Source organism: Acidovorax sp. Leaf78 (assembly GCF_001422735.1).
In the GTDB taxonomy this organism is placed as follows: domain Bacteria; phylum Pseudomonadota; class Gammaproteobacteria; order Burkholderiales; family Burkholderiaceae_C; genus Acidovorax.
Map to the genome: position 1 here is coordinate 55,618 of NZ_LMLZ01000026.1, position 57,671 is coordinate 113,288.

The 57,671-nt window shown below is 67.3% G+C and carries 38 protein-coding genes (2 of these 38 only partly in view); 16 read left to right on the forward strand and 22 right to left on the reverse strand.

The features are described 5' to 3' along the window. The 4 genes from dapA to ASF16_RS24670 form a co-directional block, all read right to left on the reverse strand. Window positions 1-383: the beginning of a 4-hydroxy-tetrahydrodipicolinate synthase gene (gene dapA, locus ASF16_RS24655; protein ID WP_056173714.1), read on the reverse strand. Its footprint begins 514 nt before the window's first position; only the first 383 of its 897 coding nucleotides appear in the window; its start codon is at window positions 381-383; its stop codon lies beyond the left edge, outside the window. 30 nt (window positions 384-413) lie between these two features. Further along, window positions 414-968, reverse strand: coding sequence for a bifunctional 2-polyprenyl-6-hydroxyphenol methylase/3-demethylubiquinol 3-O-methyltransferase UbiG (locus tag ASF16_RS24660; protein WP_056173717.1), 555 nt, complete (start codon window positions 966-968; stop codon window positions 414-416). A gap of 92 nt (window positions 969-1,060) precedes the next feature. Beyond that, window positions 1,061-1,240, reverse strand: coding sequence for a hypothetical protein (locus tag ASF16_RS24665; protein WP_056173719.1), 180 nt, complete (start codon window positions 1,238-1,240; stop codon window positions 1,061-1,063). A 2-nt stretch (window positions 1,241-1,242) separates the two neighbouring features. Further along, window positions 1,243-2,460 (reverse strand): MFS transporter, encoded by a 1,218-nt coding sequence (locus ASF16_RS24670; RefSeq protein ID WP_056173722.1) that lies wholly within the window; start codon window positions 2,458-2,460, stop codon window positions 1,243-1,245. Window positions 2,461-2,721: 261 nt separating this feature from the next. Between ASF16_RS24670 and ASF16_RS24675 the strand changes: the two genes are divergently transcribed. From ASF16_RS24675 to ASF16_RS24690, 4 genes are all read left to right on the forward strand, one after another. Next, window positions 2,722-4,707 (forward strand): DNA topoisomerase IV subunit B, encoded by a 1,986-nt coding sequence (locus tag ASF16_RS24675; protein ID WP_056173725.1) that lies wholly within the window; start codon window positions 2,722-2,724, stop codon window positions 4,705-4,707. Further along, window positions 4,685-5,524 (forward strand): lytic transglycosylase domain-containing protein, encoded by an 840-nt coding sequence (locus tag ASF16_RS24680; protein WP_369817193.1) that lies wholly within the window; start codon window positions 4,685-4,687, stop codon window positions 5,522-5,524. Before ASF16_RS24675 ends, ASF16_RS24680 begins: the two co-directional genes overlap by 23 nt. Further along, window positions 5,521-7,881, forward strand: coding sequence for a DNA topoisomerase IV subunit A (gene parC, locus ASF16_RS24685; protein ID WP_056173731.1), 2,361 nt, complete (start codon window positions 5,521-5,523; stop codon window positions 7,879-7,881). Before ASF16_RS24680 ends, parC begins: the two co-directional genes overlap by 4 nt. Window positions 7,882-8,273: 392 nt before the next feature. Continuing rightward, on the forward strand, window positions 8,274-10,052 hold the full coding sequence (locus ASF16_RS24690; RefSeq protein ID WP_056173732.1) for a methyl-accepting chemotaxis protein: 1,779 nt from the start codon (window positions 8,274-8,276) through the stop codon (window positions 10,050-10,052). A 258-nt stretch (window positions 10,053-10,310) separates the two neighbouring features. On the opposite strand, the gene ASF16_RS24695 is transcribed toward ASF16_RS24690, so the two are convergent. Further along, on the reverse strand, window positions 10,311-10,769 hold the full coding sequence (locus ASF16_RS24695; protein WP_056173733.1) for a RidA family protein: 459 nt from the start codon (window positions 10,767-10,769) through the stop codon (window positions 10,311-10,313). Window positions 10,770-11,059: 290 nt separating this feature from the next. Here ASF16_RS24695 and ASF16_RS24700 point away from each other — a divergent pair, with 290 nt between their 5' ends. The 3 genes from ASF16_RS24700 (at window position 11,060) to ASF16_RS24710 (ending at window position 16,134) form a co-directional block, all read left to right on the forward strand. Next, the gene (locus ASF16_RS24700; protein ID WP_056173736.1) at window positions 11,060-13,546 is read left to right on the forward strand and encodes a DNA internalization-related competence protein ComEC/Rec2; all 2,487 of its coding nucleotides are present in this window, start codon (window positions 11,060-11,062) and stop codon (window positions 13,544-13,546) included. 91 nt (window positions 13,547-13,637) lie between these two features. After that, window positions 13,638-15,173 carry a circularly permuted type 2 ATP-grasp protein gene (locus ASF16_RS24705; RefSeq protein WP_056173739.1) on the forward strand — a complete coding sequence of 512 codons (1,536 nt, stop codon included), beginning with the start codon at window positions 13,638-13,640 and terminating at the stop codon, window positions 15,171-15,173. 1 nt (window position 15,174) lies between these two features. After that, entirely contained in the window at window positions 15,175-16,134 is a 960-nt protein-coding gene (locus tag ASF16_RS24710) for an alpha-E domain-containing protein (protein ID WP_056173742.1), read from the forward strand. A 151-nt stretch (window positions 16,135-16,285) separates the two neighbouring features. Here the strand turns inward: ASF16_RS24710 and ASF16_RS25790 are convergent, their stop codons facing one another. Both ASF16_RS25790 and ASF16_RS24720 read right to left on the reverse strand, forming a co-directional pair. Then, on the reverse strand, window positions 16,286-16,603 hold the full coding sequence (locus ASF16_RS25790) for a VF530 family DNA-binding protein (protein WP_235507508.1): 318 nt from the start codon (window positions 16,601-16,603) through the stop codon (window positions 16,286-16,288). Window positions 16,604-16,805: 202 nt separating this feature from the next. Continuing rightward, the gene (locus ASF16_RS24720) at window positions 16,806-17,723 is read right to left on the reverse strand and encodes a LysR family transcriptional regulator (protein ID WP_056173744.1); all 918 of its coding nucleotides are present in this window, start codon (window positions 17,721-17,723) and stop codon (window positions 16,806-16,808) included. A gap of 190 nt (window positions 17,724-17,913) precedes the next feature. On the opposite strand from ASF16_RS24720, the gene ASF16_RS24725 reads away from it, so the two are divergent. The 5 genes from ASF16_RS24725 (at window position 17,914) to ASF16_RS24745 (ending at window position 27,137) form a co-directional block, all read left to right on the forward strand. Continuing rightward, window positions 17,914-18,798 carry an alpha/beta hydrolase gene (locus ASF16_RS24725; RefSeq protein ID WP_056173747.1) on the forward strand — a complete coding sequence of 295 codons (885 nt, stop codon included), beginning with the start codon at window positions 17,914-17,916 and terminating at the stop codon, window positions 18,796-18,798. A gap of 478 nt (window positions 18,799-19,276) precedes the next feature. Next, window positions 19,277-20,530, forward strand: coding sequence for an efflux RND transporter periplasmic adaptor subunit (locus ASF16_RS24730; protein ID WP_156372222.1), 1,254 nt, complete (start codon window positions 19,277-19,279; stop codon window positions 20,528-20,530). A gap of 175 nt (window positions 20,531-20,705) precedes the next feature. Further along, the gene (locus ASF16_RS24735; RefSeq protein WP_056173750.1) at window positions 20,706-23,939 is read left to right on the forward strand and encodes an efflux RND transporter permease subunit; all 3,234 of its coding nucleotides are present in this window, start codon (window positions 20,706-20,708) and stop codon (window positions 23,937-23,939) included. A 76-nt stretch (window positions 23,940-24,015) separates the two neighbouring features. Continuing rightward, window positions 24,016-25,533 carry an efflux transporter outer membrane subunit gene (locus tag ASF16_RS24740; protein WP_156372223.1) on the forward strand — a complete coding sequence of 506 codons (1,518 nt, stop codon included), beginning with the start codon at window positions 24,016-24,018 and terminating at the stop codon, window positions 25,531-25,533. A gap of 167 nt (window positions 25,534-25,700) precedes the next feature. Beyond that, a complete protein-coding gene (locus ASF16_RS24745; protein WP_056173752.1) occupies window positions 25,701-27,137 on the forward strand; it encodes an NAD-dependent succinate-semialdehyde dehydrogenase in 1,437 nt (478 codons plus the stop codon). A gap of 85 nt (window positions 27,138-27,222) precedes the next feature. Here ASF16_RS24745 and ASF16_RS24750 read toward each other — a convergent pair whose 3' ends face one another. Further along, entirely contained in the window at window positions 27,223-27,456 is a 234-nt protein-coding gene (locus ASF16_RS24750; protein WP_056173755.1) for an IPTL-CTERM sorting domain-containing protein, read from the reverse strand. 1,029 nt (window positions 27,457-28,485) lie between these two features. Here ASF16_RS24750 and ASF16_RS24755 point away from each other — a divergent pair. Continuing rightward, on the forward strand, window positions 28,486-32,166 hold the full coding sequence (locus ASF16_RS24755) for an IPTL-CTERM sorting domain-containing protein (RefSeq protein WP_162241098.1): 3,681 nt from the start codon (window positions 28,486-28,488) through the stop codon (window positions 32,164-32,166). A 237-nt stretch (window positions 32,167-32,403) separates the two neighbouring features. On the opposite strand, the gene ASF16_RS24760 is transcribed toward ASF16_RS24755, so the two are convergent. From ASF16_RS24760 to ASF16_RS24785, 6 genes are all read right to left on the reverse strand, one after another. Further along, window positions 32,404-34,581, reverse strand: a complete 2,178-nt coding sequence (locus tag ASF16_RS24760; protein ID WP_056173761.1) for a TonB-dependent siderophore receptor — start codon at window positions 34,579-34,581, stop codon at window positions 32,404-32,406. 116 nt (window positions 34,582-34,697) lie between these two features. Then, window positions 34,698-36,827, reverse strand: a complete 2,130-nt coding sequence (locus ASF16_RS24765; RefSeq protein ID WP_056173764.1) for a TonB-dependent siderophore receptor — start codon at window positions 36,825-36,827, stop codon at window positions 34,698-34,700. Window positions 36,828-37,255: 428 nt separating this feature from the next. Further along, window positions 37,256-37,981 carry a TonB-dependent receptor gene (locus ASF16_RS24770; protein WP_056173767.1) on the reverse strand — a complete coding sequence of 242 codons (726 nt, stop codon included), beginning with the start codon at window positions 37,979-37,981 and terminating at the stop codon, window positions 37,256-37,258. Between the two features lie 216 nt (window positions 37,982-38,197). Then, window positions 38,198-40,438, reverse strand: a complete 2,241-nt coding sequence (locus ASF16_RS24775) for a TonB-dependent siderophore receptor (protein ID WP_056173770.1) — start codon at window positions 40,436-40,438, stop codon at window positions 38,198-38,200. 34 nt (window positions 40,439-40,472) lie between these two features. Beyond that, window positions 40,473-40,769 carry a hypothetical protein gene (locus ASF16_RS24780; protein ID WP_056173771.1) on the reverse strand — a complete coding sequence of 99 codons (297 nt, stop codon included), beginning with the start codon at window positions 40,767-40,769 and terminating at the stop codon, window positions 40,473-40,475. Next, the gene (locus ASF16_RS24785) at window positions 40,766-41,983 is read right to left on the reverse strand and encodes a PepSY domain-containing protein (RefSeq protein WP_056173773.1); all 1,218 of its coding nucleotides are present in this window, start codon (window positions 41,981-41,983) and stop codon (window positions 40,766-40,768) included. Before ASF16_RS24785 ends, ASF16_RS24780 begins: the two co-directional genes overlap by 4 nt. Before the next feature lie 584 nt (window positions 41,984-42,567). Here ASF16_RS24785 and ASF16_RS24790 point away from each other — a divergent pair. Next, on the forward strand, window positions 42,568-44,721 hold the full coding sequence (locus ASF16_RS24790; protein ID WP_156372224.1) for a M48 family metallopeptidase: 2,154 nt from the start codon (window positions 42,568-42,570) through the stop codon (window positions 44,719-44,721). A 78-nt stretch (window positions 44,722-44,799) separates the two neighbouring features. Here the strand turns inward: ASF16_RS24790 and ASF16_RS24795 are convergent, their stop codons facing one another. The 8 genes from ASF16_RS24795 to ASF16_RS24825 all read right to left on the reverse strand — a co-directional run bounded on the left by ASF16_RS24795 (window position 44,800) and on the right by ASF16_RS24825 (window position 55,666). After that, the gene (locus ASF16_RS24795; RefSeq protein ID WP_056173779.1) at window positions 44,800-46,923 is read right to left on the reverse strand and encodes a TonB-dependent siderophore receptor; all 2,124 of its coding nucleotides are present in this window, start codon (window positions 46,921-46,923) and stop codon (window positions 44,800-44,802) included. Between the two features lie 118 nt (window positions 46,924-47,041). Next, a complete protein-coding gene (locus ASF16_RS24800) occupies window positions 47,042-49,201 on the reverse strand; it encodes a TonB-dependent siderophore receptor (RefSeq protein ID WP_056173782.1) in 2,160 nt (719 codons plus the stop codon). Window positions 49,202-49,515: 314 nt separating this feature from the next. Further along, window positions 49,516-49,848, reverse strand: a complete 333-nt coding sequence (locus ASF16_RS24805; RefSeq protein WP_056173785.1) for a DUF3325 domain-containing protein — start codon at window positions 49,846-49,848, stop codon at window positions 49,516-49,518. 3 nt (window positions 49,849-49,851) lie between these two features. Next, window positions 49,852-51,543: a PepSY domain-containing protein gene (locus tag ASF16_RS24810; RefSeq protein ID WP_235507509.1), complete on the reverse strand. Its 1,692-nt coding sequence runs from the start codon at window positions 51,541-51,543 to the stop codon at window positions 49,852-49,854. A gap of 125 nt (window positions 51,544-51,668) precedes the next feature. After that, the gene (locus tag ASF16_RS24815; protein WP_056173788.1) at window positions 51,669-51,977 is read right to left on the reverse strand and encodes a hypothetical protein; all 309 of its coding nucleotides are present in this window, start codon (window positions 51,975-51,977) and stop codon (window positions 51,669-51,671) included. Window positions 51,978-52,428: 451 nt separating this feature from the next. Continuing rightward, window positions 52,429-52,785, reverse strand: coding sequence for a hypothetical protein (locus tag ASF16_RS26415; protein ID WP_156372225.1), 357 nt, complete (start codon window positions 52,783-52,785; stop codon window positions 52,429-52,431). Between the two features lie 129 nt (window positions 52,786-52,914). Next, on the reverse strand, window positions 52,915-53,391 hold the full coding sequence (gene bfr / locus ASF16_RS24820; protein ID WP_056173789.1) for a bacterioferritin: 477 nt from the start codon (window positions 53,389-53,391) through the stop codon (window positions 52,915-52,917). 217 nt (window positions 53,392-53,608) lie between these two features. Beyond that, complete coding sequence (locus tag ASF16_RS24825) at window positions 53,609-55,666, reverse strand: carbohydrate-binding domain-containing protein (RefSeq protein WP_162241099.1); 2,058 nt, start codon at window positions 55,664-55,666, stop codon at window positions 53,609-53,611. Window positions 55,667-55,976: 310 nt separating this feature from the next. Between ASF16_RS24825 and ahpC the strand changes: the two genes are divergently transcribed. Both ahpC and ahpF read left to right on the forward strand, forming a co-directional pair. Beyond that, window positions 55,977-56,552, forward strand: coding sequence for an alkyl hydroperoxide reductase subunit C (gene ahpC / locus ASF16_RS24830; RefSeq protein ID WP_056173794.1), 576 nt, complete (start codon window positions 55,977-55,979; stop codon window positions 56,550-56,552). Between the two features lie 211 nt (window positions 56,553-56,763). Beyond that, a protein-coding gene (gene ahpF / locus ASF16_RS24835) for an alkyl hydroperoxide reductase subunit F (protein WP_056173797.1) crosses the window boundary here: on the forward strand, window positions 56,764-57,671 show its 5' portion. It continues 709 nt past the right edge of the window; 908 of the gene's 1,617 nt are visible here — the first part of the coding sequence; its start codon is at window positions 56,764-56,766; its stop codon lies beyond the right edge, outside the window.

The following is a 57,671-nucleotide window of genomic DNA, read 5'->3' on the forward strand; positions in this document are numbered from 1 at the left end:
ATCGCCTTGAAGTGCTGGAACTGGCCCTCTTGCGTGGGCTTGTTGTAGTAGGGCACGACCTGCAGCTGGCTGTCGGCACCCACGCCGCGTGCGAACTTGGCCAGCTCGATCGCTTCGGCGGTGGAGTTGGCGCCGCATCCGGCCATGATGGGCACGCGCTTGGCAGACTGCTCCACGGCGACGCGGATGATCTCGCAATGCTCCTGCACGTTGACCGTGGGCGACTCGCCCGTGGTACCCACCACGCCGATGCAGTCGGTGCCTTCGGCAATGTGCCAGTCGATCAGTTTGCGCAGTGTGGGGTAGTCCACGCTGCCGTCCTCGTGCATGGGGGTGACGAGAGCGACGATGCTGCCGGTAAGGGGTGCGCTGGGGAGGGTCATGTCCGCGTTGTAAAACGGTAAAAGAGCATTCTAACTAGGCGGCGGGACCAAAGGGTGCCGGGGCGGACTCCCCGCGTGCGGGAGTTCTCGCACTGCCGTGATGCGCTGCACGAAACGGTCGGGATTTTGCAGGAAGCCATCCTCGTAAGCCACGGTGCGCAGCGGCGCGCAGGCCGCGAGCAATTCGCCCGGCTGCAGCAGGAATTCAGGCCGGGCAGGGCGCCCCACGGTTTCGTTGCCCTGCGCAAAGGTTTCGTAGATCAGCACGCCGCCCGGCGCCACGCTCTGCACGATGACGGGCAGCAGCGGCCGCCACAGATAGTGGGTGACCACCACGGCGCCGAACTGGCGCCCCGCCAAGGGCCACGGCCCTGCTTCGATGTCCGCCAGCAGCAACTCGCCGAGCCCCTCGCAGGCCGCCACGGCCTCAACCGAGCGGTCCACGCCCACCACCGCGTGACCCAGGCCGCGCAGCCAGCGCAGATGGCGGCCCGCACCGCAGGCCACGTCCAGGGCGGTGCTGCCAGGGGTGATCAGGTGGCTCCAGCGGCGAACCCATTCGGACGCCAGTTCATGACCGTGCATATGCTATAAAAATAATAGCTGCTAGCGCTTATCTGGAGCGCGGTAGCAGCCAAAAAGACTTGAATCCCTAGGGTGGGCCCGGTCTGCGCAGCTCAGAAGCAGGCCCACATCTGGTCGGCGAGCATCACCATGAAGTCCGGCGCCGTGTACAGGCCGAACACCGCCAGGCAAGCCAGCACCGCCACCACGCCGGCCAGCCAGCGCAGCGCACGCGCGGGCTTGGCCGGGGCGCCGGCAGACGCGGGGGTGGGGGCAGCGGCTTGTGGTGTCATGGTCAGGCGGGTTGGGGCGCGCTGCGCGCGATGGGGCTTTCCTTGACCGGCAGGTTCACCAGGCCGGCAAACACCCCGAGCCCGATGGCGATGTACCAGACGATATCGTAGCTGCCCGTCGCGTCATAGAGGTAGCCACCCAGCCACACGCCCAGAAAGCTGCCGATCTGGTGGCTGAAGAACACGAAGCCGCCCAGCATCGACAGATGCTGCACGCCGAAGATCTGGGCGATGGTGGCGTTGGTGGGTGGAATGGTCGACAGCCACAGCGTGCCCATCACGGCCGAGAACACATAGACCGACATTGGCGACAGCGGCACGATCAGGAACACGGTGATCACCACCGCGCGGGCAAAGTAGATGAAGGCCAGGATGTAGCGCTTGGGCATGCGCTGGCCCAGCGTGCCGGCCACGTAGGTACCGAGCACATTGAACAGGCCGATCAGCGCCAGCGCATAGCTGGCCACCTGGGGCGACAGGCCGTGGTCCTTCAGGTAACTGGGCATGTGCACCCCGATGAACACCACCTGGAAGCCGCAGACGAAATAACCCGCCATCAGCAAATTGAAGCTGGGGTAGCGGAACGCCTCGCCCAGCGCCTGCACGATGGTCTGCTCGCGCTTGACCGGGGCGCTTCCCTTGAAGCCCGGCTCGCGCAGGCCGAAGGCCAGCGGCACGATGAGCAGCACCGCCATCGACAGCACCAGCAGCGCCTGCTGCCAGCCCAGCCCTGCGATCAGCCAGCCCTCCACCGGCACCATGAGGAACTGTCCGAACGAGCCCGCCGCGGCTGCCACGCCCATGGCCCAGGACCGGCGCTCCGGCGCAATCTGCCGCCCCAGCACGCCGTAGATCACGGCGTAGGTGGTGCCGGCCTGCGCGGCTCCGATGAGCACGCCTGCGGTCAGCGCAAACAGCGTGGGCGTGGGCGACAGGGCCATGCCCGCCAGGCCCAGGCCGTAGAGCACCGCTCCGCCTATCAGCACCCGGAACGCCCCGAACCGGTCGGCCGCCATGCCCGCAAAGATGCCGATCACCCCCCAGGACAGGTTCTGGATCGCGATGGCCAGCGCGAACGACTGGCGCGTCCAGCCCATTTCCTGGGTGATGGGCAGCAGCCAGAGCCCGAACCCATGGCGGATGCCCATGGACAGCGTCACGATGGCCGCGCCGCAGGCCAGCACCTGGAACATGGACAGTTTGGGAGTATTCATATGCATGCGCAGGAATGTAGCCAGATTGCACGAAACGCGCTGATACACCGGTAACCAATACAGTTGGCAGCGGGGTTGCGGCCCGCCGTCAGCACGGCAGTACCCTTGTGTGTTGCAACGGGCCCCAACGGCCCCACTGTTCATTTCAACGCAGGCCCGTTCTCGCGGCCCGGCACCGCGTGGACCGCCACCACCGCCTTTGACAGTGCTGTCGTCACTGGTTTTCCATCCAGCTATTGGCCCGCTGCCGCACTACAATCCGCCGCTATGTCTGCCAAACCGTCTTCCGTGTCCACCAGTAGTGAATATTCCGAAGGGTCCATCCGTGTGCTCAAGGGCCTGGAGCCCGTCAAGCAGCGCCCGGGCATGTACACCCGCACCGACAACCCGCTGCACATCATCCAGGAAGTGCTGGACAACGCCGCCGACGAAGCCCTGGCCGGCCACGGCAAGAAGATCCGCGTCACGCTGCACGCCGACGGCTCGGTGAGCGTCGAGGACGACGGCCGCGGCATCCCGTTCGGCATGCACCCCGAAGAAAAGGCGCCGGTGATCGAGCTGGTGTTCACCCGCCTGCATGCGGGCGGCAAGTTCGACAAGGGCAAGGGCGGCGCGTACAGCTTTTCGGGCGGCCTGCACGGTGTGGGTGTGTCGGTCACCAACGCACTGGCCACCCGGTTGGAGGCCACCAGCTACCGCGAAGGCAAAATGGCGCGCCTGGTGTTTTCTGCCGGCGACGTGATCGAGCCCCTGGTGGCGCGTGCGCTGGAAGTGGGCGAGCGCAAGCAGGGCACCTCGGTGCGCGTGTGGCCCGATGCCAAGTATTTCGAGTCGAGCGCGCTGCCCATGGGCGAGCTCACCCACCTGCTGCGCAGCAAGGCCGTGCTGATGCCGGGCGTCACGGTGCAGCTCGTCAACGAAAAGACCCGCGACACGCAAACCTGGCAGTACAAAGGCGGCCTGCGCGACTACCTGATGCAGACGCTGCACGGCGAGCCGGTGATCCCGCTGTTCGAGGGCGAGGGCTTTGCCGACCGCCACAACGAGAGCTTTGCCGAGGGCGAGGGCGCGTCGTGGTGCGTGGCTTTCACCGAAGACGGCCAGCCCATGCGCGAAAGCTACGTCAACCTGATCCCCACCAGCGCCGGCGGCACGCACGAAAGCGGCCTGCGCGACGGTTTGTTCAACGCGGTCAAGAGTTTCATCGAACTGCACAGCCTGCTGCCCAAGGGCGTGAAGCTGCTGCCCGAAGACGTGTTCGCCCGCGCGAGCTACGTGCTCAGTGCCAAGGTGCTGGACCCGCAGTTCCAGGGCCAGATCAAGGAGCGGCTCAACTCGCGCGATGCGGTGCGTCTGGTGTCCGGCTTCGTGCGGCCGGCACTCGAGCTGTGGCTCAACCAGCACGTCGACTACGGCAAGAAGCTGGCCGAGCTGGCCATCAAGGCCGCGCAGACCCGCCAGAAGGCCGGCCAGAAGGTCGAAAAGCGCAAGGGCTCCGGCGTGGCCGTGCTGCCCGGCAAGCTCACCGACTGCGAAAGCCGCGACATCGCCCACAACGAAGTGTTCCTTGTCGAGGGTGACTCGGCCGGCGGCAGCGCCAAGATGGGCCGCGACAAGGAAAGCCAGGCCATCCTGCCGCTGCGCGGCAAGGTGCTCAACACCTGGGAGGTGGAGCGCGACCGCCTGTTCGCCAACAACGAAATCCACGACATCTCGGTGGCCATCGGCGTAGACCCGCATGGGCCGAACGACACGCCCGACCTCTCGGGCCTGCGCTACGGCAAGGTCTGCATCTTGAGTGACGCCGACGTGGACGGCTCGCACATCCAGGTGCTGCTGCTCACGCTGTTCTTTCGCCACTTTCCCAAGCTCATTGAGGCCGGCCACATCTATGTGGCGCGCCCGCCGCTGTTCCGTGTGGACGTGCCGGCGCGCGGCAAGAAGCCCGCAGCCAAGATGTATGCGCTGGACGAGGGCGAGCTCACCGCCATCCTCGACAAATGCGCCAAGGACGGCGTGGCGCGCGAGAAGTGCCAGGTCAGCCGCTTCAAGGGCCTGGGCGAGATGAACGCCGAGCACCTGTGGGAAACCACGCTCAACCCCGACACCCGCCGCCTGATGCCGGTGCAGCTGGGCGACATGGACTTCGCCGCGACCGAGGCGCTGATCACCAAGCTCATGGGCAAGGGTGAAGCCGCCTCGCGCCGCGAGCTGATGGAGCTGCATGGCGATGCGGTCGACATCGACATCTGACCGCCTGCGCCTGGCGTGCGCGGGCCTGCTGCTGTGCCTGGCGCACGGCGCGGCCCACGCCGACCTGTGGGCCTTTGTCGACGCGCGTGGCGTGACGCACTTTGCGCCGGAGCAGGTGGACGCCAACTACCACCTGTTCTTCAAGGGCAACGAGTTCGACTCCACGCGCGATGTGCCCGCAGGTGCGCCGCCCATGCCGAATGCGCTGCCGCCGGCAGGCGCGCGGCTGCTGGCTTTTTTCGACATCGCGCCGGACTACAAGCGGGTGAAGCACCATCTGCGCGCGGCAGCGGCCCGGCATGACATCGACTATGAACTGCTCCAGGCCCTGATCGCCACCGAGTCCGGGTTCGACGCGGGCGCCGTGTCGCCCAAGGGTGCCGTGGGGCTCATGCAGGTGATGCCGGCCACCGCCACGCGCTTCGGGGTCAGTGCCGACGCCAAGCGCTCGGTCGAGAAGAAACTGGCCGACCCGGCCGTGAACGTGCCCGCGGGCACGCGCTACCTGCGCCACCTGATCGACATGTTTCCCGAGCGGCTGGACCTGGCACTGGCGGCCTACAACGCGGGCGAAGGCGCGGTGCAGCGCGCCGGCAACCAGGTGCCGGCGTACAAGGAAACGCAAAACTATGTGCGCACCGTGATGGGCCTGTACCACCAGCTCAAGCCGCCGGCGCCGGTGCTGGCCCAGCGCGCCGCGCCGGGCCGCGTGCGCATGGAACTGTCGGGCGGCGCCGTGAACCGGGGCAACCTGCCGCCCACGCGGGTGGCGCAGACGCCCCCACCGATTGAATCTGACTCCAACAAGAACGAATGAGCGACCAACCCACTCTCGATTTTCCGGCCTCCGACGACGGCGGCGATTCCCAGGGCCTGGCCGGCTACGCCCAGCGTGCGTACCTGGAGTACGCACTCTCGGTCGTCAAGGGCCGCGCGCTGCCCGATGTGTGCGATGGCCTCAAGCCCGTGCAGCGGCGCATCTTGTTCTCGATGGACCGCATGGGCCTGGGCTACAGCGGCCCTACGCGCACCACGGCGGCCAAGCCGGTCAAGAGCGCCCGCGTGGTCGGCGATGTGCTGGGCAAGTACCACCCGCACGGTGACCAGTCGGCCTACGACGCGCTGGTGCGCATGGCGCAGGACTTTGCCCAGCGCTACCCGCTGATCGACGGCCAGGGCAACTTCGGCAGCCGCGACGGCGATGGCGCTGCGGCGATGCGCTACACCGAGGCGCGCCTGTCGCGCATCACCAGCCTGCTGCTCGACGAGATCGACGAAGGCACGGTCGACTTCATGCCCAACTACGACGGCAGCGTGCAGGAGCCGCGCCAGCTGCCTGCACGCCTGCCGTTCGCGCTGCTCAACGGCGCCAGCGGCATCGCCGTGGGCCTGGCCACCGAGATCCCCAGCCACAACCTGCGCGAGATCGCCGATGCGTGCATCGCGCTCATCAAGACCCCCGCACTGAGCCAGGAAGACCTGCTGGCCCTGGTGCCCGGCCCGGACTACCCGGGCGGCGGCCAGATCATCAGCGCGGCGTCCGACATTGCAGACGCTTACCGCACCGGCCGCGGCAGCCTCAAGGTGCGCGCACGCTGGAAGATCGAGGACCTGGCGCGCGGCCAATGGCAACTGGTGGTCAACGAGCTACCCCCGGGCGTGAGCACGCAGAAGGTGCTCGAAGAGATCGAAGAGATCACCAACCCCAAGGTCAAGACCGGCAAGAAGGCGCTGTCGCAGGACCAGACGCAGCTCAAGGCCAGCATGCTGGCCGTGCTGGACGTCGTGCGCGACGAGTCCAGCAAGGACGCGCCCGTGCGCCTCGTGTTCGAGCCCAAGACCGGCAAGACGCCGCAGCAGGAACTCATCACCGCGCTGCTGGCGCACACCAGCCTTGAGTCGTCGGCCCCCATCAACCTCACGATGGTGGGGCTCGATGGCAAGCCCACGCAGAAATCCCTGCGGCAGATGCTGGAAGAGTGGATTGCCTTCCGCCAAGCCACCATCACCCGCCGCACGCAGCAACGTTTGGGCAAGGTGCTGGAGCGCATCCACATCCTCGAAGGGCGGCAGATCGTTCTGCTCAACATCGACGAGGTGATCGCCATCATCCGCCAGGCGGAAGATCCGAAGGCCGCGCTGATCGCGCGCTTCAACCTCAGCGACCGGCAGGCCGAAGACATCCTTGAAATCCGCCTGCGCCAATTGGCGCGCTTGGAGGCGATCAAGATCGAGCAGGAGCTCAAGGAGCTGCGCGAAAGCCAGGGCAAGCTCGAAGACATCCTGAACAACCCCAGCTCGCTGCGCCGCCTGATGGTCAAGGAGATCGAGGCCGATGCCAAGACCTTTGCCGACGCGCGCCGCACGCTGATCCAGGCCGAGAAAAAGGCTGTGGCCGAGGTCAAGGTGGTGGACGAGCCGGTGACGGTGATCGTCTCGCAAAAGGGCTGGGCGCGCGCACGCACCGGCCATGGCCACGAGTCCGCCAGCTTTGCCTTCAAGGCCGGCGACGGCCTGTACAACACCTTCGAATGCCGCACGGTCGACACGCTGCTGGCCTTCGGCAGCAACGGGCGCGTGTATTCCGTGCCGGTGTCGGCGCTGCCGGGCGCGCGGGGCGACGGCCAGCCGGTGACCACGCTGATCGAGCTCGAGTCGGGCACGCAGCTGCTGTACTACTTTGCCGGACCGGCGCAGGCCTCGCTGCTGCTGGCCGGCTCGGGCGGCTACGGCTTTCTGGCGTCGGTGGAGAACATGGTCTCGCGCCAGAAGGGCGGCAAGTCGTTCATCACCCTGGGCGAGGGCGAGACGCTGTGCCAGCCCTCGCATGCGGCAGGTACGTCCAGCACCAGCGTTCCGGCCCTGGCGCCGGCGACGCACGTGGCCTGCGCCTCGGCGGGCGGGCGCATCCTCACCTTCGAGATCGCTGAACTGAAAACCATGGCCAACGGCGGCCGGGGCCTGATGCTGATCGACCTGGAAGACAAGGACACCCTGGCGGGCGCCGCGGCGTACACGCGCAGCATCCGCATCGACGGCATCGGCCGCGGCGGCAAGCAGCGCGACGAGACGCTGGAGATCCGGTCCCTGAACAACGCCCGCGCTGCGCGGGGGCGCAAGGGCAAGGCGGCGGACCTGGGCTTCAAGCCGTCGGCCGTCACGCGCGTGGAGTGACGGGGTAGGGCAGAGGCCGCTGATACGTCGGCGCCTTCCTCCTGCCCTCGTCTGTATTCCTCTTGCGGCGACCTGTTCGTTCTTGGGCCGCTGTTCGCAGTCTGTTGCGCCACATTACCCGTTTGCGGGTCAGACGATCCTGCTGCCATTGATAGCTGGGCTGCAGCAGGTTATTCGCCTCGGTGGCCCGGCACAACGTCCTGTCGCTGTGCGCCGATTGGTCCCAAGGTCGCCCTGCCGCAACGAAATGCCGTTCACATCTGGGCCTGCCGCCCGGTGCGCACGCTGTTGTTATCCCACGGAAATCCTCCTTATGCGGGGCATTCCGGGTTGTGCCGCTCCTGGAAAGGGCGCAACATCTGCACACAAAGACAACACTGCAGGAGAACATCATGCTGCCCAAGCAAGTCCGCATGGCCCACAAACTCTGGTTGGCAGTGATTCTGATCGTGGTGCTGCTGGCCGCCGTGGTGGGGTTCTCGGGCTACCGCTCGGCCAAGGTCCAGGCCCAGGCCGATGCCGTGGCCAAGGAGATGGAGGCGCGCGTGCAGGCCGCCATCCGCTGGTCGGGCCTGACGGAGACCAACGCAGCCCGCACGCAGGCGCTGATCGTGAGCAGCGACGCCTCGGTCGAAGCAGAGTTCAAGGACGTGATCGCCGCCACGTCGGCGCAGATCACCGAAGTGCAGAAGTCGCTGGAGTCCATGGCGCTGTCGGAGGCCGACAAGGCGCAGATGGTCAAGATCGCCGATGCCCGCAAGAAGATGATCGACCTGCGCGGCGAGGCGCGCAAGCTCAAGAGCGCGGGCCAGCAGGACCAGGCCGTCGTGCTGGTCAAGCAGTCGTACAACCCCGCAGTGGCCGCGTACCTGCAGACCCTGCGGGACTTCGTGAAGCAGCAACAGGACACCGCCATGGCCAGCCAGGCAGAGATGGGGGCATCGCGCATGCTCACCGTGAAAATCGCCGCCGTGGCCGTGGGCTTGTTGTTGCTGGCGATCATCGTGGGTGCGTACTATCTCATCGGCAGCATCCAGCGGCCGCTGGAGCAGGCAAGCGGCCTGGCCGAGCGCATTGCCAGTGGCGACCTGAGCATGCAGGAATCGGTGACCCGGGGTGACGAGTTCGGCGACCTGCTGCGCTCGCTCTACACCATGAGCGACGCGCTGGGCCGCATGGTGCAGCAGGTGCGCCAGAGCACGGACAGCATCGCCATCGCCAGCGCCGAGATCGCCACCGGCAACCACGACCTGTCCACCCGCACCGAAGAAACCTCCAGCAACCTGCAGGAGACCGCGGCGGCCATGGAGCAGTTCACCAGCACCATCCAGCAAAGCGCGGGCAGCGCGCAGCAGGCCAGCAGCCTGGCGGCGGGTGCCACCGGCGTGGCCCGCAAGGGCGGCGCCGTGGTAACGCAGGTCGTGGCCACGATGGAAGACATCAACCACAGCAGCAAGAAGATCGCCGACATCATCGGCGTGATCGACTCCATCGCCTTTCAGACCAATATCCTTGCGCTCAATGCCGCGGTGGAGGCGGCGCGCGCGGGCGAGCAGGGCCGCGGCTTTGCCGTGGTGGCCAGCGAGGTGCGCAACCTGGCGCAGCGCTCGGCCTCTGCCGCCAAGGAGATCAAGGAGCTGATCAGCGCATCGGTGGAGAAGGTGGAAACCGGCTCGCGCCTGGTGTCCGACGCGGGCACCACCATGACCGACATCGTGCAGTCCGTGCAGCGCGTGACCGACATGATCGGCGAGATAACGGCAGCGTCTTCGGAGCAGAGCGCCGGCGTGTCGCAGGTGAACCAGTCCATCGGCAACCTCGACCAGATGACGCAGCAGAACGCGGCCCTGGTGGAGCAGAGCGCCGCCGCCGCGCAAAGCCTGCGCGAGCAGGCGGACCAGCTGGCGCAGGTGGTCTCTCGCTTCAAGGTGAATGCTGCGAGCTATGTGCCCGCACAGGCCGCCATCGGTGCGGCGCGGGCGTCGGCAGCCACTGCTGTGCCGCCCACAAAACCAGCCGCAAAACCAGCCGCAAAACCAGCGGCCAAGCCCGCAGCCCGCCCCCTGGCCGCCAAAGCCCCTGCCGCGCCCAAGCTGTCTACCGCGCCCGCGCCAGCGCCGCGCAAACCCCAGGTGGCCCAGGGTGCCGACGAAGACTGGGAATCTTTCTGAATCTTGGATCGCGGCGCGGCGCTGCGGGTGTCGTGCCGCCCGCACCACGCCAGCGGCGCGTGAGGTGGCCTGCCGGTCGGTCGACCGGCTCCGTTTATTTGGCGATGCGCCGCAGGTGACTCCCAGGGAGCAGACATGCGGCTCGCCCTGTGAAGCAGCCGCAGCCTGCGGCTGCTTCAGCGCCACCGTGGAACCAGCTACGCCGGGCCACGGGTGGCGTCCCGCTTCAACGGGGACAGCGCGAAGCGCTTCAGGGGATCAGGCGAGTTCTGCGATGAGCTCGATCTCCACACACGCACCCATCGGGATCTGTGCCACGCCGAACGCACTGCGTGCGTGCACGCCCTTGTCGCCAAACACCTGGCCCAGCAGTTCGCTGGCGCCATTGGTCACCAAGTGCTGCTCGGTGAAGTCGCCGGTGGAGTTCACCAGGCTCATGAGCTTGACGATGCGCTTGACCCGGTTCAGGTCGCCGCCGCAGGCGGCCTGCAGTGTGCCCATCAGGTCGATGGCCACGGCGCGTGCTGCGGTCTTGCCTTCTTCGGTGCCGATGTCACGGCCGAACTGCGCAGCCCAGGGCTTGCCGTCCTTGCGGGCGATGTGGCCGGACAGGAACACCAGGTTGCCGGTCTGCACGAACGGCACGTAGGCGGCGGCGGGCACGGACACCGGTGGCAGGGTGATGTTGAGTTCTGTCAGCTTGTCGTAAACGCTCATGGTGGTTCCTTGGTGTGAAGGGGTGGACGTTGGGGAGGTCGTGCGTGCGCAGGTGCATGCGCTTGGCGTTGCGGCCTGCAGACGGTGCCCGGGGTGGCCGCGAGTGTTACACAGCCTGCTGCGCTTGCCACCGGCGCGGCACGCTGCCGGCACATTAGCATCAGCCTATGTCCCACATAAGCGCTTCTAATGCCGCACCGGCCCGCTCCTCCGCGCTGGCGGCTTGCAGCACGGGCAGCACGGGCAGCATCGCAGGCAGCGTTGGCATCGGCGCTCCACAGAGTACGGAGATGGAGAAACGGGTGGCGCAGCAACCCCGGCCCTGGCTGTTGCCTGCCCTGCTGCTGGGCGCTGTGGTGGGCTCTGCACTGCAGTTGCAGCAACCCGCGCTGTGGCGGGCCGGCACGTACGGCGGTGTGCTGGTGGCAGCCATCGCCATGGCCCTGGGGGCGTTGACGGCCACCCGCATGCGCGCCAGGGCCAACGCATGGATGAGTTTCGCGCCCCTGGCGATCGCCTTTGCGGCCGGTGGGCTGGCGCTGTTCGCCCTGGGCGGCCTGCGGTCCGCAAACTACCTGGGCGATGCCCTCGCGCCGCAACTGGAGGGGCGTGATATCCGCGTCACCGGCATGGTGGCCGCCATGCCGCAAAGCAACGAAGCCGGCACCCGCCTGCGCCTGGACGTGGAGTCTGCTCTGCTGCAGGGCGCGCCCGTGCAGTTGCCGCCGCGCATCGAGATCGCGTGGTACGGCGGCGCCTTTCGCGATGCGGCGGGCGTGGCCGACCTGCAGCGCCCGCCGCCCGCGCTGCGTGCCGGCGAGCGCTGGGACCTGACCGTGCGGTTGAAAGCGCCGCACGGCCTGCGCAACCCCCACGGGTTTGACTACGAACTCTGGATGTGGGAGCAGGGCGTGCAGGCCACCGGCTATGTGCGCGCCGGCCCCAAGGACGAGGCGCCGGTGCTGCTCGGCTCGACCTGGCAGCACCCCGTGGAGCGCGCGCGGCAGGCGGTGCGCGACGCCATCATCGAGCGGCTGGTGAGGGATGTGCAGGGTGACGACCCGACCCGTGCCCGCATTGCCGGGGTGGTGGCGGCACTGGTGACGGGCGATCAGCGCGCCATCGACCGTGCGGACTGGGACGTGTTCCGCGCCACGGGCGTCGCCCATCTGATGAGCATCTCGGGGCTTCACATCACGCTCTTCGCCTGGCTGGCGGCATTGGCGGTGCGCGCGCTGTGGCGCCGCTCCACCCGGCTGTGCCTGCGGGCCCCGGCGCAGTCGGTGGCGCTGGCAGCGGGCGTGTTGCTGGCCGCCGCGTACGCGCTGTTCAGCGGCTGGGGCGTGCCGGCCCAGCGCACCGTGATCATGCTGGCCGCCATCGCGCTGCTGCAGCTCAGCGGCCGCCGATGGCCGTGGCCGCAGGTGTGGCTCTTGGCCTGCGCGGCCGTGGTGGTGGCGGACCCGTGGGCGCTTGCGCAGGCGGGCTTCTGGCTGAGCTTTGTGGCCGTTGGCGTGCTGTTTGCTACTAATTCGATAGCTGGTGGCGCAGGCGGATCAAGCGGCGGAGGACATTTTCGTTCGTTGTTGCGCGAGCAATGGGTGGTGACGCTGGCCCTCACACCGCTGGGCGTGCTGCTGTTCGGCCAGGTGTCGGTGGTCGGTTTTGCTGCCAACCTGGTGGCGATACCGTGGGTGACGCTGGTGGTCACGCCGCTGGCGCTGGGCGGCGTGCTCTGGGCTCCGTTGTGGAGCCTGGCGGCGCTCTCCCTGCAGCCGCTGGCCGCCTTGCTGCAGTGGCTGGCCCATTGGCCCTGGGCGGTGGTCTTTCTGCCTGTGGCGCCCTTGTGGGCCGGCGTGGCGGCGGTGGCGGGCGGCGCGCTGCTGGCCACGCGGCTGCCGTGGCGGCTGCGGTTGCTGGCACTGCCCCTGCTGTGGCCGCTGCTGGCGTGGCAGCCGGCCCGGCCCGCGGCAGGGCAGTTCGAGTTGCTGGCGGCCGACATCGGCCAGGGTAATGCAGTGCTGGTGCGCACCGCCACGCACACGCTGCTGTACGACGCGGGCCCGCGCTTCAGCCGCGAGAGCGATGCCGGCCACCGCGTGCTGGTACCCCTGCTGCGCGCGCTGGGCGAGCGGGTGGACGTGCTCATGCTCAGCCACCGCGACATCGACCACACGGGTGGCGCACCGGCCGTGCTGGCGCAGCAGCCGCAGGCCGAACTCACCGGGTCCATCGAAGCCGACAACGCGCTGCAGGCGCTGCGCCCTGTCAAGCCCTGCCTGCAGGGCCAGCAGTGGACCTGGGATGGTGTGGCCTTCGAGGTGCTGCACCCGCTGGCGGGCGATGCCGCGCAGGCCCGCCGCCCCAATGCACTGAGCTGCGTGCTGCGCATCACGGCCGCCGGCGACAGCGCGCCGGTGGCCCTGCTGGTGGGCGACATCGAAGCGCCGCAGGAGCAGGCCCTGCTGGCGCGCGGCGCTCCGCTGCGGGCGGACGTGCTGCTGGTGCCCCACCACGGCAGCAAGACGTCGTCCACCGCTGCCTTTCTGGAGGCGGTCCAGCCCCGCACTGCTTTGGTGCAGGCCGGCTACCGCAACCGGTTCGGCCACCCGGCGCCCGACGTGTTCGACCGCTACCGTGAGCGAGGCATCCAGGTGGTGGAATCCGCACGCTGCGGCGCGGCCACCTGGTCGTCCGCGCAGCCGGGCGACGTGGGGTGCGAACGCGATGGTGCAAGGCACTACTGGCAGCACAATATTGCGCCGCGGCCCGATTGAGTTGACTTTTTGCGACGGCACCACGTGCCGAAGGGCGGCGACGCCGGAGATGGGCTCACAACTTGCTATCCTGCGTGCAGGAGGCCAGTCCATGCAGAAATTTGATGAGATGTACGCCATGCTGCCTTTTGATGGCAGCGACGTGCGGGAACACTACAAGCGCTATGCGCAGTGGTTGAGCAAACAGCCCCCTGACGTGATGCAGGCCCGCCGGGCCGAGGCAGAAATGATCTTCCGCCGGGTGGGCATCACCTTCGCCGTCTACGGCGCCAAGGACGAGGGCGGCGCCGGCAACGAGCGCTTGATTCCGTTCGACCTGATCCCCCGCATCATCCCGGCCCACGAATGGAGCCGCATGCAGCAGGGCCTGGTGCAGCGGGTCACCGCGCTCAACCGCTTCATCCACGACGTGTACCACGGCCAGGACATCATCCGCGCCGGCATCGTGCCCACCGACCTGATCCTCAACAACGCGCAGTACCGCCCCGAGATGGCCGGCCTGAGCGTTCCGCAGAACATCTACGCGCACATCGCCGGCATCGACATCGTGCGCGCTGCCAATGCGCAGGGCGAAGGCGAGTACTACGTGCTGGAAGACAACCTGCGCGTGCCCAGCGGCGTGAGCTACATGCTGGAAAACCGCAAGATGATGATGCGGCTCTTTCCCGAGCTGTTCAGCCTGCACAAGGTGGCGCCGGTGGCCCACTACCCCGACATGCTGCTCGAGACCCTGCGCGCCAGCGCGCCCGCGGCGGCCGACGAGCCGACGGTGGTGGTGCTCACGCCCGGCATGCACAACAGCGCGTACTTCGAACACGCCTTCCTCGCGCAGCAGATGGGCGTGGAGCTGGTCGAAGGGCAGGACCTGGTGGTCAAGGACAAGTTCGTCTACATGCGCACCACGCGTGGCCTGCAGCGGGTGGACGTGATCTACCGCCGCGTGGACGACGATTACCTCGACCCGCAGGTCTTCCGCCGCCATTCCACGCTGGGCTGCCATGGCCTCATGGAGGCGTACCGCGCCGGCAACGTGGGCATCTGCAACGCGGTGGGCACGGGCGTGGCGGACGACAAGTCCGTCTACCCCTACGTGCCCGAGATGATCCGCTTTTACCTGGGCGAGGAGCCCATCCTCAAGAACGTGCCCACCTGGATGTGCCGCAAGCAGGACGACCTGCAGTACGTGCTGGCCAACCTGAAAGACCTGGTGGTCAAGGAAGTGCATGGCGCGGGCGGCTACGGCATGCTCATCGGCCCTGCAGCCACCCATGCCGAGATCGAAGACTTCCGCCGCGCGCTGCTGGCCAACCCGGCCGGCTACATCGCGCAGCCCACGCTCAGCCTGTCGAGCTGCCCCACGTATGTGGACTCCGGCATCGCACCGCGCCACATCGACCTGCGCCCCTTCGTGCTCAGCGGCCGCGAGGTGCAGATGGCCGCAGGCGGCCTCACGCGCGTGGCGCTGCAGGAGGGGTCGCTGGTGGTCAATTCGTCGCAGGGCGGGGGCACCAAGGACACCTGGGTGCTGGGCGAGCACGCGGCGGGTGCGGCGACCCAGTCGCAATCCCAGTTGCAGACCCAATCACAGTCGATGGGTGGGATGACGCAAACAGAGGGAGGATTTTGAGATGCTGAGCCGCACTGCCGATCACCTGTTCTGGATGTCTCGCTACACCGAAAGGGCAGAAAACACCGCCCGCATGCTCAACGTGAGCTACGAGACCTCGTTGCTGCCCCAGTCTGCCGACGTGGTGCAGGAGGGCTGGGAAGGCCTGCTGTCCATCAGCGAGCTGATCCCCGCCTACACCGAAAAGCACGGCAAGGTCACGCCCCACAACGTGCTGGAGTTCATGGTGCGCGATGGCGAGAACCCGTCGTCCATCCTGTCATGCCTGCGCGCCGCGCGTGAAAACGCGCGGGCCGTGCGCGGTGCGCTCACCACCGAGGTGTGGGAGACGCAGAACCAGACCTGGCTGGAGCTGCACCGCGTGCTGGAGAGCGGCGCCTTCGAGCGCGAGCCCGGCCAGTTCTTCGAGTGGGTGAAATACCGCTCGCACCTGTCGCGCGGCGTGACGCTGGGCACCATGCTGCAGGACGAGGCCTTTCACTTCCTGCGGCTGGGCACCTTTCTGGAGCGCGCCGACAACACCGCGAGGCTGCTGGATGTGAAGTTCCACGCGGTGGAGAACGACTTCTTCGGCCGCGCGAGCGAGCGCAACCAGGAGGCCGACTTCTACCACTGGAGCTCCATTCTGCGCAGCGTCTCGGCGTTCGAGGTGTACCGCAAGGTCTACCGCGACGTCATCACCCCGGGCCGTGTGGCAGACCTTTTGGTGCTGCGCCGCGACATGCCGCGGTCATTGCACGCCTGCATGCGCGAGGTGGTGGACAACCTGAGCGTGGTGGCCAACCAGCAGTCGGCCGAAACCCAGCGCCGCGCGGGCCGCCTGCTGGCGGATCTGCAGTACGGGCGCATCGACGAAATCCTGTCGACGGGCTTGCACGCGTTTCTCACGCAGTTCCTCGACCGGGTGAACGACCTGGGCGGCGGCATCAGCCGCGACTTTCTGGTCGCGGCGGGCGACTGACAAGCGCATTGAAGATCAAGCAGCGAGCACCGTAATGGGCACCGTGACGGGGCCCAGCCATCGGCGCTGTGCTGCTGGCTCGCCGCGGCTTCTTTCAATGCGTCTGCGTGCAGGGAAGTGGGACGTGGGAGGGGCGTGAGCCCCAGCCGGCTCAGCCCTCGTTGTTGCGCTTTTGGTCCCGCAGCATGAAGAGGTAGAGGCTCTCGACCTTTTCACGCGCCCAAGGGGTCTTGCGCAGGAACTTGAGGCTGGACCCTACGCTGGGGTCGCTTTGGAAGCAACGGATCTGGATGCGCTGGCCCAGCTCATCCCAGCCGAAATAATCCGCCAGGGCCACCACCATGGTCTCCAGCTTCACGCCGTGCAGCGGGTTGCGGGGCTGGGCGGCTTTGGCTGGAGCGCTCTCGGGCGTGTTTTCGGCGGGGCTGTCAGGTGTGCTGTTGGGTGCACTGTCAGGCGCGGCGGCTATTGCGCCTTGTGCGGCTGGCGTGGATGGCGTGGATGGCGTGGTCTCTGGGGTGCTCATGCCCCGAAGCATACCGACTGCAGGCACCCGCGTCGCGCAAACCGGCAGGCTGGCAATTGCCACCGCTGCAGGCCTGCCTTTCGCCATGCTCGCGGTGTCGCGTCCTCAGGGGGCGGCGCGGTGCGCCGCGGCTTGGCACGGGAGCCTAGTTCTTGCGCTGCATCTGCGCCTCGCGCTGGAACAGCTCGGCGGCCCAGTCCACAAAGGCGCGCACCTTGGCGCTCAGGTGGCGGTTGGGCGGGTACACCACATACACCGGCAGCAGGGGCTGCGTCCATTCGGGCAGCAGCTGCACCAGGGTGCCGGTTTGCAAATGCCGCTCGGCCTGAAAGCTCGTGATCTGCCCGATACCGAGGCCCGCCACTAGCGACGTCACGTATGCGTTGGCCTCGTTCACGCTCAGCTGGTACGGGCCGGAGACGTCGATGGACTCGGCATCCTTGCGGAACTCCAGCGGGTAATGCCGGCCCGAATGCGGCGAGAAATACAGCAGGCTGGTGTGCTTTTCCTCGATCTCCAGCGGGTGCGCGGGCGTGCCCTTGCGCGCCAGGTAGTCGGGCGATGCCACGGTGATGAATTCGAGGTTGCCGATGCGCCGCGCCACCAGCGACTGGTCGCTCAGCTCGCCGCCGCGGATCACGCAGTCCACGTTGTCGCCGATCAGGTCCACGATGCGGTCGCTCACCCCCAGGTCGAGCTGGATGTCCGGGTAGCGTTCGTGGAACTCCGCCAGGTGCGGGATCAGCAGCAACTGCGCCACCGACGTCCCCACGTCGATGCGCAAGCGCCCGCGCGGATTGGCGCGCGCGTTGGTCATGCTGGCCTCGATGTCGTCCAGGTCGGTCAGCAGGCGCACCGTGCGGTCGTAGTAGGCGGCGCCGTCGGGCGTCACCGTCACGCGGCGGGTGGTGCGGTTGAGCAGTTTCACGCGCAGGCGCTCCTCCAGCGCCTGAACGTGCTTGGTGACTGTGGCCTTGGGCAGCGAAAGCGAATCCGCTGCCCGGGTGAACGTGCCGGCCTCCACCACCCGCACGAATATGCGCATGGCCTGTATCTGGTCCATGGCTTCTCCTTGAAATCTGAAACTGCAATCCGGAACTGCAGCACCCACCAGTGGGTGCTGAGGAATTCTCACACGCAAGCTGCCGTTTGATTGTTGAGCTTTTGGAAACAGTGCAGTGGTGTTTGACCTGTTTATCCGGCCGGCGGCAACCACTACATTTATCCCATCCTCAATTTACTGGGTACATGCCATGCAGCCCGACAGACCGTCTTCGTCCTCTTTCACATCGCAGTCCGACGCCGCACCTTCCAAGGTGTCCAAGGCGGCGTCCGTGTGCACCGACTCCACCATTGAGGTGGCCGCGGGGCAGGACGTGGCCGTGCGCATGTATGGCCGCAAGAAGACGGGCAAGGTGTCGCCCGTGGTCGTGCATTTTCACGGCGGCGCATTCACCTCGGGCGATCTGGACAATGGTTGCACGGTGGCGTCGCTGCTGGAGAGCGTCGGCGCGGTGGTGGTGTCGGTGGCCTACCCCCTCACGCCATTCCCCCAGCCGGTGGATACAGGCTACAACGTTTTGAAGTGGGTGCACCGCAACCGTACCAAACTGGGCGGGCAGGGTTCGCTGGTGTACCTGGCCGGTGAAGAGGCTGGCGGCAACCTGGCCGCCGCCGTGAGTCTGGTGGCGCGCGACCAGTCGCACCCGCCGCTGGCCGGGCAGATCCTGCTGTCGCCCATGCTGGACCCGTGCGTGGGCACCGCGTCGGTGCGCGAAGCCACGGGCGACGCCACCGGCTGCAAGTGGTCCGAGGGTTGGCGCAATTTCCTGAGCTGCCCGCGCGATGCCGACCACCCCTACGCCGTGCCCGGTGCAGCGCGCCGCCTGGCGGGGCTGCCGCCCACGCTGGTGCTGGTGGGCGACACCGACCCCATGCACGATGAAGCGGTGGCCTACGCCGCCCGGCTCGAGGCCGCCGGGCTGCAGGTCACTTGCCATGTGTTTGCCAAGGCCGCGCAGTGGCCCGATGCCCTGCTGCAGACGCAAACGGGCCCGAACGAGTGCCCTTGCGCTGCGGGGGCGCAAGAGCAGTTCCGTTTGTTCTTCGAAGCCACCCGATGTCCGGTGCCTTCCTGACAACAACCCCGGGCTGCAAAAAGGTGTTGACCTCAACATAAGTTGAGGTTTGATACTGCAGCCTCTCTACCGAATCCCTGGTTTTCAACGCTGATTTTTCCGGCATGCCGTGCCGGAGGGAGAGGCTTTGCCTGCGCATTTCTGCACGCTGTACCCGTGAGGGTTGGACGGCGGGCGGAGCTACTGATGTCAACGATACGGAGGAAATAACAACGTGAACAACACAACGCACTTTTCAACGGCTGCCAGCAGCCACCCCGCCGGTCACAGAACGCTGCGCCGCAGCGTCTTGTGACACAGGCGGGCCGATGCCCCGGGCGTGCCGGCCGGGGCCTTGACCTTTCCACCGTGTCATTGCCGAGACTGCCCGTCCATCCCGCCGTGACCTTTGCCTCTTCCGCGTCTGCACCGCGTGGCGCAGACAACAACTTCCCTGGCGCGCCCGCAACGCCCGCCTCAACGATTGATTGAAACGACCATGACCACCAACCCGCTCTCCAAGAACCGCCCTCTGGGCCTGGCCACCATCGCCACCGCCGTCACCGCTGCCGTGGCTGCATTGATCCTCGTCTTCCAGGCGCCCACGGCCCAGGCCAACGGTGAAGGCGCCACGCCGCCCGCCATGCCGGTGTCGGTCGCTGCCGTGGTGCAAAAGGACATCTCGCTGTGGGATGAATTTTCCGGCCGCCTCGAGGCCGTGCAGCGTGTGGACGTGCGACCGCGCGTCTCGGGTGCCGTGCAGGCCGTGCACTTCCGCGAAGGCTCGCTGGTCAAGCAGGGTGACCTGCTCGTCACCGTGGACCCCGCACCGTATGCGGCCGAGGTCGACCGCGCCGAAGCCCAGGTGGTCGCCGCCCAGGCCCGCGTGTCCTACACCCGCAGCGAAATGGAGCGCGCCACGCGCCTGCTCGAAGAACGCGCCATTGCCCAGCGTGAGCACGACGAGCGCCTGAATGCCCAGCGCGAGGCCGACGCCAACCTGCGCGCAGCACAGGCCGCGCTGCAGACCGCCAAGCTCAACCTCGGCTACACCCAGGTGCGCGCCCCCGTGGCGGGCCGCGTGGGCCGCATCGAAGTCACCGTGGGCAACCTGGTGGCTGCCGGTGCCGGCGCGCCGGTGCTGACCACGCTGGTGTCGGTGAGCCCCATCTATGCGAGCTTCGACACCGACGAGCAGATTGTGGTGAAGGCGCTGGCCGACCTGCAAAGCAGCCAACGGGGCAACAGCGCGCGCCAACTCATCGAGCGCATCCCTGTGCAGATGGGCACTGGCACCGCGGGCAGCACGCCGCACACCGGCCGCCTGCAGCTCATCGACAACCAGGTGGACGCCAAGAGCGGCACGGTGCGCGTGCGTGCCGTGTTCGACAACGAAGACGGCGCTCTCATCCCCGGCCAGTTCGCCCGCATCCGCATGGGCCAGGCGCGCGACACCCAGGCCCTGCTGATCAACGAGCGTGCCGTGGGCACCGACCAGAACAAGAAGTTCGTGATGGTGGTGGGCGAGGGCAACAAGGCCGAGTACCGCGAAGTCACGCTGGGCGCGCCCATCGACGGCCTGCGCGTGGTCACGTCGGGCTTGAAGGCGGGCGAGAACATCGTCGTCAACGGCCTGCAGCGCGTGCGCCCCGGTGCCGTGGTGGCGCCCCAGTCGGTCCCCATGACCGCCAAGGCCGAGATTGCGGGTGATCGCAAGGAAGCCAAGAACAACACCAAGTCGCCCGCCGTCTGAACACCTTTTCAGTTCCCTAACGCTGCGCGTCTCCTAAGCCTGTGCAACGGGCATGACTTCGCCAGCATCCCCGCGCAAGGGCCGCCCCGCCGCGCTGGGGGTGTCCCCCTAACGAAGGAGAGGGGGAAGGCGCGCAGCGACTCAGGGGGTGAACCAACACGAGCTTTTTGCATCCATGAATCTATCCCGCTTCTTCATCGACCGCCCCATCTTCGCCGGGGTGCTGTCGGTGCTCATCTTCCTCGGGGGGCTCATCGCATTGCGCGGTCTGCCTATCTCCGAATACCCTGAAGTCGCGCCGCCCTCCGTGGTGGTGCGCGCACAGTACCCGGGCGCCAACCCCAAGGTGATCGCCGAGACCGTGGCCACGCCGCTGGAGGAATCCATCAACGGCGTGGAAGGCATGCTCTACATGGGCAGCCAGGCCACCACCGACGGCGTCATGACGCTGACCGTGACCTTTGCCTTGGGCACCGACCCCGACAAGGCCCAGCAGCTGGTGCAAAACCGCGTGTCGCAGGCCGAGCCGCGCCTGCCCGAGGAAGTGCGCCGCCTGGGCGTCACCACCGTCAAGAGCGCGCCGGACCTGACCATGGTGGTCCACCTGGTCTCGCCCAACAACCGCTACGACATCGACTACCTGCGCAACTACGCGGTGCTCAATGTGAAGGACCGTCTCGCCCGCATCGGCGGCGTGGGCCAGGTGCAGATCTTCGGCGGCGGCGACTACTCCATGCGTGTGTGGCTCGACCCCCAAAAGGTCGCGCAGCGCGGCCTGTCGGCCAGTGATGTGGTGACCGCCATCCGCGGCCAGAACGTGCAGGCTGCCGCCGGCGTGGTGGGTGCATCGCCCGGCCTGCCCGGCGTGGACCTGCAACTGTCCATCAACGCCCAGGGCCGTCTGCAGACCGAAGAAGAGTTCGGCGACATCATCGTCAAGACCGGTGCCGACGGCGCGGTGACGCGCCTGCGTGACATCGCCCGCCTGGAGCTGGGCGCGGCCGACTACTCGCTGCGCTCGCTGCTCAACAACGACCCCGCCGTCGGCATGGGCGTGTTCCAGGCGCCGGGCTCCAACGCGCTGGACATCTCGTCCAACGTGCGCAAGACCATGGACGAGATCCAGAAGAACATGCCCGAAGGCGTGGAGTACCGCATTGCGTACGACCCCACGCAGTTCGTGCGTGCCTCCATCAAGTCCGTGATCCACACGCTGCTTGAAGCCATCGCCCTCGTAGTGCTCGTGGTGATCCTGTTCCTGCAGACCTGGCGCGCCTCCATCATCCCGCTGCTGGCCGTGCCGGTGTCGGTGGTGGGCACGTTCGCGGTGCTGCACCTGCTGGGCTTTTCAATCAACGCTCTGAGCTTGTTCGGCCTGGTGCTGGCCATCGGCATCGTGGTGGACGACGCCATCGTGGTGGTGGAGAACGTCGAGCGCAACATCGAGGCGGGCCTGACCCCGCGCGAGGCCACCTACCGCGCCATGCGGGAAGTGTCTGGCCCCATCATCGCCATCGCACTGGTGTTGGTGGCGGTGTTCGTACCGTTGGCCTTCATCAGCGGGCTCACAGGCCAGTTCTACAAGCAGTTCGCGGTCACGATTGCGATCTCCACGGTGATCTCGGCGATCAATTCGCTGACCCTGTCGCCCGCGCTCAGCGCGCTGCTGCTTAAGGGCCACAACGAGCCCAAGGACGCGCTCACGCGTGGCATGGACAAGGTGTTTGGTGGGCTGTTCCGCGGCTTCAACCGCCTGTTCCACCGCGGCTCCGAGGCCTACAGCGGCGGCGTCAAGCGCGTCATCGGCCGCAAGGCGCTGATGTTCGTGATCTACCTCGCGCTGGTGGGTGCCACCGTGGGCCTGTTCAAGATCGTGCCCGGCGGCTTCGTGCCCGCGCAGGACAAGCAGTACCTGATCGGCTTTGCCCAGCTGCCCGACGGCGCCACGCTGGACCGCACCGAGAACGTGATCCGCCGCATGGGCGAGCTCATGAAGGAGAACCCGAACGTCGAAGACGCGATCGCTTTTCCCGGCCTGTCGATCAACGGCTTTACCAACAGCTCCAACTCGGGCATCGTGTTCGCCACGCTCAAGCCCTTTGCCGAGCGCACCCGCGCCGACCAGAGCGGCGGCGCCGTGGCAGGGCAGCTGAACCAGTCGTTCGGCAGCATCCAGGATGCGTTCATCGCCATGTTCCCGCCGCCACCCGTGGCGGGCCTGGGTACCACCGGCGGCTTCAAGCTGCAGATCGAAGACCGCGCGTCGCTGGGCTTTCAGGCCATGGACGGCGCCGTGAAGGCCTTCATGGCCAAGGCCTACCAGACGCCCGAGCTGGCCGGCCTGTTCACCAGCTGGCAGGTCAACGTGCCGCAGCTGTACGCCAACATCGACCGCACCAAAGCCCGCCAGCTGGGTGTGCCGGTGACGGACATCTTCGACACGCTGCAGATCTACCTGGGCAGCCTGTACGCCAACGACTTCAACCAGTTTGGCCGCACCTACAGCGTGCGTGTGCAGGCCGATGCGGCCTACCGCGCGCGGGCTGAAGACGTGGGCCTGCTCAAGGTGCGCTCTGCCACCGGCGAGATGGTGCCCCTGTCGGCGCTGATGAAGATGGAGCCGAGCTTCGGCCCCGAGCGTGCCATGCGCTACAACGGCTACCTGGCCGCGGACATCAACGGCGGCCCTGCACCCGGCTACTCGTCGGGCCAGGCCCAGGCCGCCATCGAGCGCATTGCGGCAGAGACGCTGCCGCAGGGCATCACCTTCGAGTGGACCGAGCTGACCTACCAGGAAATCCTGGCCGGCAACTCCGCCGTGCTGGTGTTCCCGCTGGCCATCCTGCTGGTGTTCCTGGTGCTGGCCGCGCAGTACGAAAGCCTGACGCTGCCCATTGCCATCATCCTGATCGTGCCCATGGGCATCCTGGCGGCCATGACCGGGGTGTGGCTGAGCAAGGGCGACAACAACGTGTTCACGCAAATCGGGCTCATCGTGCTGGTGGGGCTGTCGGCCAAGAACGCCATCCTGATCGTGGAGTTTGCGCGCGAGCTGGAGTTTGCCGGGCGCACCCCCGTGCAGGCCGCCATCGAGGCCAGCCGCCTGCGGCTGCGCCCCATCCTGATGACCTCGCTGGCCTTCGTGATGGGTGTGCTGCCCCTGGTGCTCTCCACCGGTGCCGGCGCCGAAATGCGCAGCGCCATGGGCGTGGCGGTGTTCTCCGGAATGATCGGGGTGACGGCCTTCGGCCTGTTCCTCACGCCCGTCTTCTACGTGCTGCTGCGCAAGCTGGCTGGCAACCGCCCGCTGGTGGAGCACGGCACGCACGTGGCGCCCATCTCGCACAACCCGCACGGCGGCGGCAGCGCCCACCCCGTGCTGGCAGCGCCCCGCCAAGAGCACGAATGATGGGCTCCCTGGCCATTTTCAATACCACCGTCCGCGCCGCGCTGCCTCTGGCAGCAGGGCGGGCAGGAGACCGACCATGATGGATTTTTTGTCGAACAAGAACGCTGATGCCGCCAACGCGGTGACGGCGGCAGCGCCAGCGCCTTCGCGCAGGCTCAGCCTGCTGGCCCCCCTGGCCGCAGCCCTGGTGCTGGCCGGTTGCATGACCCAGCCCGTGGCTCCCGCGCCCCATGCCGGCGTGGCCGTGCCCGAGAGCTTCAGCGCCGGCGGCGCGGCCCTGCCCGTCGCACCCTGGACCGTGGCCCCACCCGCCGAGGCACAGCCGCGCGGCGAATGGTGGCTGGGCTTTCAGGACCCCGTGCTGGCCGACCTGGTGCAGCGCGCAGGCACGGCCAACACCAGCATCCAGCAGGCGGCCGCGCGGCTGGCCGAAGCGCGCTCGCTGCTGCGCTCGGCCGACGCAGCACGGTCCGTGCAGATCGGCGCGTCGGCGGGCGTGTCGCGCCAGGCCGGTGCCAGCAGCACGGGCAGCTCATCGCCGTCCACGCTGGGCACGGCAGGCCTCAACGCATCGTATGAACTGGACCTGTTCGGCCGCCTGTCGCAGACCAGCGATGCCGCGCGCCTGGATGCCGATGCCCGCGACGCCCTGCTGCAGAGCACGCGCCTCATGGTGCAGGCCGATGTGGCGCAGACATACCTGCAGCTGCGCTCGGTGCAGGCCGAGCAGATCCTGGTGAACGAGAGCCTGGGTGCCTACCAGGACACACTGCGGCTCACGCAGCGCCGCCTGCAGGCCGGCGATGTGGCCGAGCTGGACGTGGCCCGCGTGCAGACCGAGGTGTCTTCCACCGAGTCCGAATCCTTGGCACTGCAGCGCCAGCAAGCCTTGCTGACCAACGCGCTGGCCGTGCTGGTGGGCGATGTGGCCAGCGGCTTCACGCTGCCGGCGGCGGCCACCGATGCCGCCTTGCCGGTCATCCCGCCCGGTGTGCCTGGCACCGTGCTGGCGCGGCGCCCCGATGTGTCGGCCGCGCAGTTCGCTGTGCTGGCCGCGCAGGCCCGCGTGGGCGTGGCGCAGACCGCGTGGTTCCCGGCGGTCACGCTCACCGGCAATGCGGGACATGCATCGCCCGAGCTGGGCGACCTGTTCAAGTGGTCGGCCCGTGCGTGGGGCGTGAGCGCGCTGCTGTCGCTGCCGATCTTCGACGGCGGCCAGCGCGATGCGCAGGTGCAGGGCGCCAAGGCCCGGCTGGAGGCCGCGCTGGCGGACCACCGTGGCCAGGTGCTCAACGCCTTCCGCGACGTGGAAGATCAGCTCAGCTCGCTGCGCCTGTTGTCCGGCCAGGCCGAGGCGCAGGCCCGCGCCGTGACGGCCGCGCGCCGAGCGACGCAGCTGTCCGATGCACGCTACCGCAACGGCCTGGTGAGCCAGCTGGAGCTGCTGGACGCGCGCCGCAGCGAGCTGCGCAACCGCCGCCAAGAGCTGCAGGTGCGCACCGCGCAGTACGTGGCCACGGTGGGCCTGATCCGCGCGCTGGGTGGGGGCTGGGGTGACGACGCGCAGGCCAGGGTGGCCGCGGTGTCCCAATAGTCTCTGCAGCTGTGCCTGGCCAATAGCCAGCCCAGCAGGGCGGGGTTCCCGCGCTCCTTCTGCGGCGTGCCGCGCTGGCGCCTATAGTGTCTGGTTTCGCGCGCGGCACGGCCCCGGGGCCGGTCCAGCGCTTTCCGTCCCACCGTTTCGTCATCAGGAGCCTTTGCATGAGCTATCCCAGTACCCAACTCTTCATCGCCGGCCAATGGCAGGACGCCGCCGACGGCAAGACCATCGGCGTGTTCAACCCATCCACCGGCAAGGAAATCGGCCGCGTGGCCCACGCCAGCAAGGCCGACCTGGACCGTGCGCTGGACGCTGCACAAAAGGGCTTTGAAGCTTGGCGCGACATCCCTGCCGCCGAGCGTGCCAAGACCATGCGCCGCGCCGCTGGGCTGATGCGTGAGCGCGCCGATGCGATCGCCGCCATCATGGTGCAGGAGCAGGGCAAGCCCCTGGCCGAAGCCAAGGTCGAGACCATGGCGTCTGCCGACATCATCGAATGGTTTGCCGACGAGTCCCTGCGCGTGTATGGCCGCATCGTCCCCTCGCGCAACCTCAAGGCCACGCAGATGGTGCTCAAGGACCCCGTGGGCCCCGTGGCGGCCTTCACGCCGTGGAACTTCCCCATCAACCAGGTCGTGCGCAAGCTGGCTGCCGCGCTGGGCGCAGGCTGCTCCATCCTGGTCAAGGCGCCCGAAGAAACCCCGGCCAGCCCCGCAGAGCTGATCCGCGCGTTTGCCGATGCGGGCGTGCCCGCCGGCACGGTCGGTCTGGTCTATGGCGACCCGGCTGAAATCTCCAACTACCTCATCCCGCACCCCATCATCCGCAAGGTCACGTTCACCGGCTCCACGCCCGTGGGCAAACAGCTGGCGGCCCTGGCGGGCAAGCACATGAAGCGCGTGACGATGGAGCTGGGCGGTCATGCGCCGGTCATCGTGGCGCAAGACGCCGACCTGGAACTGGCCATCAAGATCAGCAGCGGCTCCAAGTTCCGCAACGCGGGCCAGGTCTGCATCTCGCCCACCCGCTACCTGGTGCACGAGAGCATCCGCGCCGACTTCGTGGCAGCTTTTGCCAAGTACGCGCAGGGCCTGAAGGTGGGTGACGGCCTCACGGCCGGCACGCAGATGGGCCCGCTGGCCAACCCCCGCCGCATCACCGCCATGGCCGACCTGCTGGCCGACGCGGTGCAGCAGGGCGCGCAAGTGGCCACCGGCGGCGAGCGCATCGGCACCGAAGGCAATTTCTTCCAGCCCACCGTGCTCAACGACGTGCCCCTGTCGGCCCGCATCTTCAACGAAGAGCCCTTCGGCCCCGTGGCCGCCGTGCGCGGCTTCGAGAAGATCGAGGACGCGATTGCCGAAGCCAACCGCCTGCCGTTCGGCTTGGCCGGCTACGCCTTCACCACCTCGCTGAAGAATGCGCACCTGCTGGCCCAGCGCCTGGAAGTGGGCATGCTCTGGATCAACCAGGCTGCAGCCCCTGCCGCAGAGCTGCCATTCGGCGGCTTGAAGGATTCGGGCTACGGCTCCGAAGGCGGCCCCGAAGCCATCGAAGCGCACCTGAACACGCGCCTGGTGTCGATCATGAACGTGTGACTTGTGATTCAGTGATCCTGTGATCGAGGGGCTGCCGCTTTCCACCGTGGAGGGTTGCAGCCCCTTCGTCCTTTCCGTTTCGCAGTCAGGTTTTCTTGCGCAGCGTGCCCCACGCTGCCAGCGCCAGCAGGGTGGAGAGCAAACCCGCGCCCCAGACCTGCAGCGTAGGTATGGCGGCTGGCGCCGCCATGGCGGCAACCGTGAACGTCATGCGCACCTGGCCGGCGCCACCCGCACCGCCGGCGCGGTTGCCCAGGTCATAGCCACCCCCACCCCCGCCGCCCGGCGCGACGCCCGGCAGGCCGTCATTGCTGGTCATGGCGCCGCCGCCGCCCCCGGCGCCTGTGCCTGTCCCGCCAGTCGCTCCAATTGCATTGCCGCCATTGGCCGCCGGCGTGGCGGAGCCGCCACCACCGCCGCCGACGGACGAGCCCGAGCCGTTGCCCCTAGCAAAAGAGGTGTTTCCGGGGGCCGTGCACGCCGCAGTGGTGCCCCCAGCGCCCGCCACCCTGGTGGGGGCTCCCGCCGAGCCGCCGTTGGCAGTCAACCCCGCAATGCCAGCGCCGGTGACTGAGGAGGAGGGTCCCGCGGTGCCTGCGGTCTGGAAGGGGCCCGCGGCGCCCCCCGCACCTGCGTTCACCGTGAGCGCAGTGCCACCCGCCACAGCGAAGCTTGCCGCGCAGTAGGAGCCCCCACCGCCACCACCGCCCCCGTCGAACATTCCGCTCCCGTTGGCTGCGCCCCCTCCGCCACCCCCCGACCCCCAGGCCTCGATAAGCACTGACACGGCTCCTGCCGGCACTGTGCAGTTGGCCGTGTTAACGCCGTTGACACAATCTGCGGCAAAGGCGGACATGGGTAGCAGTGCACAAAATACTGTGGCGGCCACAGAGCGGTTTTTTGCTGACAGGTGCAATGGGTAGGAGGTGGTGTGGACAGTGGCTTTGGCGTGCGTCGGCGTGGACGGCGAGCGATCAAAAAAAACCGGCCAACCGCCTTTCGCTCAGGTATGGCATCCGCACTGGCAAGTCGGTGCGGTGGGTATGCAAGTCCAAAACAGGTAAGGCCGTGACTTGAAATGGAATGCTGCGATCGGTCGCCTGCGGCGTTGCGCCGTAGAAACTGCCGTCGCTGTTGCAAAATTAAATGGTGGGTGTTTCTGGAATACCGTGATGTACTGCGTGCACTTACTGATTGTTGCAACGCACACTCCATGACAAAAATCACCCGGAATTTCGCTTATTGGCGGGCAATGTGTTTCATGGCGTTGTTGGGAGTGCTGCTTGCTGGCGCCACATCCGCAAACGCTGCGGCGCGCAAAGCGCCAGGCGTTGAATCCTCCGGCATCTTGTTCATCGCAAACAATGTGCCGGACTATCAGCAATTGGAGGCCAGCGCGAGTTCCTTGCTGGAAGTCGTTGTGCTGGATGCTCGGGGCGACGGTTTGCGCCAGATGGCCGATGCGCTGCAGGGTCGCCAGCAGGTGGGTGCGGTGCATCTCATTTCACACGGTGCCCGCGGTGCGCTGGACCTGGGCTCACTGACGTTGGATGGGATGACATTGATGGAGCGCAGTGCCGATCTGGCGCGTATTCGCGCATCGCTGCGACCTGATGCTGACTTGCTTCTGTACGGCTGCGAAGTGGCGCAGGGCAGTGAGGGGCAGCGGTTCATCACTCTGCTGGGCGAGACGACAGGAGCCCATGTGGCCGCTTCGACCAACCTTACCGGGGCGCGCGAACTGGGCGGCGACTGGGTGCTGGAGAGTCGCACCGGAGCGCTGCGCAGTGCTCCGCTGGCCTTTCCTGCTTACCACCAGGTCCTGGCCACTGTCGCTGGAACGGTGGCGATTCCATTCGCCCACCCAGACGACTCCTTTCCCACTCAAAAAATGCTGGATGGGCAGGCAAACACCGGTACGACCAATATCCCCGGCATCGTCTATGAGTTCTACTTTGCCAATACCGGCAATACGCCCGTCGGCCGGGTCATCAACATCGATCTGGCTGGCGGCACAGGCTCCATGCTGACGTACTTCAATACAGGGACTTCTCAGTTCGATCCGGTAGGCGCACTGATCATCAAAAGCCAGGCCACCCGGATGTTCGGCTTCTCAAGTTTCCGTATTCAAGATGCGCAAGCGCTCGCCGCCACCTATACCGCCACCGCGTACCGCAACAACGTGACGGTCGGCGTGCCATTTACTTTTTCGACCGGCGGCAGCTTCAACCAGGTACTTGTCACATTGCCGGTGCAGTTCAAGAATGTCGATGAAATCCGCATCACCAGCAATGGCGGAATTGCTGCTGGCACGGTGGGTGCGAAGCTATGGCAAGAAGGCTTCAACAGTTTCGTGTTCATCGACCCGACGAGCAATGCAGACCTGAGCGTGCTCTCTGCCACGGCAGGGGCTCTCGTGCCTGCGTTCGCGGCAGGTACCACGTCTTACACCATCGCGGTGTCCAACGCGACGACCAGCACCACCATCACGCCCACCGTCGATATCCCGGGCACCACCGTGACCGTGAATGGTGTGCCCGTCACCAGCGGTGCCGCCTCGGGCAGCATCGGCCTGAATGTGGGCAGTAACACCATCACCACCATCGCCACGGCAACCGATGGGACCACCACGAAGACCTACACCATCACCATCACGCGCGCTGCTCCGCTATCGAGCAATGCCAACCTCTCCAGCCTGGCGCTGTCGACCGGCACACTGAGCCCTGCGTTCGCTTCGGGCACCACGTCCTACACCGCCGGCGTACCGTTCAGCACGGTATCGCTCACCGTGACGCCCACCGTGGCTGACGGCACAGCGACTGTCACCGTCAATGGCATTAGCACCACCAGCGGCAATGCGTCGGGGTCCATTGCGCTGGCGGTGGGCAACAACACCATATCCACCGTCGTGACCGCCCAAGACGGCTCCACGACCAAGACCTACGCCACCACGGTCACCCGCGCTGCTGCGTCGGGCAACGCGCAGCTCAGCGCGCTGAGCCTGTCCAGTGGCACCCTGGCACCCGTGTTTGCTTCTGGCACCACCAGCTACACGGCCGGCGTCAGCAATGCCACCACGTCGATCACCATCACGCCCACCGTTGCCGACGCCACCGCCAGTGTCACGGTAAATGGCGTGGCCGTCACCAGCGGCAACGCATCGGGCGCCATTGCGCTGGCGGTGGGGTCCAACACCATCACGGCCACGGTGACTGCGCAGAACGGCACGCCGCTCAGCTACACCATCACCGTGACGCGGGCTGCGTCGGCCAATGCCAACCTGTCTGCACTGTCGTTGTCCAGCGGCACCCTGGCGCCCGTTTTTGCGGCGGCCACTACCAGCTACACGGTCAGCGTCAGCAACGCCACCACGTCGATCACCGTCACCCCCACGGTCGCCGACGGTGGCGCCAGTGTCACCGTGAACGGCGTGGCCACCACCAGCGGCAATGCATCAGGCGCTATTGCACTGGCAGTGGGTTCCAACACCATCACCACCGTCGTGACGGCGGCGGACGGTGCGACCACCAAGGCCTACACCGTGACCATGACCCGTGCCGCGTCGTCCAACAACAATCTGTCTGCGTTGAGCCTGTCCAGCGGTAGTTTGAGCCCGCCTTTCAACCCGGCCACCACCAGTTATACGGCGGCCATCGGTGCCGGCGTCGGTAGCATCACGGTCACCCCTGCGGCGGCCGACGGAAACGCCAGCATCACGGTCAATGGTGTGGCTGTCACCAGCGGCGCTGCCTCTGGCGCGGTAGCGATGAACACGGGCAGCAACACGGTCTCCGTGGTGGTGACAGCACAGAATAGCGCGACCAAAACCTATACCGTCACTGTCACCCGCGCAGCGCCGTCCAGCAATGCCGACCTGTCGGCCCTGTCCCTGTCGAGCGGCACCCTGTCGCCCGCCTTCGCGGCCGGCACCACCAGCTACACGGCCAGCGTCGGCAACGCAACCACGTCGCTCACCGTCACCCCGACCGTGGCCGACGCTACCGCCAGCATCATGGTGAACGGTGTGGCCACCACCAGCGGCAATGCGTCGAGCGCCATTGCGCTGAACGTGGGCAGCAACACCATCACCACGGTAGTCACGGCGCAGGACGGCACCACGGTGAAGACCTACACGGTGACGGTGACCCGCGCGGGCTCGGGTGATGCCAACCTGTCGGCCCTCGTCGTGTCGGGCGGCAGCATCGCTCCAGCGTTTGCTCCGGGCACCACGGGCTACACGATGTCGATTGCAGCCGCAACCGCCAGCGTCACCGTGACGCCGACGGTGAATGATCCGAGCGCCACCGTCACGGTCAACGGCGTGTCCGTGGCCAGCGGCACCGCATCGGGCGCCATCGCCATGAACGTGGGCGCCAACACCATCACCGTCGTCGTCACCGCGCAGAACAGCACCACCCGGACCTACACCGTCACCGTGACGCGTTTGCGCCCCACCACGGCCGCGGGTACCGTCCCCGGCGGCGGCGGCGCCGTCAACGCCAGCCTGGCAGGGCCTGCGGGCTGCGGTTTCGACCGTGCGGATTTCATTCCTTTGACGGGAGCGGCGGCCTCGCCTCCGGCCGGTAGCATTTCGGGCTATACCTTCAGCCAGGGCTTGTTCGATGTGGTGGTGGGCGGTTGCCCGAACGGGGCGGCGGTGACGGTCACGCTGACCTACCCGCAACCGTTTCCGCCGGGCGCCGTGTACATGAAGTACGGCCCCACGCCAAGCCAGAACGCGCCCCATTGGTACGCCTTCCCTGGTGCGACCATCACCGGCAACACCGTGACCTTGGTGCTCACCGATGGCGGCTCGGGTGATGATGACCTGTCGCTCAACGGCACCATCTCCGACCCAGGCGGTGTGGCACTGGCGCTGGCCGTTGGCGGGGGTGCTGGCGCCATCGGCATTCCCACGCTGTCGCAGTGGGGCGTTCTGCTGTTGTCCCTGCTGGTCGCGGCTGCTGCAGGGCTGAATGCCTGGCGCACCCGGCGAGCCGGCCACGGGCGTGGTTGGGTGCGCCGCTGACTTCACACCGGGTGCGCCTTTGCACCGTGCGCCCATGAAGACGGCCCCTGTCCGCAATGCGGCAGGGGCCGTTGGCTTTTGCTATTTTTTCGATAGCTTACAAAGACCGAACGTCAAGCGGCAGCGCTGGCTTTTGCTGCGGTTCGATCAAACGCCTGCAGCACTTGCGTGCAGTCCGTGAGTGCCAGGCATGCAGGCGTAGCGTCAACGACAGCGCCGCCAACACGCATGCCGCCGTCAGAACCGGTACGTCGACGTCAACGTATACGTCCGCGCCTGCCCATAGAAGCAATCCCCGCGCGCCAGGCACTGCGTGATGTGCACCTTGTCCGCCAGGTTCACCACGTTGAAGGCCACGCGCCAGTCGCCCGCGTCGTACGCCACCATCGCATCGGCCAGGGTGGCGGCCGGGGTGCTGATGGCGCTGGTGCCGCTCCACTGGGAGCCGGTGTAGCGCACGCCGGCGCCTACCGTCCAGCCGCCGCGGCCTTCGCTGGCGAAACGGTGGCTCAGCCAGGCCGATGCTGTGTGCTTGGGCACGCTGGCCACGGGCGTGCCCTGGTCGCCGGCGTTGCTGCGGCTGATCTTCGCGTCAGTGAACGCGTAGCCCAGGGTGAAGTCCCACTGGCGGGCCAGGCTGGCCTGCACTTCGGCTTCGAACCCCCGGACCTTGACTTCGCCGATCTGCAGGCTGTTGAGCGGGTTGCCGGGGTCGTTGGTCTTGCGGTTCTTCTCGCGCAACTGATAGACCGCCGCGAAGGCGCTGATGCCCTGGCCGGCGGGTTGCCACTTCACGCCGGCCTCCCACTGTTCGCCGCGCTGGGGCTTGAAGGCCGTGCCATACGCGTCCACGCCGCCCAAAGGCTGGAAGGACTCGGAATAGCCCGCGTACGGGGCCCAGCCGCCGTCCATCTGGTAGGTGAAGCCTGCGCGCTTGGTCCAGGCCTTGTCGTCCACCGCGGCCGCGGGGCGGCCCACGGTGTCGGTCTGGGCGCTGTCGTGGCGAAGGCCCAGTGTGGCGGTCCATCGGTCCCACTTGATCTGGTCCTGCAGGTAAAAGCCCAGCTGCTTTTGCACCACGTTCGGTTGCCGCACCAGCTGTGCCGTGGTGGGTGGCGTGAAGTTGCCATACACCGGGTTGTAGACGTCGATGGCCGGCGCCACCGCACGCCAGGCCTGCTGGCCGGTGTGGTTGCGCTGCACGTCCAGGCCTGCGAGCAGGGTGTGGTCGGCGCTGCCGGTCTTGAGCTTGCCTTCGAGCTGCGTGTCGATCAGCAGCATGCGGCCGGTGTTGATGTTCCACACCGCGTCGCGCACCACGGTGCGGGCGTCGCTGTTGAACACGGGGCGCGCGGGGCGGCCTGTGGCGGCGTTGGCGGTGAAGCTGGTGTAGATGGTGCGGTAGTCCACTTCGCTCACGGTGCGGCGCAGGTTCTGGCGCACTGTCCAGTCGGCGTTCACGCGGTGGCTGAACAGGTAGCCCCAGGAGTTGTTGGTGGTGTCGTACGCGTCCCAGCCCGGCTCGCCGATGAAGGTGTTGCGCGGGATCTGGCCGTAGCGGCTGGCCAGCTGCGTGCCTTGCCACGGGAAGAAGCCGATGATCGAGCCGCTCTGGTCCTTCTGGTGCAGCGCCTGCAGCGTGAGCGAGGTGTCGGCGCTGGGCTTCCAGGTGAGCGAGGGCGCAAACACCAGGCGGTCGTCATCCACATGGTCGATCTGGCTGCCGCTGTCGCGGCCCACGGCCACCAGGCGGTAGAGCCACTGGCCGTCCTGGTCGAGCGCACCGGTCAGGTCGGCCGCGATCTGCTTGCGGGCGTTGTTGCCCAGCTGCAGCTGCACCTCGCGCTGCGTTTCGGCCTGCGGGCGTTTGCTGGTGAGGTTAAGCACGCCACCCACGCTGCCCTGGCCGTACAGCACCGAGGTCGGCCCGCGCAGAAACTCCACCCGCTCCAGCGTGTAGGGGTCGGGCCGGCTGGTGTTGTAGGTGCCGTAGGTGCGCAGCAGGCCGTCCTGGTACTGCGACACGGTGCCGCCGCGTGCGGCGAAGCTGTCCACGCGGCTGTCGAAGTAGTTCGACACCGCCCCGGCCGTGTACGCCGTGACCTGGCGCAGCGTCTGCACGCCCTGCGCCTCGATCTGGTCGCGGGTGATCACGCTGATGGCCTGCGGGGTTTCGATGAGGGGCGTGTCGGTCTTGGTGGCGCTCAGCGCCCGTTTGGCGACGAATCCGGTGACCGGGGCGGTGGGGCTTTCCTGTTCGCTGCCCGCACTCACGGTGACGGGGGCCAGGGCCTTGTCGGCCGTGGGCGCGGCCGTGCCTTCGGTGGCGGCCTGCTGGGCGTGGGCGGCGCCGCACAGGGCGAGCAATGCGGCCTGCGCGATGGCGGTGCGGCAGGCGGTGGTGCCAGATCTCATGGTGCTGTTTCTCCGATGGTTGAAAACTTGTCCGGCCCGAGGCGCCAGGCTTGCGTGGGCCAGCGCTGGCCTGCGGGCCGGTGGTGGGTCGGGTGGGGTGGGGGAATCGCTTGCCGTCAGAACGTGTAATCCAGCGACACCTGCACCGTGCGCGGCTGGCCGGGCACCACGGTGCCAAAGCCGGCCGCCGTGGCCGTGCCGTCCAGGTAGTAGCGGCGGTTGCCCGCGTTCTTCAGGTTGGCCTGCAGCCGCACGCCGCCTGCGAACTGGTAGCCCACGGCCAGGTCGACCGTGGTGAATCCCGGCAGGCGCCACTTGTTGTCGTTGGCGGTGAACTTGTCGCCCTGGTGCACCAGGCCGCCGCCGACCCACAGGCCGGGCAGTTGCGGCAGGCGGTACTGCGTCCACAGCGATGCGTTGCGGCGCGTGGCCAGTGCGACGCGGTTGCCCACGTTGGCGCCGGCGGTGGTGTCGGCCAGCACCTTGGGGTTTTGGAAGCTGGCCTGCGCCGTCACCGTCCAGCCGGGGGTGATGCGGCCTTGCAGCTCCAGCTCCACGCCCTGGATGCGCTGGCGCGCGGTCAGCACCGAGTAGCCCGCGTGCTGCGGGTCGGTGGCGGGCGCGTTGGTCAGCTCCAGCTCGAAGGCCGACACGGTGGTCATCAGGCGCTTGTCCAGCCATTCCTGCTTCCAGCCCACTTCCAGCTGTTTGCCCTCCGACGGCGGCGCGCCGCGGTCGCCCCACAGCAGCGTGCCGGTGTTGGCCTGGAACGAGCGCGCGTGGCTCGCGTAGAGCATGGTGCCGGGGCGCGGCTCCCAGCTGATCGCCGCACTCGGCTGGGTCTTGCTCAGGTCGGTGACGGGCGTGGAGTACGCGTCCTTGAAGCGGTCGTGGCGCAGGCCCAGCAGCAGGCCGAAGTCGCCCAGCACCAGGCGGTCCTGCAGGAACACGCCGGTGTTGCGCGCGTCCGAGGACAGCCGGGACACGCCGGTGGACGCTGCCGCCGGCACGAGGCCGGTCACCGGGTTGTACAGGTCTACGGCACCCAGGTTGCCGGTGGCGCGCGCGCCGTACACGCCCTGGATGGTGCGCCAGTCCATGCCGGCCAGCAGGGTGTGTTGCACCGGGCCGGTCTGCACCTTGGCGCGCAGCTCGGCCAGCGCGGTGTCCGACGTGTATTCCTGCCCGGGTGCCAGCCAGTAGCCGCGCGGGACCCGGCCGTTGGCCGCAGGGCCCATGGGGGAGGGCAGGTTCACATTGCGGTTCGTCTCGTTGCGCGACAGGTGCACGCGGCCCTGCAGCACATCGGTGAAGCGGTGCTCCAGTTCGGTGGAGTAAAAGCGCATGCGGCCGTCGGTGGTCAGCCACGGCTCGCCGTAGAACGCGCCCACCGGCAGCACGTCGGCACTGCGCGGGTTCTTGGGGTCGGGCACCGCCAGGCCCACGGTGGAGACGCCGTCGATGCCCTGGTATTCGGCCTGCGCGCGCCAGACGGTGTCGGGCGTGATCTGCCACTCCAGGCTGCCCGCAATGCCCTGCTTGCGCGGGGTGTTGCCGTCCACGAAGCTGCCTCCCCGGCTGGCGCCGCCATCGAGCCGGTAGCGCAGCGTGCCGTCGGCGTTGAGCGGGCCGGTGAGGTCGAACTCCGCGTTGCGCCAGCCGTCGCTGCCCACGCCGACCTTCACGTTGCGCAGCGCCTCGGCCTGGGGCCGCTTGCTCACGTAGTTGACCAGGCCGCCGGGCGCGACCTGGCCGAACTCCAGCGCGGCGGGGCCCTTGATGACCTCGACCCGCTCGATGTTGAACAGTGGCGGGTCCAGCAGGTGGACGAACTTGGCGCCGTCGCGCAGAAAATTGAAGGTGTTGTTGGCCCACAGCCCGCGGATGGAGAACTGCGAGTACGAGCCGTAGTACTCGCTGCGCATGGACACGCCCGAAGCGTTGCGCAGCACGTCGCGCTCGGTGGTGGCCATCTGCTGCTCCAGCAGCGCGTTGTCGATCACGCTCACCGAGCGGGGCGTCTCCAGCACCGACAGGCCCAGGCGCGAGCTGCTCTGCGCGCGCCGTGCGGGTGTGGCGGCCGCGCCAGCGGTCGAATCGACCACATCCACCTGGCGCAACGATGGCGCCGCTGCGGGCGCGTCGGCGGGGTCTGGCGCTGCGCTGGTTTGCGCCAGGGCTGTACTGCACAGGGCCAGCAGGGCGGCGTGGGCCACGGCGGTGCGCAAAAAAATCGGTTGGATCATGATGCTATGGTTTTAATAGCTGCTTGCGCTTGTCTATCAAGCGGTAGGCGGCAATTGGATTGGGTTGGCTACAGGCCTCATCCACGCTCTTGTCCGTTCGGGTTGAGCCTGTCGAAGCCAAGGCGCTGTCTGCGAAGAGCCCTTCGACAGGCTCAGGGCGCACGGTGGATCTGAGGCAAGTACCCCACCAGACCTTTGGATGCAGAAGCAGCGCTCCCGCAGCGGCCGGCATGAAACTGCTGGCGTGAATGGCTGGCGTGATCGACTGGCTGTTGCAATGTGTGCCGTCGGCTCGCACTGAGGTAACTGCGCATGGCGCGGGCCAGGTGCCGTTGCGCCGGGCGACACGCCGCACCGGCGGAAACCTGGCTGCTGGCTCCGCTGCCGCACGCCACAGCGGGCGTGCAGCGGGCGGCGGCGGCCTAGGCTCAGTGGGCCTTGGGGGGCGCGGGCAGGGCGGGCGACGCCATGCCGTCGGCCAGCACAAAGGTCAGCGTGGTCACGTAGCTGGCTTCGCCGTACTTCTCGCCCTGGGCTTCGCCGGGGGTCTTGTCGCTGTGCTTGACCTCGGCCACGTACTGGCCCTTCCAGGGCGTGACGAAGGTCACGGTACCGTCTTCAGCCGCCTCGGCCTCGCGCGTCCAGCCCGAGGGGGCTGCCAGCTGCACCTTGGCCTTGGGCAGCGGCGCGCCCTTGTAGATCACCTTGAACTCGCCGGGCTTGCCGGTGGGCACCAGGTCCAGCGGCGCGGTGGGCGCCACGGCTTGCGTCAGGCCCGCCACCCAGCGGGCCGAGGGCTGCCAGTACATCGCGGGCAGGTTGCGCTTGCTGCGGTCGATCAGCGGGTAGGTGGCGGCGGCGAACAGTGTGTCGGGCGTGCCGGCCACGGTGTAGTGGAAGCCGTCCTTGCCCAGTTGGCCGTCCACGCGCTGCGCGGCCGTGCCGGTGCGCTGCTCGAGCGCGGGCACGCCCTTGAATTTGTCCAGCGAGCCTGGCGAGGTCTCGCGCAGGTTCTCGTTGAACTCGCCAAAGTGCAGGCGGGCCTGGCCGCCCGCGTTTTCCAGCCACACCTGGTGGGCGTGGGCGGCGGTGAGGGATGCACAGGCGAGCAGGGCGGCAAGCACGGGGGCCTTGGGGCGCAGGGACGAGGACATGGCAGTTTCCTTTCGGTGGTTTCAACAAAAATCGGCGAGCGCGCAGCGCTGCGCGCCCCAGGACGAGGGGGCGAAACGCGGTGCGAAAGGGAGTGGCTGCCTACGCCCGGTGGTCAGGCGCTGGGTGGCTGTGCGGCGATGTGCAGGGTGCAGCGTCCGGATGAACGCGCCGCTGGGGCAAGGGGCTGTGGTGCAGGGTGGGGAGAGCCGGTGGCGTCAGAAGTCCACGCCCACGCTGACCGACAGCGTGCGCGGCGCACCCACCACCAGGTAGCCTGCGCCGGGGTAGCCGCCCGACGATGCCCAGTAGTTGCGGTTGGTGAGGTTGTCCACGCGGGCGCGCAGAGTCACGAGGCGGCCTTGCACCTCGGTCAGGTAGCGCACGCCCACGTCCAGGCGGTTCCAGCCGGGCACGCTGATGGTGTTGGTGGCGTTGGCATACACCGAGCCGGTGTGCACCAGGCGGCCGTCCAGCGCCAGGCCGTTCACGCCCGGCACATCCCACTCGGCGCCGATGTTGGCCTGCAGCTTGGGCACGCCGATCACGCGGCGGCCGTCGGTGCTGGCGGTGCCCGTGTTCAGCTGCTTGGCTTCGAGCCAGGTCAGGCCGCCCAGCAGGCGCAGGCCCTTGGTCGCCTCGCCCTGCACGGCCAGCTCGATGCCTTGGTGGCGGTCCTTGCCGTTGCTGCGGAAGATGTTGTCGCTGCCCACATAGGCACGCGGCTTGGTGGTGGAGAACAGCGCCACGCTGCCGCCAAAGCGGCCGCCGTCGAACTTCACGCCCACTTCCTTTTGCTTGGCGACGTAGGGCGACAGCATCTCGCCGCGGTTGGCGGCAGTGGAGGGCGCGGTCGCGCCCTGGCTCAGGCCTTCCACGTAGTTGCCGTACAGCGACAGGCTCTTGTCCAGCTTGTAGACGGCCGCCAGCAGCGGGCTGGTGCGGTTCTGGTCGTAGCGGTCGGTCTCGGCGGCCGTGCCATAGGCGTAGTTGGCGATCTCCAGCTTCTGGTGGCGCAAGCCGCCGGTGAGCAGCAGGCGCTTGTCCAACAGCGAGATGGTGTCGCCGATGGCGAAGCTGGTCAGGCGCGTGCTGCCGGTCAGACGCGGGTCGGCCAGGTCGCCGCCACGGAATGCGCCTGCGCTGAAGCCTGGCAGCGGGCTGTACACGGGGTTGTAGAGGTTGGTGGACTGCGTGTTGGCAAAGTCCATCGCGTAAGCGTTCTTCTTGTCCGCGCTGAAGTGCGATGCCACCACCACCCACTCGTGGCCCACGCTGCCGGTCTGCAGCTTGCCGCGCAGGCCCAGCTCGCCGGTGTTGACGCTGTCCTTGCGGGTGTTGTCGAAGCGGTAGGTAGAGCCCGCGCCGGTGCTGCTGTCGCTCACCGTCAGGTTGGCCAGGGAGTTGGCCTCGGAGCTGCGGCGTGCGCCGGCCGCGGCCCAGCCGGTGATGTCCTGCGTGATGTCCCACTCGCCGCGCAGCGTGCCGAAGGTGTCGCGCTCGTTCGAATACGTCCAGGGCTGGGCGAAGTTGGTGCCGCCGTCGGGTGCCGTGGGCATCTGCGTGGCCGTGGCGCCCAGCGTCACGTTGGTGCGGGTGCTCTTGAGCTTGTGGTCCTGCCAGCCGATGTCGCCCGAAAGGCGCACGTCGCGACTGCGCCAGTCCAGTCCCACGGCTGCCAGGCCGAGCTTGACGTCTTCATGGTCCACGGCCGTGCCGCCGTTGTGGGTGGCCGCATTCACGCGGATGCCGGTGTTGCCGTCGGGACCGAAGCGGCGCGCGATGTCGGCCGCCAGCTGCGTCTGCCCGCCGCTGGAGACGCCGAATGTGACGCGGTTCAACGGCTCGTTGGGCGCGCGCTTGGGCAGCAGGTTGATCGAGCCGCCGATGCCGCCGCCGTTGGGGCTGGCACCGCTCAAGAAGGCCGATGCGCCGCGCAGCACTTCCACGCGCTCGAACAGCTCGGTGGCGATGTACTGGCGCGGCAGCAGGCTGTACAGGCCGTTGTAGGCCGTGTCGTCCGAGTCCAGGATGAAGCCGCGGATGAAGTACGCCTCTTGAAAATTGCCGAAGCCGCGCGCCACGCGCACCGTGGGATCGTTCTGCAGCACGTCGCCCACGCTGCGGGCGTGGCGGTCCTGGATGAACTCGTTGGTGTAGCTGGTGATGGAGAACGGTGTGTCCATCGCGTCCTTGGTGCCCAGCACGCCGGCACGGCCGCCGCGGGCCACCTGGCCGCCAGCGTAGGCCGGCGACAGGCCTTGCGCCGATGCGTCGGCACTGGCGTTCACCGTGACGGTGGACAGCGCCTTGCCTTCCGCGGCGGCGGCTGGCGCAGCCTGCTGGGCCAGTACGGCAGGCGCTGCCAGCGCGAACATCACGGCGGCGGCAATGGCCACCGGCGTGGCGGCAAAAACGGGGCGCAGCGGGGCTGGCTGGAACGATGTGGCTGGGCGCATGGTCGTGGTGTGAAAAATGAAGTTGAAGGAGGTGTCAGCGCGGCGCCGAAGTGGTGCCGCTGCTGTGGATGTCGGTGTCGACGGGGTCGCCGGCGCGGCCCGGGGTGGTCTGCGGTGCCGGGGTGTCACGGAGGGCGCGGCGTGCATGGTGTGCCTGCTGTGAAAAAGGCCATGAGAACCAGCCCATCACCGCCACCGGAACGCCCAGGCCCACCCACGACCACCAGTCGCCCCAGGTGTCGGACACCAGGGCGGTGATCAGGCCCGTGGTGGTCAGCACGCCCACCACGATGGGCCAGCCCCACAGCGACCAGAACGGGTTCGGCTTCATGCGCGGCCCTCCGTGCGGGACAGCGGGGTGCCGGTGCGTGCGGCAGGGATGGCGGTAGAGGCATTGGGCAGGCCGGTAGGCGCGGGCGCTGTGGCGGCTGCGGTGGTGCTGCCCGCCTGCACGCCCTTGCGCAGCCACAGGTACAGCCCGCTGCCCAGCACGACGATGGTCGCGATGTCGAGCAGCGCCCAGATGATCTTCATCGGCATGCCGCCGTAGTCGCCAAAGTGCAGCGGCTGCGACACCAGCAGCGCCGTCAGATACCACGGCAGCTTTGGTGCGGCGGTGACCTCTGCGGTGCGCGCATCCACCATCACGGGCTGCAGCAGCCGCGAGGTCAGCGGCTCGTTGCCCTTCAGGAAGAACGTGTTGTGGTGCGGGCTGGAAAACGCCGTGCCCGGGAAGGCGATGAACGACAGCTTCATGCCCGGCGCATGCGCCTGCGCGGCCTGCAGCGCCTGCTGCAGCGGCCCGCGCTCGGCCACGGGCACGGTGGGCTGGCCTTCGTACGGCTTGAGCAGGGTCGACAGCTGGTCGTACTGCCAGTACTTGATCATCAGGTCGGCCCAGGTGTTGATCATGCCCGTGCCACCCACCACGAAGGCCCACACCAGCGTGACGATGCCCAGCAGGTTGTGCAGGTCGAGCCACTTCACGCGGGTGGACCGGTCCCGGCGCACCTCGCCGAAGGCCAGCTTGCGCATGAACGGCGCGTACAGCACCACGCCAGTCACGATGGCCACCAGCAGCAGCAAGCCCATGAACCCCAGGAACAGCTTGCCCGCCAGGCCCGCGAACAGGTCTACGTGCAGGCGGAACATGATGTACATGAAGCCCTCGTCCACCGGCCGCTGCGACAGCACGGCGGCGGTGCGCGCGTCGACCGCGATGGACTTGAAATCCTCGGTCGGCGCGGGTGTGGGCGTGAGGGTCACAAACCACAGGGCGTCGTCGTCCTCGGGCTGCGAGGCGAACTGCACCACGCGCTCGGGGTGCAGCCCCTGCGCGGCGGCCAGCACCTTGTCCAGGCTGGCGCGCGGAGTGTGGGCGGGCATGGGAGGCGCTTCGACCTCGGTGCCCAGCAGGTGGCCGAGTTCGTGGTGAAAGATGAGCGGCAGGCCGGTCAGGCACAGCAGCAGCATGAAGACGGTGCAGACCAGGCTGGACCACTTGTGGGTCCATGACCAGCGGCGCAGGGCGGTGGGCGAAAACATGGCGGGTGGTGGTCAGCAGGTGATCCTGGCCTCGGCCCCCTCGCGGGCATGCCTGCCGACAGGCCGCTGCGGTCAGCGGCCACGGCGGCCGCTACAGCGAGCCAGATGGGCTTGGGTCCAGACGGTCGCCCTCTTCGATAAAAAGGGAAGGGGGCGACGGCGAGTGCTGGCTGGTCCGAAGGAGGGATGCTCCCCGCGACTGGCTTGCGGTATGAATGGTTACATTCTAAATGAGAATGGTTCTTTTTCTTGTGCGCGTGCGTTTTTGCAACAGCACATGCTGCGGCGGCCGTGGTTCACAGCACCGCAGCGAGGCACCGGCGCTGCCAAAAACACAAACGGTTGCTTCTTGGTAGCCCTGCCATCGCGTTGTGCGGCGTGGGCGGCGGCAGAATCGCACCGCCTGAAACAACGCCTTGTGAGCCCGTTGCCCTTCACGCCGGTGCATGCCGGTCGCTGCAAGGCTTTCGGCGGGAGTCGTTCAGGCGCGGCCACTGACGCGGAGGCAGTGGCCCGTGGCTGCGCGGCAACCCCGGCGTGCGGCCCGCACGCGGATCCATCAAAAACCAACTATTCCAACCCTCATGGCTTTTTCGTTCGGTCAAAAAATATCCAGTGCCTTGCAGGCCCTGCCCAGCAGTGCGCGGCTGGTGCTGTGGGCGGTGTGTATTCCCCTGCTGCTCTCGGGCATCGGCTATTGGGAATACCGTCAGTACGCCCAGACGGGGCTGTCTGCAGAGCAGCAGCAAATGCTGGCCGAGGTGACGGATGCGCTGGAGGCCGTGCGTGAGAACCCGCGCACCGTCATCACCATCGACGGGCAACAGCACAGCGGGTTTTCTGCATCCCTCAGGTTGCAGCAGATCGCCAAGAGCATTCGGGGCGACACGGCAACCCGCACCCAGGTAGCAGCGGTGGTGCGCCCGGCCAGTATCGCGGCCATGGTGGCGGGCGTGCTGACTGCACTGGTCGCGCTGGCGGGGCTGTACGGGGTCAGCGCAGCGGGCCGCCAGGCACTGCAGTCGCGCGATGCGCTGATGCGGCTTTTTGTCCGCTGGCGCAACCTGCTGCCCACCTACCTCACTGTGCACATGGGCCTGCTGATGGCCACGGTGGCTGGCCTGCTGGTGGCGCGCCTGGGGGTGGCGTACCAGGTGGTGATTCTGGAGCGCGCGGGATCGGGCGAGGCCAAGTTCCAGATGGTCATCCTGCTGGTCGCAGGCCTCGTGCTGTGGTGGGGCGCGACGCTGTTGCGGGCGTTGTACACATCGCTGCAGGTGCTGCATGACGAACCCAACGAAGTCATGGGCGTGTCGGTGTCGCGGCAAGAAGCGCCCGCCTTGTGGGCCTATGTGGACACGCTGGCCCAGGCCGCCGGGGCTGCAGCGCCCGCCCATCTGGTAGTGGGCTTGACCGATGGCTTCTACGTCACCGGCCACGCCATGCAACTGGTGCCCAGCGGCCAGCAGCTGACAGGCGAGACCATGTACCTGCCGCTGACCTATCTCACGCTGCTGCAGCGCGACGAGATCAGCGCCATCCTCGCGCACGAACTGGGGCACTTCGCAGGCGCCGACACGGCGTACAGCCTGCAGTTCTCGCCCATCTACCAGCGGCTGGTGGCCAGCCTGCACGCCATCTACGGCCGCAACAACAGCGGCTCGTGGGCGGATCTGCCTGCCACCACCTTCATCGAATACCTGCTGGAGCGCTTCGACCTGGCGGTCAAGCATTGGAGCCGTGTGCGCGAATTCGCGGCCGACCAGGTGGCTGCCCGGCTGGTCAGCGGCGAGGCGGTCGCACGATCGCTGGTGCGCGTCACCGCGCTGCACGACGTCGTGAACACCGTGCTTAACGAGATCGGCCGCCGCCCGCAGGAGGCGGGCAGCGACCTGGTGCAGATGCTGCACGATGCCGTGCGGGAAGCAGGCTTGAAGGCCCCCGACTTTGCGACCGAAGTGGCGACGATGCACCCCAGCGACACCCATCCTCCCACGCTGGAGCGTGCCAAGGCCGTGAACGCCCCGGTGACCGACGCCATGGTGCAGCGCGTGCTGGTGTTGCCTGACGACCAGGCCATGGTGTGGGTGCGCTCTTTGTTCGCCGACAGCCAGGGCCTGCAGGCGCGGTTGCTGGCCGACTTCAAAGGCCTGGCACGTGAACAGAACGAGCAGGTGCGCAAGAACCTGGCCGATACGGTGGAGCAGGCGCAAGGCTCTGTCGACTTGTTCGAGCGCAAGGCAAATGTCTGGCTTTTTGCCGGCTTTACCGCCATCGCTTTTGCTGCCTGCGCCGCACTGGTGGTGCACAGCTTCTCACCGGGTAAGTCGTTTGCCGGGTTTCAGACGCTGATCCTGATGACGGCGGGTCTGACGGTCATGCTGATCGGCATCACCTGGTGGTTCTGGCGGCGGTCCGTCGTCATGGTGATGCAGCTCACCGCCGAAGGCATGGTCGTGCCCGGCTGGCCGCAGATCGTGCCCTGGTCTTCGGTCAGCGACTACTCGTGCACGGTGGTCAACGGCTCCAACATGGTGATGACCTTCGACCTGGACCCCGCAGCCCCGCGGCTGCAGGCGCCGCATTCCAACCTGCGCCGCATCACTTACCGGCCGGCCAAGAACAAGCTGCTGGTGGGCATGTCGAAGGCGAAGGGCATGGACATGGACGCCATGCACGAGGCCGTGATGCGCTACCTGTCTGGCTGGCATGCGCGCCAGCATTTACAGTCGATGTGACCTGGCCGCGCACAAGCACCGGGCGAGCCCGCTGCCTGTGTGCCGCAGCCATGGCGGGATGCGTGCATGCCTGCATGCTCAATACCTGGCCTTCAGCGCCACCGTCACCCGCCGCGGCTCGCCATAGAAGTTCTGGCGGCTGACGCCCGACACCTTTTCGTAGTAGGTCTTGTCCAGCAGGTTGTCCACCGACAGATTCACCGACAGGTGGTCGGTGATCTGGTAGCCCACCTGCGCGTTGAACACTGCGTAGCCCGGTGCGTTGATGCGCAACGCGCCGCTTTGCGCGAAGAACTCGCTGCGCCAGGACATGCCGCCGCCCACGCTGAAGCCGCGCAGCGCGGGGTGGGTGAAGGCGTAGCGGGTGAACAGGTTCACGCTGTGGCGCGGGGTGATGGGGCTGAACACCTGGCCCTGCTGGGCCACGGGGGCCTTGAGGTAGCGGGTGTCGTTGTAGGCGTAGCCCGCCACGAGGTCCCAGCCGGGCTGGGGCTGGCCGCTGACCTCGGCCTCGAAGCCCTGCGCGCGGACCTTGCCGCCGGCGATGGATGCGTTGGTCACCACCGGGTCGGCGATGGCGCGGTTCTCGTCGATGATGCGAAAGAGTGCTGCATGCGCCTGCAGGCGCTTTTGCAGAAACTCGCCCTTCACGCCCAGTTCGACCTGCTTGCCCGTGCGCGGCTCGATCAACTGCTTGGCGGTGGTGAGCTGGCTTTGCACGACGAAGGTTTCGGCGTAGCTGGCGTAGGCGGTGTACTGCGGGTGGAAGTCCCACATCAGCGCCAGCGACGGCACGAACTGGCGGCCGGGGTCTGCGGCGGCAGTGACTGCGCCGGTGCTGGTGCTGCGCGTCACCACCTCCGCCCACGACAGGCGGCCGCCGGCCAGCAGCTTGACGGTGTCGGCCAGGCTGACCTGGGCCTGCCCGTACAGCGCGTTCTCGCGGCGGGTGATGAGGGAGGTGAAGCCCGGCAGCGGGATGTCGGGATAGGCCAGGTCGTAGTTGGGCCGCAGCAAATTGAAGGGCCGGGGCTGGCCGTAGGCGTAGTTGCCGTCCCAGGTCTTGCCCTCGTTGTGGCTCGCGCCCACCAGCAGCTTGTGGGTGCGGCCTGCCACCTGCACCGGCGTGGCCAGGAAGGCGTCGTAGTTGCGGGTGCGCACGTGGAAGTCGCCGTCCACCGTCTCCATGGTGAAGCTGCCGTTGGCGGCCAGCGCGCTGTTGGCGCGGGCCGAGCGGTAGAACGCCGTGCGGTCGATGTCCCGCGCGGACAGGCGCACCACGCCGCCGCCGGCGAGGCGGTGCTCCAGCTCTGCGAAGACGTCGGTGGTCTCCATGTCTTGCCGGTTGGCTCGCAGGCCGGCAAAAGAACTGCGGGGCAGGTCGGCCAGGCGGCCATCGGCATAGGTGGGCAGGCCTTGGTCGATGGCGGCGCGTACGCGCTGCTGCGCTGCGCCCACCGACACGGTGGTGGACGGGGCGATGTCCCATTCCAGCGTGCCGTAGCCCAGGCGCTTGTTGTTGAACAGCGTATCGATGTGGCTGTCGCGGTCTTCCACCACGGCCACGGCGCGCGCGCGGATCGTGCCTTCGGCGTTGAGGCCGCCGCCCACATCCACCGTGCCGCGGCGCAGGCCGAACGAGCCCACCGCCGCGTCGGCACCGATGGCCAGTTTGGACGGGGCGCGCTTGCGCACCAGGTTCACCGTGCCGCCGGGTTCGCTCGCGCCCTGCAGCAGGCCGGCCGGGCCGCGCAGCACTTCGATGCGGTCGTACATGGCGGTGTCGAGCGTGCTGTAGTTGCCTTGCGGAATGGGCACGCCGTCGAGCTGGATCGCGCCCAGATCGAAGCCGCGCGACTGGAACGAGTTGTAGTTGCCCGCGCCGTCCAGCCGGGTGATGGTCATGCCGGTGCTCAGCTTGATCGCGTCTTCCACCTTGGTCAGGTTGCGGTCGTCAAGCTGCTGGCGCGTGACCACGCTGATGGACTGCGGCGTTTCGCGCGGGGCCTGCTGCAGCTTGCCCACGCTGACTTCGCGGGCGGTGTACTGGCCGCTGCCCTCGGTGGTGGCGCCGTCCGCGCCGTCGGTCACCTTGACCTCGGGCAATGCGGCCGTGGCGGCAGTGGTGGCGGCGGTCTGGGCCTGGGCTGTGGCCAGCGTGGCCAGCAGCGAGGCCGCCAGGGCCAGTGGGTGCATGCGCATGGTGCTTCTCCTCCTCGGTGTGTAAAACGCTATGTTTTTAGTAGCTGCTACCGCTTGTCTGTCAAGCGGCAGCAGCCATTTCTATTGAAAATTCGCAGCAGGCAGATGGCCTGGCGCGTCAGAACCGCGTGCGCAGCGTCACCTGCAGTGCGCGGGGCGAACCGGGCAGGATCAGGTTGTCGTTGCTGCCGTGGGCGGACACGTAGTACTTGCGGTTGGCCAGGTTCTTGATGTTCACGTCCAGGTCCCACTGGCCCACCGTGTACTGCAGCGCCGCGTCGAGCGTGGTGTAGCCGGGCAGGGTGACCAGGTTGGTCAGTGACGTGAAGCGCGCACCCACGTAGTTCACGCCGCCGCCCGCGCGCAGGCCGTGGCCCAGGTCCTTCATGGCCCACAAAAATGCCGAGTTGCGCGGCGTGAGTGCAGCCACCTTGCCCTGCGCCGCGATGGCCGCCGTGGGCAGCTGCAGCGAGCCCGTGGTGGCCAGCGACCGGGTCATGCGGCCATCAAGCCACGCGTAGCCCGCGCTCACGTCCCAGCGGTCGGGCAGGCGGCCATTGGCGGTCAGCTCCAGGCCGTTGGTGCGCTGCGTGCCCACGTTGATCTGGCGCGATGGGTTGGTCGGGTCGGTGTTCTTGATGTTGGTGCGCTCGAGGTTGAAGAGCGCGCCGGTGAAGTTCAGCCGGCCGTCCAGCACGTCGAGCTTCACGCCGATTTCCTTGTTCTCGGTGATCTCGGGCTCGGCGCCGGTGTTGTTGGCGGCCAGTGCAAAGGTCTCGGCCGAGGGCTGGAACGACTTGCTGTACGACACGTAGTACGACAGCGCATCGCTGGGCTGCCACACCAGGCCCGCGCGGGGGCTGAACTTCTTGTCGGTGCGCGACAGGCCCGCGAGCTTGCGGTCGAACGTGGTCTCCTGGCCGAACACGTCGTAGCGCGCGCCGACCAGCGCCTTCCACTGTGGTGCCAGCGTGATCTGGTTTTGCCAGTACAGCGCGGCAGTGTCCTGCGTGGTGTGGCTGGGGATGGCGCCGTCGGCCGCAAAGCTGGCGGCCGGGATGGCGGGGGCAGGGCGGTTGCCGGGGTTGAAGATCGGCACGCGGTCCGCGCCGCCCGAGACGGACTCGGCGCGCTTCTTTTGCTGGCCCAGCTCCACGCCCATCAGCCATTCCTGCTGGAAGCCGCCCAGCTGGTTGCGCCAGGTGACGTCGGTCTGGTTGAAGAAGCCTTTTTCATCGCGCAGGATGAACGAGCGCGTGCGGCCCACCGTCAGGTTCACCGGGTCGGTGGTGCCGCCGGGCAGGGTGTTGTAGCGGTCGAGCGCGTAGTCGTACAGACGCGTGACGTTGCGCACCGACCAGTCGTCGTTGAAGCGGTGGTTCAGCGTGGCCGCGAACGACTGCATGGTGCTGGTGGTGGTGTCGTCCCGCGCGGCATTGCTGGAGCCGTAGTAGGTGCTGGCGGGCACGTTGACGGGCCGGCCATTGAGCGCCGGAATCCCGAAGTCCGTCAGCCGCTTGTCGCGGGCGTTGGTGTACTGCAGCAGCAGGTCGGTCTGCGCCGCGAGCTTGAGCGCGAGCGATGGAGCGAAGTTGTGGCGCTTGACGAACTGCTGGTCGCGGTAGCTGCCCGACTCCTCCACCGCGGCGTTGATGCGAAAGGCCGCGGTGTCGCTGATGCCCACATTCACATCGGCCGTGGCGCGGCGGTAATCGAAGCTACCGAGGCCCAGCGACGCCTCGCCCGAGGTCTCGCCGAACTTGGGCTTCTTGGTCACGCGGTTGATCAGGCCGCCCGACGAGCCGCGCCCGTACAGCACGGCGGCGGGGCCCTTGAGCACTTCCACGCGCTCGATGTCGGCCAGGTCGCGGAAGTACAGCGCATCGTCGCGCACGCCGTCGACAAACTGGTCCGCAATGGCCGTGAAGCCGCGGATCACCACCTGGTCGCGCTGGCCGTCGCCGTGGCTCATGGCCACGCCGGGCACGTTGCGCAACACGTCTTCCATCGACCGTGCGCCCTGGTCGCGCATAAGCTGCTCGGGCACCACGTTCACGGCCTGGGGCACATCGCGCAGCGGCGCGCTGCCCTTGGTGGCCGAGGTGCTGGCGGCGGGCGAATAGCCGTCGTCGCCCGTGGTGGACTGCACCGTGACCTCGCCCAGCGTTTGCGGTGCGGTGCCGGGTGGCGGGCTCTGGGCCCACGCAGCGCTGCAGAGCGCAGCGAGCAGGGCGGCCGACAGGGGCCTGAGCGTGAGAGATCGCTGAAATGCGTGCATGATTTTTCCGTTGGTTGTGTGCGCAGCGCAGGTGAAGACAAGCTCGCGCCTCGTGCCTGGCTGGGGCCGGTGGTCGGCCTTGGCTGGGAGGTGTGCGAAGCGGTGAGAGGAAACGCGGGAGACCGAAGGGAGCGAGGAGAACGAGAAGAGCCAGAAGAACCGGAAGAGCCAGGAGAACGAGTGGCAGCGGATAACGCGGTAGACGGGCAATCGCCAGGAAGGAGGGCAGGCAGAAAGGGCCGTCGCGTTGATGCGCGGCTGCGCAGGTCTTACGGCTGCGTCAGCTGCTCAGCAACGTGCGGCGCCGTGCTCCATCACCATCCGCCGGCCCATGCCAGCAGGCCGGCTGCCAGCGCCAGGCCCGCTGCGGGTGCCGCATGCTTCGGCTGCCAGGTCACCATGGCGGTGACGGCCACAGCCGCAACCGAGAGCGCGACCGTCCACGCTGTCACGCCCAGCGAGGCCGGTGCGTCGCCCGACGGACGCGCCGCCAGCCACAGCGAGAGCAACAGCAAAAGCCATCCGGCGCGGCGCAGGTGCAGCAGGCGGCGCGCCGTGCCCCCCTGGCCCAGGGCGTCTTCGTGGTGGCGGTCCATGCCCAGCGCGATGGCCGACCATGCGGCAAAACACAGCAGAAAAGCGGACATGGATCAGGCCCCCGTAGTGGAGACGTCGGGCGTGGCCGACAGCGCCGGTGCAGCGGGCTGCGGGGCCGATGCGTTGCCGGTTGCGGCGTGGCGCGGTGCCTGGGACACCGCCGCCCGGCCCTTGGCCACGCGCCCCGGGCGCAGCCGCCAGGACAGCCAGCACAGCAGCAGGCCCGTGGCCAGGAACGACAAGTCCATGCTGGCCCAGATCCATTCGCCCGCGGGCAGCGTGATGCCCAGGTGGGTGTGGGTGGTCAGCGCATTGATCAGCGGCAGGGCCGTCCACACCACACCCGCGGCCCCCAGCGGCACCGACCAGCCCATGCGGCTCGGCCGCACCACAGCGCACGCCAGCGCCCACAGCAGCGCGATGCCCCAGGCGCTGAAGAACCAGCCCAGCTCAGTATCGGCCCGGCCCTCGATGCCCACGGGGATCAGCCGGTTGGAGGCCACGTACACGCCACAGGCCAGCGGCAGGCCCGCCAGCGTGGCGATGTTGATGGCGGCCACCAGGCGCTCGCCGAACGGCGCCTTGGTGCGCGCTGCGGCTGCGTCCTGGCGGCCGGCTTTGGTTTGCGACAGGGCGCTGCGCTTGACGGTCCACAGCACCATGCCGGTGGCGATCATCAGGCTGCCCAGCACGCCAAAGCCGAACAGGGCCCAGCGCATGCCCGCATCGGCAAAGCGCGCTAGGTGCAGGCCGTACAGCACGCCGTAGGTCTTGGCGGCCGGGCCGGTGGGGTCGGCCTGGTCCAGCCACTGGCCGGTGGTGGCGTCGAACAATAGGCGCGGCGGGCGGTACTGCAGGCGGTCACCCTCGTGGCGCGTGACCTCGACCACTGCGCGGCCCTTGGCATCGCGGCGCGCCTGCACGCTGCCGATGCGCCCGCCGTCCCAGCGGGTGCGGGCCTCCTGAAGGATGGGCTGCAGCGCGATGGCGGGCAGGGGTTCCACCTTGTCGCCCGCGCCGCGGCGGGGGCGGCTCTCGGCCTTCTCGCCCTGCAGGTCGGCAAAGTACGCGTTGGAGTCCACGCCTTTTTCATTCTTGTACGTGGTGGCGATGCCGGCGGGCATGTACAGCGTGTGGAAGATCATCAGCCCGCTGAAGGTGATCATCAAATAGAACGGCAGCACCAGCACGCCGGTGACGTTGTGCGCGTCCAGCCAGGCACGCTGCCCGCCCTTGGTGGGGCGGAAGGTGAAGAAGTCCTTGAAGATGCGGCGGTGCGTGATCACACCCGTGATCAGCGCGACGAACATCAGCATCGTGGCCACGCCCACCACCCAGCGGCCTTCGAGGGTCCAGCGGCCCTTCTGGGCCGTGCGCAGCTCGAAGTGGAAGCGGTAGAAGAAGTCCCCGCCCATGGTCTGGCGCGCCTCGATGGCTTCGCCTGTCTGTGGGTTCATGCGAAGCGTCTCGAACCGGCCATTGCCGGTGCCGCGCCACAGCAGGTTGACGGCGGGGTCGCGCTCGTCCGGCAGGTGCATGATCCACTGCGTGACCTCGGGCGACTTGCGCACCAGCGCATCCAGCGACTTCTGGGCCACCTGCGCATCCGCCGCGGGCAGGCCGTGCATCTCGGGGCGCATCCACAGGTTGAACTCGTTCTTGAAGAACGACAGCGTGCCGGTGAGGAAGATCGCAAACAGCAGCCAGCCCAGGATCAGCCCGGCCCAGGTGTGCAGCCACGACATCGCCTGGCGAAAGCCCTCGCGGTCGTTGGGTGTCCTGGCGGCTTTGGCCTTGGCGTTCACAGTAGCCGCCGTGGGCGTGCCCGCTGCAATGTCTGCGGACGCGTCGGGTGTCAGTGTGGTGGTGTTCATGCGGCGGCCTTCATCCATTGCGGCGCCATGGCGCAGGCGCCCAGCACCAGCGCTGGCAGCAGCGTGCCCGCCCAGGCTCCCAGGGCGGTGCGGGCATAGAACGCCCAGCCCGCGGCCATGGCGTAGGCCAGCCAGGCCAGCATGGTGGCGGTGAGCACGGCTTCCACCCGCGGCATGAACTGCGCCAGCCCCAGCGACAACGCCGCCGCGAACCCCGCCGCCAGCGCATAGCCGCCGCCAATGGCCGCCACAGCGCGAGAGGTGATGGCCAGCCGGTAGCGCCAATCGACGCGCGCGGCCTTCATGGCGTGCCTGCCGCAGGTCGGCAGCGGGCCAGCGGTGATCCCATCGGTGGGGACGAAGGCGACGAAGGCGACGAAGGGGAGGCCCCGGGCAGGCAGGGGCTGGCGGTGCGGCGCAGCATCAGGGATGGCTCCAGGCAGGTTTGCAGGCGAAAACGGTCAAACGCTGGCTGCAGCGGCGGGGCGGCAAGGCCCCGGCTGACTGGCTGGCTGGTGTTCAGGAGATTCAGGCCAGCGTGCGGCGATCACTGGATGCCCATGGCCTGAGCATCAGGCGGGCGTCGCAGGGGTCAACGCTGGTCGTAAGAACGCATTCTACTTTTGTTGAGAAGCATTCGCATTCGTTGGGTCCAGACTTTTGCTGTCTTGATGTGCGGTTGCAACATTCTGTGACGCGGTCGCGTGTCTTTGGGGGCATGGCCGGCCCCCTTAGCAATCTACTGGGGCCCAAATATCAGGCGACAGGCTCGTTCTCCGGCAGCAAGCCTCTGTCACCGAAAACGGAAAATGCGGCAGCTGCTGAAGCTTTGACGCTGGACCACCTCACCCCATCTTCGGGCCGCAAAAATTGAGGCGTAACTTTGCAAAACTCGTCTATATCGGCTTGAACCCGAGACAGTGCGTTCAACTCACGCAGCGTAAAAGCCGGGGCGCCGAAACTTTCAGCCACAGGCGCGTCGTTGGTCCAATCGCTCCATTGATTGACAAGCTCTGCCAGATCCTCGTCTTTGTCTGCGTGCGCAGCCGCTCCCAGCCATTCGAACAGGCGGTTGCGTATGCGTTGTGCTACGAGCTGGTGGGACGCTTGCATAAGTCAGGAGCCTAACGAAAAAACTTGGTTGAGCAGGCACAAAAAAACGGGCCGAAGCCCGTTTTCCTGATTTCTTCTTTGCTTTTTTCGTGGAGCGCTCTGAGAAAACTGAAGTCTTTGAGGTCTTGCTTACTCTGCCTCGCCCATCTGGGATTGCAGGTAGTTTTGCAGGCCGACCTTGTCGATCAGGTCGATCTGGGTTTCCAGGAAGTCGATGTGCTCTTCCGTGTCGTCCAGGATCTTTTGCAGCAGGTCGCGGGAGACATAGTCGCGCACCGTTTCGCAGTGGGCAATGCCTTCCTTGATCGTCGCCTGGGCGCCTTGTTCGGAGCGCAGGTCGCAGGCCAGGATCTCCGGCACGTCTTCGCCGACTTGCAGCTTGGCGAGGTCCTGCAGGTTGGGCAGGCCGTCCAGCGTGAAGATGCGGTCCATGAGCCAGTCGGCATGCTTCATCTCACCGATGGATTCCGAATACTCCTTCTTGGCCAGCTTGTCGAAGCCCCAGTGCTTGAGCATGCGGTAGTGCAGGAAGTACTGGTTGATGGCAGTGAGTTCGTTCTTCAGCTGGGCCTGCAGATGGCCAATGACCTGTGCGTCACCTTTCATGGGGACTCCTTGTTTGTTCTGTGGATTCGGGCCCGATTGTCGTGACCTCGATCAATCACCGCAAGCCAAACCCCTGTGTCTTCGCTCTGTCTGCGTGTGATGCTGAGTTGTGTTCGCATCTGCAAGGCAAAAAAAGGCTGGCCGCCCTCTGGCAACCAGCCTTTCACGGCGCATGGCGCGCCGGTTGTCCTCACGCAGGCATCAAGCCATCACGCGCTCACGGCAGCACGATCGCCACTTCCTTCTCGGCGCCCGAGGCCGTGGCTTTGCAGACCGCGTACACCGTCTGCGCGGCGGTGGTGCCCAGCGACAGCGACTTGGAGTGGCTGAGCCCGTTGGCGGTGGCGGCGATGTCGTCGTACAGCGCGCCGTAGCTGTTGCCCGTGGTCCACGACGCCCGGCACGCGGCGGCCTGGTTGGTGGCCAGCACGTAGCTGGCGTTGTAGCCCGCGTGGGTGACGGTGCCCACGGTGACGGCCAGCGGTGTCTGGGTGGCAGGGGGCGTGCCGGTGCCGGGCAGGCCGGTGGACTTTAAGGCGCCCACCGGGATCTGCACCATGTAGGCATCCACATCGGTGGCGCTGCCGGTGCCCCAGTTGGAGTTGAACAGCACCTTGGTGAAGTCGCGGTTGACGGCGGCGTGCGGCTCGGACCAGTAGCCGTTGGAGACCACGCGGGTGAACGCCAGGTTGTGCACCTGCGGGTTGTCCTTGAGCTCCAGCGCCATGAGCTTGCGGTGGAACCACTGGCGGCCGCCGTACTCGCCATAGGTGCTCAGCAGCACCCAGCCCGGCTTGCTGAAAGCCTTGCCCGAGAGGTGCAGTGCCGTGGCCGAGCCGTTCAGGTAGCTGGGCAGCAGGAAGGTCCGCACGCCGGTGCGCAGGTTGACCATGAAGATGTCGCCCACGTTGGCCTGGTAGTCCACCGACACGTACACGTCGTCGCCGTTGGCGTCGATGGCCAGGTCCGAGTGCTCGGACTTGTGCAGCAGTTTCTTCGATTGGCTGAAGTCGCGCGAGTAGGCCACGGTGCCGCTGGCATCGTCGCCCGAGACCACGCAGTAGTTGCCGCTGGGGCTCATGCTCACGTGGTCGGGGCGCACACCGTTGGTGTTCTTGGTGCCGAGGATGGTGTTGGTGTCGCGGTCCCAGGTGACCACGCCCAGACTGTTCCAGGCGGCGTCTTCCACCATCAGGCACCAGTAGCGGCCGTCCTTGGAGGGCGAGCCTTCGGAGCGGGTCCATGCCGCATTGGCACCGGGCCAGCGGGCCTTCAGGCGCGCGGCCAGGTCACCCAGCACGCGCGTGGTGCCAGTAGCGGTGTTGAGCTCGTGGATCTGCATGCCCACGCCGTTGGTGGGCAGGTAGTACAGCAGGTCCGGGTTCGTGGCGTGCCACTGCGGCTCGGCGTCGGCGGCCAGGAACGGCAGCACCTTCAGGCGGGCATGGGTGTGGGCGTCGTACAGATGCCAGTGGCCGTCGAGCGCGTAGACCAGGTGGCGCGTGCTGTCGGCGTTGAAGGGCTGGCGGCGCGAATAGTCGTTGCGCGCGAAGGTCGACACGCCGTCGGCCGTGTGGTTCGTGGCGCGCGTCAGGCAGGTCTGGTAGTTGGGCTCGGCCAGGGCGGTGCCCTTGGCGGGGTTGGCCAGCGCAGCAGCGGTGTCCAGGGTGCGAGTGGTGCTCAGCGCAAAGGCAGGGCGCGCGTCATAGAAGGCCTTGCAGCCGGGGCTCAGGGCGGATGCGACGGCCGAGCCGCCCGGTGCGGCAAAGCGCAGCGCGCCGTTCCACAACACCGAGCGTTGGCCGGGGATCACGTCCAGGCCGTCGAACGCCTTGTCGCCGATGCCGCGGTCCAGGGTCACGCCCTCGGCCGTGGCGGCCACGGTGGTGCCGTTGACCGTGATGGACTCCACATACAGGTTGCGGTCTTGGCCGTTGGCATTGAGGTCGTTGGTGAACACCACGTCCACCTTGTCGCCGCTGCCGATGGCCGGCACCGAGAAGCTGTAGTTCTGGTAGGTGGTCTCGCGTACCTCGGTGTCGGCCACGGCCACCCCGTTGACGCGCAGTTGCATCAGCGCGCCGACATTGGCCAGCAGGCTGGCCCGGGCGCGCACCACGAGGTTGGCGGCCTCGGCCTGCGCCTGGGCCGAGCTGGCGGCCCGCATGTCCGCGGCGGTGCTGGCGGTGTCGCTGCCCCCGCCGCCACAGGCGGCCAGGGCCAAAGCGGCCGTCCCGCAAGCCACTGCGCGGGTTAAAGATCTGGTGGTGTTCATTAAAACGACCCTCTCGTTCAGTTGATGAGTTGTGCTGCCATGGCCTCTGCCCTTTGGGGGCAAGGGATGCATGGCTTTGTAAGAAGCGCAAAGAGGGGCCACCAGAGCTCACGCCGTTTCAAACGGAAACACAATGACCGCGGAGATGGCGATGCAGGTGGGGTGGCGCGGGGGGCTTTTCATCACCCTGCCATGCAGGCTTTGTATAGTCACAGTCAATTGATTCAATGCAATCAATTAATTGGATTCATGGGCTCAATGGGCCTAGACTTCAGCCTTGTTCAGTCAACCAACCATTAAGGAAACAGCAATGTCCCTGATCAACACCGCAGTTCAGCCCTTCAAGACCACCGCCTTCGTCAACCGCAACGGCAAGGGCGAATTCATCGATCTGACCGAAGCCGATCTGAAGGGCAAATGGTCTGTGCTGATCTTCATGCCTGCAGCGTTCACCTTCAACTGCCCCACAGAAATCGAAGACGCTGCCGACAACTACCCAGAGTTCCAGAAGGCCGGCACCGAGGTCTACATCGTCACCACCGACACGCATTTCTCGCACAAGGTGTGGCACGAAACCTCCCCCGCCGTGGGCAAGGCCAAGTTCCCCCTGGTCGGCGACCCAACGCACCAGCTGACCAACGCTTTCGGCGTGCACATCCCTGAAGAAGGCTTGGCTCTGCGTGGCACCTTCGTGATCAACCCCGATGGCGTGATCAAGACGGCCGAAATCCACTCCAACGAAATCGCCCGCGACGTCAAGGAAACCGTGCGCAAGCTCAAGGCTGCCCAGTACACCGCCGCCAACCCCGGCCAGGTGTGCCCCGCCAAGTGGAACGAAGGCGCCAAGACCCTGGCCCCATCGCTGGACCTGGTCGGCAAGATCTAAGCCGCCACCGATTCGGCAGAGCGCCCTAGCCCGGGCGCTCCAGAGCCGGACAGCGTCATGGCGCGTGTGCGCCATGCCGTCCGGCTTTTTTTCGCCCGTACTTTTCGCTCGTACTTTTTACGCGGGCCGAGGCGACAGGCATTGCAAACGCCGGTGTTTGCCACACCCTAAATAGACGACCACCCAAGAATTCAAAGCAAAGGACACCACCATGCTCGACGAACAACTCAAGACCCAGCTTTCCGCCTACCTGGAGCGCGTGCAGCAGCCGTTCGAACTGGTGGCGTCCCTGGACGACAGCGAGACCGCCCGCGACATGCTGGACCTGCTGACGACCATTCAATCCCTGCGCAGCGACAAGATCACGCTGCGCACCGACGGCAACGATGCGCGCAAGCCGTCGTTCACCCTGCAGCGCGTGGGCGCCACCAACAGCCTGCGTTTTGCCGGCCTGCCCCTGGGCCACGAATTCACCTCGCTGGTGCTGGCCCTGCTGTGGACCGGCGGCCACCCGCCCAAGATCGAGCCCGAGGTGATCGAGCAGATCGCCGCGCTCGACGGTGACTTCAGCTTCGACGTCTACATGAGCCTGACCTGCCACAACTGCCCGGACGTGGTGCAGGCGCTGTCGCTCATGGCCATCGTCAACCCCAAGATCAAGACCACCGTGATCGAAGGCGGCGCCTTCCAGCAGGAAGTGGCCGACCGCGAGATCATGGCCGTGCCCATGGTGTTCATGAACGGCCAGGTGTTTGCCTCGGGCCGCATGTCGGTCGAAGAGATCATCGCCAAGCTCGACACCGGCGCTGCCGCCCGTGACGCGGCCAAGCTGTCGGCCAAGGCACCGTACGACGTGCTCATCGTCGGCGGTGGCCCTGCAGGCGCCGCAGCCGCGGTGTATGCCGCCCGCAAGGGCATCCGCACCGGCGTGGCGGCCGAGCGCTTCGGCGGCCAGGTCAACGACACGCTGGCCATCGAGAACTACATCTCGGTGCTGGAAACCGACGGACCCAAGTTCGCCGCCGCGCTTGAAGCCCACACCCGTGCCTACGACGTGGACATCATGAACCTGCAGCGCGCCGACCAGCTGATCCCCGCGGCTGAGCCCGGTGGCCTGAT

Excerpts from the sequence above, each read along its gene's own strand:
- ASF16_RS24660 (WP_056173717.1), bottom strand. The coding sequence starts at position 968 with ATGCACGGTCATGAACTGGCGTCCGAATGGGTTCGCCGCTGGAGCCAC.
- ASF16_RS24665 (WP_056173719.1), bottom strand. The coding sequence starts at position 1,240 with ATGACACCACAAGCCGCTGCCCCCACCCCCGCGTCTGCCGGCGCCCCG.
- ASF16_RS24670 (WP_056173722.1), bottom strand. The coding sequence starts at position 2,460 with ATGCATATGAATACTCCCAAACTGTCCATGTTCCAGGTGCTGGCCTGC.
- ASF16_RS24675 (WP_056173725.1), top strand. The coding sequence starts at position 2,722 with ATGTCTGCCAAACCGTCTTCCGTGTCCACCAGTAGTGAATATTCCGAA.
- ASF16_RS24680 (WP_369817193.1), top strand. The coding sequence starts at position 4,685 with ATGCGGTCGACATCGACATCTGACCGCCTGCGCCTGGCGTGCGCGGGC.
- parC (WP_056173731.1), top strand. The coding sequence starts at position 5,521 with ATGAGCGACCAACCCACTCTCGATTTTCCGGCCTCCGACGACGGCGGC.
- ASF16_RS24690 (WP_056173732.1), top strand. The coding sequence starts at position 8,274 with ATGCTGCCCAAGCAAGTCCGCATGGCCCACAAACTCTGGTTGGCAGTG.
- ASF16_RS24695 (WP_056173733.1), bottom strand. The coding sequence starts at position 10,769 with ATGAGCGTTTACGACAAGCTGACAGAACTCAACATCACCCTGCCACCG.
- ASF16_RS24700 (WP_056173736.1), top strand. The coding sequence starts at position 11,060 with ATGGAGAAACGGGTGGCGCAGCAACCCCGGCCCTGGCTGTTGCCTGCC.
- ASF16_RS24705 (WP_056173739.1), top strand. The coding sequence starts at position 13,638 with ATGCAGAAATTTGATGAGATGTACGCCATGCTGCCTTTTGATGGCAGC.
- ASF16_RS24710 (WP_056173742.1), top strand. The coding sequence starts at position 15,175 with ATGCTGAGCCGCACTGCCGATCACCTGTTCTGGATGTCTCGCTACACC.
- ASF16_RS24720 (WP_056173744.1), bottom strand. The coding sequence starts at position 17,723 with ATGGACCAGATACAGGCCATGCGCATATTCGTGCGGGTGGTGGAGGCC.
- ASF16_RS24725 (WP_056173747.1), top strand. The coding sequence starts at position 17,914 with ATGCAGCCCGACAGACCGTCTTCGTCCTCTTTCACATCGCAGTCCGAC.
- ASF16_RS24730 (WP_156372222.1), top strand. The coding sequence starts at position 19,277 with ATGACCACCAACCCGCTCTCCAAGAACCGCCCTCTGGGCCTGGCCACC.
- ASF16_RS24735 (WP_056173750.1), top strand. The coding sequence starts at position 20,706 with ATGAATCTATCCCGCTTCTTCATCGACCGCCCCATCTTCGCCGGGGTG.
- ASF16_RS24740 (WP_156372223.1), top strand. The coding sequence starts at position 24,016 with ATGATGGATTTTTTGTCGAACAAGAACGCTGATGCCGCCAACGCGGTG.
- ASF16_RS24745 (WP_056173752.1), top strand. The coding sequence starts at position 25,701 with ATGAGCTATCCCAGTACCCAACTCTTCATCGCCGGCCAATGGCAGGAC.
- ASF16_RS24750 (WP_056173755.1), bottom strand. The coding sequence starts at position 27,456 with ATGACCAGCAATGACGGCCTGCCGGGCGTCGCGCCGGGCGGCGGGGGT.
- ASF16_RS24760 (WP_056173761.1), bottom strand. The coding sequence starts at position 34,581 with ATGAGATCTGGCACCACCGCCTGCCGCACCGCCATCGCGCAGGCCGCA.
- ASF16_RS24765 (WP_056173764.1), bottom strand. The coding sequence starts at position 36,827 with ATGATCCAACCGATTTTTTTGCGCACCGCCGTGGCCCACGCCGCCCTG.
- ASF16_RS24770 (WP_056173767.1), bottom strand. The coding sequence starts at position 37,981 with ATGTCCTCGTCCCTGCGCCCCAAGGCCCCCGTGCTTGCCGCCCTGCTC.
- ASF16_RS24775 (WP_056173770.1), bottom strand. The coding sequence starts at position 40,438 with ATGCGCCCAGCCACATCGTTCCAGCCAGCCCCGCTGCGCCCCGTTTTT.
- ASF16_RS24780 (WP_056173771.1), bottom strand. The coding sequence starts at position 40,769 with ATGAAGCCGAACCCGTTCTGGTCGCTGTGGGGCTGGCCCATCGTGGTG.
- ASF16_RS24785 (WP_056173773.1), bottom strand. The coding sequence starts at position 41,983 with ATGTTTTCGCCCACCGCCCTGCGCCGCTGGTCATGGACCCACAAGTGG.
- ASF16_RS24790 (WP_156372224.1), top strand. The coding sequence starts at position 42,568 with ATGGCTTTTTCGTTCGGTCAAAAAATATCCAGTGCCTTGCAGGCCCTG.
- ASF16_RS24795 (WP_056173779.1), bottom strand. The coding sequence starts at position 46,923 with ATGCGCATGCACCCACTGGCCCTGGCGGCCTCGCTGCTGGCCACGCTG.
- ASF16_RS24800 (WP_056173782.1), bottom strand. The coding sequence starts at position 49,201 with ATGCACGCATTTCAGCGATCTCTCACGCTCAGGCCCCTGTCGGCCGCC.
- ASF16_RS24805 (WP_056173785.1), bottom strand. The coding sequence starts at position 49,848 with ATGTCCGCTTTTCTGCTGTGTTTTGCCGCATGGTCGGCCATCGCGCTG.
- ASF16_RS24810 (WP_235507509.1), bottom strand. The coding sequence starts at position 51,543 with ATGTCGTGGCTGCACACCTGGGCCGGGCTGATCCTGGGCTGGCTGCTG.
- ASF16_RS24815 (WP_056173788.1), bottom strand. The coding sequence starts at position 51,977 with ATGAAGGCCGCGCGCGTCGATTGGCGCTACCGGCTGGCCATCACCTCT.
- ASF16_RS26415 (WP_156372225.1), bottom strand. The coding sequence starts at position 52,785 with ATGCAAGCGTCCCACCAGCTCGTAGCACAACGCATACGCAACCGCCTG.
- bfr (WP_056173789.1), bottom strand. The coding sequence starts at position 53,391 with ATGAAAGGTGACGCACAGGTCATTGGCCATCTGCAGGCCCAGCTGAAG.
- ASF16_RS24825 (WP_162241099.1), bottom strand. The coding sequence starts at position 55,666 with ATGAACACCACCAGATCTTTAACCCGCGCAGTGGCTTGCGGGACGGCC.
- ahpC (WP_056173794.1), top strand. The coding sequence starts at position 55,977 with ATGTCCCTGATCAACACCGCAGTTCAGCCCTTCAAGACCACCGCCTTC.